This window comes from Natrinema marinum, assembly GCF_024296685.1.
Lineage (GTDB): Archaea > Halobacteriota > Halobacteria > Halobacteriales > Natrialbaceae > Natrinema > Natrinema marinum.
This window is the reverse complement of sequence record NZ_CP100763.1, coordinates 2,401,174-2,458,476: the sequence shown is the minus strand read 5'-3', so window position 1 is coordinate 2,458,476 and position 57,303 is coordinate 2,401,174. Positions and strand designations below refer to the sequence as shown.

General features: G+C 66.6%; 49 protein-coding genes (2 of these 49 cut by a window edge). 26 read left to right on the top strand and 23 right to left on the bottom strand.

Going from position 1 to position 57,303, the window contains the following annotated elements; translation table 11 throughout:
- Positions 1-37: the final stretch of a DUF7344 domain-containing protein gene (locus NKH51_RS12185; RefSeq protein WP_254761953.1), read on the top strand. 332 nt of this gene lie to the left of the window's left edge; the window shows 37 of its 369 coding nt (coding positions 333-369); its start codon lies off the left edge, out of view; the stop codon is at positions 35-37.
- Between the two features lie 16 nt (positions 38-53).
- Here the strand turns inward: NKH51_RS12185 and NKH51_RS12180 are convergent, their stop codons facing one another.
- A complete protein-coding gene (locus NKH51_RS12180) occupies positions 54-659 on the bottom strand; it encodes an undecaprenyl diphosphate synthase family protein (protein ID WP_254761952.1) in 606 nt (201 codons plus the stop codon).
- A 159-nt stretch (positions 660-818) separates the two neighbouring features.
- On the opposite strand from NKH51_RS12180, the gene NKH51_RS12175 reads away from it, so the two are divergent.
- Entirely contained in the window at positions 819-2,144 is a 1,326-nt protein-coding gene (locus NKH51_RS12175) for a DUF92 domain-containing protein (RefSeq protein WP_254761951.1), read from the top strand.
- 90 nt (positions 2,145-2,234) lie between these two features.
- Here NKH51_RS12175 and NKH51_RS12170 read toward each other — a convergent pair whose 3' ends face one another.
- From NKH51_RS12170 to NKH51_RS12160, 3 genes are all read right to left on the bottom strand, one after another.
- Complete coding sequence (locus tag NKH51_RS12170) at positions 2,235-2,426, bottom strand: hypothetical protein (protein ID WP_254761950.1); 192 nt, start codon at positions 2,424-2,426, stop codon at positions 2,235-2,237.
- 70 nt (positions 2,427-2,496) lie between these two features.
- Positions 2,497-3,954, bottom strand: coding sequence for a DNA primase DnaG (gene dnaG, locus NKH51_RS12165; protein ID WP_254761949.1), 1,458 nt, complete (start codon positions 3,952-3,954; stop codon positions 2,497-2,499).
- Between the two features lie 166 nt (positions 3,955-4,120).
- A complete protein-coding gene (locus NKH51_RS12160) occupies positions 4,121-4,897 on the bottom strand; it encodes an ArsR/SmtB family transcription factor (protein WP_254761948.1) in 777 nt (258 codons plus the stop codon).
- Between the two features lie 176 nt (positions 4,898-5,073).
- On the opposite strand from NKH51_RS12160, the gene NKH51_RS12155 reads away from it, so the two are divergent.
- Both NKH51_RS12155 and NKH51_RS12150 read left to right on the top strand, forming a co-directional pair.
- Entirely contained in the window at positions 5,074-5,355 is a 282-nt protein-coding gene (locus NKH51_RS12155; RefSeq protein ID WP_254761947.1) for a DUF3311 domain-containing protein, read from the top strand.
- Complete coding sequence (locus tag NKH51_RS12150) at positions 5,352-6,914, top strand: sodium:solute symporter family protein (RefSeq protein ID WP_254761946.1); 1,563 nt, start codon at positions 5,352-5,354, stop codon at positions 6,912-6,914. Before NKH51_RS12155 ends, NKH51_RS12150 begins: the two co-directional genes overlap by 4 nt.
- Positions 6,915-6,988: 74 nt before the next feature.
- Here NKH51_RS12150 and NKH51_RS12145 read toward each other — a convergent pair whose 3' ends face one another.
- Positions 6,989-7,447 carry a MaoC/PaaZ C-terminal domain-containing protein gene (locus NKH51_RS12145; RefSeq protein WP_254761945.1) on the bottom strand — a complete coding sequence of 153 codons (459 nt, stop codon included), beginning with the start codon at positions 7,445-7,447 and terminating at the stop codon, positions 6,989-6,991.
- 128 nt (positions 7,448-7,575) lie between these two features.
- On the opposite strand from NKH51_RS12145, the gene NKH51_RS12140 reads away from it, so the two are divergent.
- The 6 genes from NKH51_RS12140 (at position 7,576) to NKH51_RS18930 (ending at position 14,849) form a co-directional block, all read left to right on the top strand.
- A complete protein-coding gene (locus tag NKH51_RS12140; RefSeq protein ID WP_254761944.1) occupies positions 7,576-8,229 on the top strand; it encodes a DUF6517 family protein in 654 nt (217 codons plus the stop codon).
- A gap of 90 nt (positions 8,230-8,319) precedes the next feature.
- Complete coding sequence (locus NKH51_RS12135; RefSeq protein ID WP_254761943.1) at positions 8,320-9,660, top strand: FAD-dependent oxidoreductase; 1,341 nt, start codon at positions 8,320-8,322, stop codon at positions 9,658-9,660.
- Positions 9,661-9,736: 76 nt separating this feature from the next.
- Positions 9,737-9,964: a DUF7860 family protein gene (locus tag NKH51_RS12130; RefSeq protein WP_254761942.1), complete on the top strand. Its 228-nt coding sequence runs from the start codon at positions 9,737-9,739 to the stop codon at positions 9,962-9,964.
- A gap of 50 nt (positions 9,965-10,014) precedes the next feature.
- Complete coding sequence (locus tag NKH51_RS12125; RefSeq protein WP_254761941.1) at positions 10,015-10,917, top strand: HFX_2341 family transcriptional regulator; 903 nt, start codon at positions 10,015-10,017, stop codon at positions 10,915-10,917.
- A 580-nt stretch (positions 10,918-11,497) separates the two neighbouring features.
- Complete coding sequence (locus tag NKH51_RS12120) at positions 11,498-14,203, top strand: valine--tRNA ligase (RefSeq protein ID WP_254761940.1); 2,706 nt, start codon at positions 11,498-11,500, stop codon at positions 14,201-14,203.
- 280 nt (positions 14,204-14,483) lie between these two features.
- Positions 14,484-14,849, top strand: coding sequence for a DUF7344 domain-containing protein (locus NKH51_RS18930; protein ID WP_254761939.1), 366 nt, complete (start codon positions 14,484-14,486; stop codon positions 14,847-14,849).
- Positions 14,850-14,865: 16 nt separating this feature from the next.
- On the opposite strand, the gene NKH51_RS12110 is transcribed toward NKH51_RS18930, so the two are convergent.
- Positions 14,866-15,570: a DUF1405 domain-containing protein gene (locus NKH51_RS12110; RefSeq protein WP_254761938.1), complete on the bottom strand. Its 705-nt coding sequence runs from the start codon at positions 15,568-15,570 to the stop codon at positions 14,866-14,868.
- A gap of 98 nt (positions 15,571-15,668) precedes the next feature.
- Here NKH51_RS12110 and NKH51_RS12105 point away from each other — a divergent pair, with 98 nt between their 5' ends.
- Both NKH51_RS12105 and pdxS read left to right on the top strand, forming a co-directional pair.
- Complete coding sequence (locus NKH51_RS12105; protein ID WP_254761937.1) at positions 15,669-16,451, top strand: acetoacetate decarboxylase family protein; 783 nt, start codon at positions 15,669-15,671, stop codon at positions 16,449-16,451.
- A gap of 126 nt (positions 16,452-16,577) precedes the next feature.
- Complete coding sequence (gene pdxS, locus NKH51_RS12100) at positions 16,578-17,486, top strand: pyridoxal 5'-phosphate synthase lyase subunit PdxS (RefSeq protein ID WP_254761936.1); 909 nt, start codon at positions 16,578-16,580, stop codon at positions 17,484-17,486.
- A gap of 585 nt (positions 17,487-18,071) precedes the next feature.
- Here the strand turns inward: pdxS and NKH51_RS12095 are convergent.
- The 3 genes from NKH51_RS12095 to NKH51_RS12085 form a co-directional block, all read right to left on the bottom strand.
- Positions 18,072-18,398, bottom strand: a complete 327-nt coding sequence (locus NKH51_RS12095; RefSeq protein WP_254761935.1) for a hypothetical protein — start codon at positions 18,396-18,398, stop codon at positions 18,072-18,074.
- A 3-nt stretch (positions 18,399-18,401) separates the two neighbouring features.
- Positions 18,402-19,289: a homoserine kinase gene (locus tag NKH51_RS12090; protein WP_254761934.1), complete on the bottom strand. Its 888-nt coding sequence runs from the start codon at positions 19,287-19,289 to the stop codon at positions 18,402-18,404.
- Positions 19,290-19,402: 113 nt separating this feature from the next.
- Positions 19,403-22,543, bottom strand: coding sequence for a methyl-accepting chemotaxis protein (locus tag NKH51_RS12085; protein ID WP_254761933.1), 3,141 nt, complete (start codon positions 22,541-22,543; stop codon positions 19,403-19,405).
- Between the two features lie 277 nt (positions 22,544-22,820).
- Between NKH51_RS12085 and NKH51_RS12080 the strand changes: the two genes are divergently transcribed.
- Entirely contained in the window at positions 22,821-24,146 is a 1,326-nt protein-coding gene (locus NKH51_RS12080; RefSeq protein WP_254761932.1) for an ABC transporter substrate-binding protein, read from the top strand.
- A 227-nt stretch (positions 24,147-24,373) separates the two neighbouring features.
- Positions 24,374-25,726 (top strand): ABC transporter substrate-binding protein, encoded by a 1,353-nt coding sequence (locus tag NKH51_RS12075; RefSeq protein WP_254761931.1) that lies wholly within the window; start codon positions 24,374-24,376, stop codon positions 25,724-25,726.
- Positions 25,727-25,780: 54 nt separating this feature from the next.
- Here NKH51_RS12075 and NKH51_RS12070 read toward each other — a convergent pair whose 3' ends face one another.
- From NKH51_RS12070 to NKH51_RS12060, 3 genes are all read right to left on the bottom strand, one after another.
- On the bottom strand, positions 25,781-27,058 hold the full coding sequence (locus tag NKH51_RS12070; protein WP_254761930.1) for an MFS transporter: 1,278 nt from the start codon (positions 27,056-27,058) through the stop codon (positions 25,781-25,783).
- Positions 27,059-27,138: 80 nt separating this feature from the next.
- Positions 27,139-28,386 (bottom strand): polysaccharide deacetylase family protein, encoded by a 1,248-nt coding sequence (locus tag NKH51_RS12065; RefSeq protein WP_254761929.1) that lies wholly within the window; start codon positions 28,384-28,386, stop codon positions 27,139-27,141.
- 141 nt (positions 28,387-28,527) lie between these two features.
- The gene (locus NKH51_RS12060; protein WP_254761928.1) at positions 28,528-29,109 is read right to left on the bottom strand and encodes a DUF6149 family protein; all 582 of its coding nucleotides are present in this window, start codon (positions 29,107-29,109) and stop codon (positions 28,528-28,530) included.
- A 291-nt stretch (positions 29,110-29,400) separates the two neighbouring features.
- Between NKH51_RS12060 and NKH51_RS12055 the strand changes: the two genes are divergently transcribed.
- The 7 genes from NKH51_RS12055 to NKH51_RS12025 all read left to right on the top strand — a co-directional run bounded on the left by NKH51_RS12055 (position 29,401) and on the right by NKH51_RS12025 (position 34,879).
- Positions 29,401-30,639, top strand: a complete 1,239-nt coding sequence (locus NKH51_RS12055; RefSeq protein WP_254761927.1) for an NAD(P)/FAD-dependent oxidoreductase — start codon at positions 29,401-29,403, stop codon at positions 30,637-30,639.
- A 162-nt stretch (positions 30,640-30,801) separates the two neighbouring features.
- Positions 30,802-31,029, top strand: a complete 228-nt coding sequence (locus NKH51_RS12050; protein ID WP_254761926.1) for a DUF7979 domain-containing protein — start codon at positions 30,802-30,804, stop codon at positions 31,027-31,029.
- 73 nt (positions 31,030-31,102) lie between these two features.
- Positions 31,103-31,513 (top strand): DUF7124 domain-containing protein, encoded by a 411-nt coding sequence (locus NKH51_RS12045; protein ID WP_254761925.1) that lies wholly within the window; start codon positions 31,103-31,105, stop codon positions 31,511-31,513.
- A 122-nt stretch (positions 31,514-31,635) separates the two neighbouring features.
- The gene (locus NKH51_RS12040) at positions 31,636-31,839 is read left to right on the top strand and encodes a hypothetical protein (RefSeq protein WP_254761924.1); all 204 of its coding nucleotides are present in this window, start codon (positions 31,636-31,638) and stop codon (positions 31,837-31,839) included.
- Positions 31,840-32,002: 163 nt separating this feature from the next.
- Positions 32,003-32,917 (top strand): ArsR/SmtB family transcription factor, encoded by a 915-nt coding sequence (locus NKH51_RS12035; protein ID WP_254761923.1) that lies wholly within the window; start codon positions 32,003-32,005, stop codon positions 32,915-32,917.
- Between the two features lie 175 nt (positions 32,918-33,092).
- A complete protein-coding gene (locus NKH51_RS12030) occupies positions 33,093-34,010 on the top strand; it encodes an ABC transporter ATP-binding protein (RefSeq protein WP_254761922.1) in 918 nt (305 codons plus the stop codon).
- Positions 34,007-34,879 carry an ABC transporter permease gene (locus NKH51_RS12025; protein WP_254761921.1) on the top strand — a complete coding sequence of 291 codons (873 nt, stop codon included), beginning with the start codon at positions 34,007-34,009 and terminating at the stop codon, positions 34,877-34,879. Before NKH51_RS12030 ends, NKH51_RS12025 begins: the two co-directional genes overlap by 4 nt.
- A gap of 49 nt (positions 34,880-34,928) precedes the next feature.
- Here the strand turns inward: NKH51_RS12025 and NKH51_RS12020 are convergent, their stop codons facing one another.
- Entirely contained in the window at positions 34,929-35,198 is a 270-nt protein-coding gene (locus NKH51_RS12020; protein WP_254761920.1) for a DUF7967 family protein, read from the bottom strand.
- 123 nt (positions 35,199-35,321) lie between these two features.
- On the opposite strand from NKH51_RS12020, the gene NKH51_RS12015 reads away from it, so the two are divergent.
- A complete protein-coding gene (locus NKH51_RS12015) occupies positions 35,322-35,858 on the top strand; it encodes a DUF5815 family protein (RefSeq protein ID WP_254761919.1) in 537 nt (178 codons plus the stop codon).
- A 354-nt stretch (positions 35,859-36,212) separates the two neighbouring features.
- Here NKH51_RS12015 and NKH51_RS12010 read toward each other — a convergent pair whose 3' ends face one another.
- On the bottom strand, positions 36,213-38,492 hold the full coding sequence (locus NKH51_RS12010; protein ID WP_254761918.1) for a hybrid sensor histidine kinase/response regulator: 2,280 nt from the start codon (positions 38,490-38,492) through the stop codon (positions 36,213-36,215).
- A gap of 271 nt (positions 38,493-38,763) precedes the next feature.
- On the opposite strand from NKH51_RS12010, the gene carB reads away from it, so the two are divergent.
- Positions 38,764-41,940, top strand: a complete 3,177-nt coding sequence (gene carB / locus NKH51_RS12005; protein ID WP_254761917.1) for a carbamoyl-phosphate synthase large subunit — start codon at positions 38,764-38,766, stop codon at positions 41,938-41,940.
- Between the two features lie 71 nt (positions 41,941-42,011).
- On the opposite strand, the gene NKH51_RS12000 is transcribed toward carB, so the two are convergent.
- The 5 genes from NKH51_RS12000 to NKH51_RS11980 form a co-directional block, all read right to left on the bottom strand.
- Positions 42,012-42,296, bottom strand: a complete 285-nt coding sequence (locus NKH51_RS12000; protein WP_254761916.1) for a DUF8011 family protein — start codon at positions 42,294-42,296, stop codon at positions 42,012-42,014.
- A gap of 112 nt (positions 42,297-42,408) precedes the next feature.
- Positions 42,409-43,083, bottom strand: a complete 675-nt coding sequence (locus tag NKH51_RS11995) for a metal-dependent hydrolase (protein WP_254761915.1) — start codon at positions 43,081-43,083, stop codon at positions 42,409-42,411.
- Between the two features lie 121 nt (positions 43,084-43,204).
- On the bottom strand, positions 43,205-43,909 hold the full coding sequence (locus NKH51_RS11990; protein WP_254761914.1) for a CehA/McbA family metallohydrolase: 705 nt from the start codon (positions 43,907-43,909) through the stop codon (positions 43,205-43,207).
- Positions 43,906-44,604 carry a CDP-alcohol phosphatidyltransferase family protein gene (locus tag NKH51_RS11985; protein ID WP_254761913.1) on the bottom strand — a complete coding sequence of 233 codons (699 nt, stop codon included), beginning with the start codon at positions 44,602-44,604 and terminating at the stop codon, positions 43,906-43,908. Before NKH51_RS11985 ends, NKH51_RS11990 begins: the two co-directional genes overlap by 4 nt.
- 170 nt (positions 44,605-44,774) lie before the next feature.
- Positions 44,775-45,341 (bottom strand): GNAT family N-acetyltransferase, encoded by a 567-nt coding sequence (locus NKH51_RS11980; protein WP_254761912.1) that lies wholly within the window; start codon positions 45,339-45,341, stop codon positions 44,775-44,777.
- A 152-nt stretch (positions 45,342-45,493) separates the two neighbouring features.
- On the opposite strand from NKH51_RS11980, the gene NKH51_RS11975 reads away from it, so the two are divergent.
- Entirely contained in the window at positions 45,494-46,660 is a 1,167-nt protein-coding gene (locus tag NKH51_RS11975; protein WP_254761911.1) for a beta propeller repeat protein, read from the top strand.
- Positions 46,661-46,693: 33 nt separating this feature from the next.
- Here the strand turns inward: NKH51_RS11975 and NKH51_RS11970 are convergent, their stop codons facing one another.
- Positions 46,694-48,352, bottom strand: a complete 1,659-nt coding sequence (locus NKH51_RS11970; RefSeq protein ID WP_254761910.1) for a hypothetical protein — start codon at positions 48,350-48,352, stop codon at positions 46,694-46,696.
- 165 nt (positions 48,353-48,517) lie between these two features.
- Between NKH51_RS11970 and NKH51_RS11965 the strand changes: the two genes are divergently transcribed.
- Together NKH51_RS11965 and folP are read left to right on the top strand one after the other, a co-directional pair.
- Positions 48,518-49,297: an ABC transporter ATP-binding protein gene (locus NKH51_RS11965; protein WP_254761909.1), complete on the top strand. Its 780-nt coding sequence runs from the start codon at positions 48,518-48,520 to the stop codon at positions 49,295-49,297.
- A gap of 63 nt (positions 49,298-49,360) precedes the next feature.
- The gene (folP, locus tag NKH51_RS11960) at positions 49,361-51,934 is read left to right on the top strand and encodes a dihydropteroate synthase (protein WP_254761908.1); all 2,574 of its coding nucleotides are present in this window, start codon (positions 49,361-49,363) and stop codon (positions 51,932-51,934) included.
- A 61-nt stretch (positions 51,935-51,995) separates the two neighbouring features.
- Here folP and NKH51_RS11955 read toward each other — a convergent pair whose 3' ends face one another.
- The 3 genes in view from NKH51_RS11955 to NKH51_RS11945 are tightly spaced (each overlapping or abutting the next) and all read right to left on the bottom strand, a layout consistent with a single transcriptional unit that may run on beyond the window.
- Entirely contained in the window at positions 51,996-55,736 is a 3,741-nt protein-coding gene (locus NKH51_RS11955) for a UvrD-helicase domain-containing protein (protein WP_254761907.1), read from the bottom strand.
- Positions 55,729-56,811, bottom strand: coding sequence for a PD-(D/E)XK nuclease family protein (locus NKH51_RS11950; RefSeq protein ID WP_254761906.1), 1,083 nt, complete (start codon positions 56,809-56,811; stop codon positions 55,729-55,731). Before NKH51_RS11950 ends, NKH51_RS11955 begins: the two co-directional genes overlap by 8 nt.
- Positions 56,804-57,303, bottom strand: partial view of a PD-(D/E)XK nuclease family protein gene (locus NKH51_RS11945; RefSeq protein WP_254761905.1) — the 3' portion only. Its footprint extends 1,744 nt past the window's final position; 500 of the gene's 2,244 nt are visible here — the last part of the coding sequence; its start codon lies off the right edge, out of view — the gene reads right to left on this strand; it ends in the stop codon at positions 56,804-56,806. Before NKH51_RS11945 ends, NKH51_RS11950 begins: the two co-directional genes overlap by 8 nt.

The window sequence follows — 57,303 nt, the reverse complement described above, 5'->3', positions numbered from 1 at the left end:
GCTCGACCCCGTCGCACGAGCGGACGCGAACGAGTAGCCGACGCGCTGGGAACCTATCGGCCGAACCGTCGCGACCGGTTGCAGTACTCCCGAACCGCCCGCAGGAAGTCCCGCTTGCGGAAATCTCGCCAGTTGATATCGGTGAAGTACAGTTCCGAATAGACCGACTGCCAGATCATGAAATCCGAGAGGCGCTCCGCACCGGTCTTGATGACCAGGTCCGGCTCTGACGGGAAGACCAGATGGCCCTCGACGTGTTCGTCGTCGATCTCCTCGGGCGCGAGCTCGCCCGCGTCGACGCGTTCGGCGAGCGTCTGGACCGCGCTGGTGAACTCGTGTTTCCCGCCGAGACCGATGCCGATCTGGATCGGCGCGTCGGCGCGCGTCTTGTCCTCCGGCCCGCGAACGGCGACCTCGCGTGGTGCCTCGATCGTCTCGAGTTCGCGCCGGAGCGCCGGCACCGCCGCCGCATCGAGGACGCTCACGTAGACGGTCACCTGTGAGGCGTACTCGACGGCCCACTCGAAAAAATCGGTGAGCGTCTCGTAGGCGCCTCGCTCTAACAGGTCGCGTTCGGTGATCACGAGCGCGACGTGGTCGGGCGGGTCGGCCTCGTGGCGCCGGATCCGCAGGGCGAGATACCGTTCGTACAGTCCCACGTGGCTGACTTTCACCGCTGGTATGATACCGGTTACGGGTCGCGACGGCCCGATGGGGACGCCGAGGCCTTCCCTGACCGGGCCGCTGAGGCCGGTGAACGCCGACTCGAGCCGCGTTCACGAACCTTGAAGTAACCGCCACAGAAAGGGACCGATATCGTGACGACACCCGTTCGGCGAGCCGGCGTGTTTGCGGCTCTCTGTACGCTCTCGCTCGCCGTTCCGCTCTTCGGTCCGCGGGTGGGTGCGGCCGTCGCGGGCGTCGTCTTGCTCGGCGCGTACGTCATCACCGACGGGCCGCTGTTCGACCTGCTCGCCTATCCGGGCGATTACGAGGATTCGAGGCTCTACGGCCTCATCACCTTCGTGCTCTCCGGCGTCGCGCTCGGTCTCATGGCGACCGCGGCGTCGATGCCCGTCGCCGTTTTCGTCGGCACGATCCTGCTCGTCGGCTTCGGTAATCTCGGCGAGCAGCTCGTCAAACTGCGGACCGATCGGACCGTCGTCTGCGTGGTCGGATTCGCTCTCAGCGCGACCGCGGCCGCCATCGTCGGCCAACTCGTTACGCACTCGCTGGTCGGCGACGCCGTCGGGTCGGCGCTCCCGATCGTCGTCTTCCTGGCCGCCAGCGGCGCGTTCCTCGCCGCATTGCTGCGCGATGTCCTCTTGCGCTCCGACGACCCGATCGTCGTCCTTTCGGTCGGGCTCTTGCTCTGGTTGCTCGCGGAACTCGAGCCGACCATCGGGACGACCGAGGTCGCCATCGCGCTCGCGATTACCGTCGCGCTCGGCTTCGCCTCCTACGCCCTCGAGACGGCCTCGGTCGCCGGGATGCTGACCGGCGTCTTGCTCGCGCTGTTGACGATCGTGCTCGGCGGCTACGGCTGGTTCGCCGTCCTCATCTCCTTTTTCGCCATCGGCGGACTCTCGACGAAGTTCCGCTACGATCGCAAGGCGGAACTCGGCGTCGCCGAGGACAACAACGGCGCTCGTGGCAGCGGCAACGTCCTCGGCAACGCCGCCGTCGCGCTCGTCGCGGTGCTGGGCTATGCGGCCAGCGACGCCGGCTTCCTCCCGCGGGACCCCGAGCTGTTCCTCTTTGCCTTCGCGGGCTCGATCGCTACCGCGATGAGCGACACCCTCTCGAGCGAGATCGGCAGCGTTTTCGAGACGCCACGACTGATCACCACCCTCGAGCCGGTCGATCCCGGCACCGACGGCGGCGTCACCTGGCAGGGCGAACTCGCCGGCATCGCCGGCGCGACGATCGTCGCCGCCATCGCTTACGGGCTCTTTCCCGAGGTCAGGACCGGCGGCGCGGCGATCATCGTCGCCGCCGGAGTCGTCGGGATGACCGTCGACAGCCTCCTCGGGGCGACCCTCGAGGGCACCGTGCTCGGCAATCAGGGCGTGAACTTCCTCGCGACGCTGTCCGGGGCGATCGCTAGCGCGTTGCTCGTTCTCTCGTTTGCCATGTTCGGCTAACGGCAGCGCGACGCGGTCCCGATCGTACCGGCGGTCGGCGACGCCGTGTCGTCCGACGCGGCTGGCGTCTGCGCCCGTCGCGCGTCGGCCTCAATCGTCGGCGGAGGAGAAGGCGTTCGTCGAGGCTGTACTCGAGGATCGATCGGATCGGTCGTCGACGTCGATCGGCTCGAACCGTCGGTCGGCGTCCGTCACGTTCGTCGCGGTCGTGGCCGTCGCCCAGAACGTCAGCAGTACCCAGACGCCGAGCAGCCCGAGCGCGGCCGATGGCGGGGGAGTCATTACCGGTCGCTCAGGCCTGTCGGTATATCAACCGCCCGTTCCGGTCCCGCCCACTGGGAATCGGTCCTTCTCAGGGTTCTTTCGGTGGCTGCTCGGCGATGTCGTCGACTGCATGGATCCGGACGCCGGTCGGTCGCTTGGTGAACTGGCCGAGCGAGCGCGCGACGATCCGCTCGACGCCACGGTCGGCCGCCAGATCGAGCAGTTGCTGGCCCAGAATGTCGTCGAGCACGACCGTCGTCGGCACCGGATCGACCGACTCGAGGGCATCGTACGCGTCGGACGCGTCGGTGTCGGTGATTCGCTCGCCGTCGGCGTCGAGGAACCGAACGCGGTCGGTATCCGCGCGGATGACCGCCGTCGCGTGGCCGTAGACTGTTTCGGGTTCGTGGTCCGCGTCGTCGGCTGCCTGCGATCGCCGCTCGCTGCGATCGGTCGCTTCATCCTCGCGTTCGCCCACAGGCTGTGCTGATTGTGCCGAATTCGGCGACGAACCGGCGTTCGCTCGATCGGTCTTTGCTCTCGACGGCGGTCCGTCGCCGGCCGCCGTCGATGCGGTCGCGTCGCTCGAGTCGGTCGCTGCGGACGACGCTTTGGAATCGCACTCGGCATCGGCCCCTGCCTCGTCGACGACCGTCGGCGACGCGGTCCCGGCGTCGGACGGCGGCGGCGCCGGCGTCGTGCTCCCGTCGGTCGCGGCGACCGCTTCTCGAGGTTCGTTCAGTTCCGAGACGGTCTCGTAGGGGACCTTGTTCCGGAGGGCGGCGAACAGTTCGTGGTGGTCCAGTTCCTCGACGGAACTGTCGGCGGGCGCGAAGGCGACGTAGTCGATGTCGCCGACCTGGGCGAGCTCCTCGAGAATGAGATCGCCGCCGCGGTCGCCGTCGAGGAAGGCGGTGACGGTGCGGTGGCGCGTGAGTTCGGCGACCGCGTCGGGGACGCTCGTTCCTTCGACCGCGATGGCGTTTTTGATGCCGTACTTGAGCATGGCGAGCACGTCGGCCCGACCTTCGACGACGATGATGGCGTCGCTGTCGGTCACGCGGGGGCCGGCGGGCAGCCCTTCGTACTCGGTAATGTCCTCGACGCGGACGTGCTCGCGTACCTCCGCCAAGATCTCGTCGGAGGACATGATCGTGTCGTCGAAGCCCGTCCGGAGCAGTTCCTTCGCGCGGTCGACGACCTCCTTTCGCTTCGCCGCCCGCACGTCCTCGATTTCGCGGATCTCGAGGTCGGCCCGGCAGGGACCGACACGGGAGATCGTCTCGAGGGCGGCCGCGAGGGTGGCGGTCTCGACCTTGTCGAGGCTGGTGGCGATCGTTACCTGACCGTGGGAGTTGCCCCCGGTGCTCGCGATTTCGACGTCGATGCGGCCGACTTTACCGGACTGACGGAGGTCGCGCAGGTCTAACTCGTCGCCGAGTAGACCTTCGGTTTGCCCGAAGATCGCGCCGACGACGTCGCTGCGCTCGACGACCCCGTCAGCCGTAACGTCCGCGTGAATGAGGTATTTCGAGGTGTCTTCCATTGGAGATCTGTCCCCGCGAGGGGCGCGGTGACGCGGGCATCGCGTCCAGAGACCTGTTTATATACGATTTCGTCCGTGGGGGGGAAATAGCTGTTGACCTCGATGGAGGCTCGAGAACGCGTTCGAGCCCGGCTCGCGCTCGCCACACCGGTCGCGGGACGCTGGCTCAGTGGGCCGGTCGAGTCCGGTACCAGTAGACCGTCACCGCGAGCAGGACGACGAGTCCGCCGAGGAAAAAGAGCAGTCCGGGCGGGACGGTCGCGAACACCGCTTCCGCGGCCTCGAGTCCGCCGTCAGTGGCGTTCTGGGCCGTTTCGTTGCCGGCGTCGAGGGCCGAATCCGTCTGTTCCGCGCCGCCGCTTCCGGTCGTCGTCTCGTTCGAGCCGTTTGTGCTCTCGATTCCGAAGCCGCCGCCGTCGCTCGAGCCGTCGCCCGCGTTCCCGTTGCCCGCTCCGTCCGACTCCGACCGCGAGCCGCTGTTGGCGGTTCCCGCCGGGGTCGGCGCGAGCCACCGCGTGAGACCATACTGCACCAGCAGACTACCGCCAGCGAGCGCGCCGACGCCGCCGATGAACCGCGAGAGAGCCTCTTTCAGTTGCGTCGCACGCGACTCGTTGCTGGTTACGATCAGCGGGCCGTCGGTCGTCGCGTAGACGCTCATCTCGTTGCCCCGCGAGGAGTACCAGGTGTCGACGACCTCGACGAGGCCGGCGTCCTCGAGTTTCTCTAAGTGGTAGCGGACGTTCTGGATCGAGGAGTCGATCGCGTCGGCGATGTCGCTCGGCGTCGCGGGTTCGTCGTCGAGATGGGCGTAGATCCGGCGGGCCGTCGTCGAGGAGAGGGCGGCGAAGACCGCGTCGGCGTCCTCGCCCTCGAGGTCGACGACGCGGGGTTGGCCCTCTTCGGCGGCCGTCTCGGAGCGAAAGGGAAACAGACGGGCCATGTGGGGTTCGATTCCTATTCTCTGTCAGACACCTATACCCTTTTTCCTCGGTGAAAGAGCGATTTCAGCTACCGGAAATCGCGTGACGTGGCCCCGTCGCAGAACTGATGAATTATTCTCTTCGATATCGTCCTTCGAACAGTAAGAATTACCCACGTCGGGCCCAACGCTCGGGTATGCCTCGCAACGAAACCGGGATCTGGCTCGCGATAGCGATCGTTCTCGCCGCGCTCGCGGTGCCGTGGTTCCTCTGGGGGTCGTCGGCCGTCGTCGCCGGCCTGCCGGTGTGGCTCTGGTGGCACGTCGGCTGGATGGGGCTCGCGTCGGTCGTCTTCTGGGTGTTCGCCCAGCGCGCCTGGGGAGTCGGTATCGAACCGGCCGTGGGGGACTCGAGCGCAGCACCCGAGCCGTCGGCCGACCGCGCTCGCGGGCCGCGCTCCGGAGGTGACTCGCCGTGAACGCGGTCGCGATTCAGCTGTCGATCATCGTCGGCTATCTCCTGATCGCGCTCGCGGTCGGGCTGGTCGCCTACCGGCTGACCGACCGCACCGCCGAGGATTTCTACCTCGCGAGTCGCACTCTCGGGACGGTCGTCTTGCTGTTCACGACCTTCGCGACGCTCCTGTCGGCGTTTACCTTCTTCGCGGGACCGAACATCGCCTACGCGCAGGGCCCCGAGTGGATTCTCGTCATGGGGCTGATGGACGGGGTCATCTTCGCCATCCTCTGGTACGTCATCGGCTACAAGCAGTGGCTGCTGGGCCAGCGATACGGCTACGTCACGCTCGGCGAAATGCTCGGCGACCGCTTCGGCTCGCGGTACCTGCGTGGGCTCGTCGCCGGCGTCAGTCTGGTGTGGCTCTTCCCCTACGTCATGCTCCAGCAGGTCGGGGCCGGCACCGCCCTCGAGGCGCTGACCAACGGCGCGATCTCCTACGCCGCGGGAGCCGGGCTGATCACCGTGTTCATGATCCTCTACGTCGTTGCCGCCGGAATGCGCGGGGTCGCCTGGACCGACACGCTGCAGGGCGCGTTCATGCTGGTCACGACCTGGGTCGCGCTGCTGTGGGTCCTCGCGGCCGTGGGCGGCCCCGGCGCGGCGACCGAGGCGCTCGCCGCCAACCCCGACACCGCCGGCTACCTCTCGCTCGGCGGCGGCGTCTACACGGTCCCGTGGATCCTGTCGACGGCGATCACGATCGGCTTCGGCGTCGCGATGTTCCCGCAGGTTAACCAACGATTCTTCGCGGCGGGCTCTCGGACCGTCATCAAACGCTCGCTCGCCCTCTGGCCGATCCTCTGTGTCCTCCTGTTCGTCCCGGCGTTCATGCTCGGCGCGTGGGCCGCCGGCCTCGGCGTCGCGATGCCCGAGAGCGGAAACATCCTCCCGGCCGTCCTCGCCGAGTACACGCCGGTCTGGTTCGCCGCGCTCGTCATCGCGGGCGCGATGGCCGCGATGATGTCCTCCTCGGACTCGATGCTGCTCTCCGGGTCGTCGTATATGACGCGCGATCTCTACCGCCCGTTCGTCGAACGGGACCTCTCCGATCGCCGTGAAGATCTGCTGGCCCGCGGCGGTGTTGCGGCCTTCGCCACCGCGGCGTTCGTCGCCAGCCTGTTTCAGCCCGCGACGCTGTTCGAGATCGGTGACGCTGCCTTTAGCGGATTCGCCCAGCTCGCCCTCCCAGTCCTGCTCGCGCTCTACTGGCGGGGGACCACTCGAGCCGGGATCACCGCGGGCGTCCTCGTGAGTCAGGGCTTCTATCTCGTGACCCTGTTCGTAACGTGGCTCGTAACCCTCATCGAACTGTTCAGCGTCGTTCCCGTTGTCGGTGGATTCACGACGCCGCTCACGGCCCTCGTGACGACGGTGTTTCAGGGATCGTATTTCGGCTGGACGGCCGGCCTCGTCGGCATGGGACTTGGTCTGCTCGTCACCGTCGTCGTCTCGCAGGTCACGTCGCCGGCGGCCGCCGAGCGCCGCGCGATCTACTTCGAGGAGTCGGGCGCGGACTGAGCACCAGCAGCTACCAACGATCGGTGCTACGATCTCTGCGCTCGGGGCGGACCGCAAACCGAAGCGCCGGAAGGTCACGCTGCGTTGCGCTTTTCGACCAGTCCGAGGCCGTACATCGTAAGCACGATGCTGTCGTCCTGGTTCGTCGTAGTGATCTTTACCCTCGTGTGTCCGAACGTCGGATTGTCCCCCGCCTCCTTTTCGACCAGCTCGACGTGAACCGACAGAGTATCCCCCGCGTATACGGGCTGGTGCCAGCGAACTTCGTCCATCCCATTCCCGCCGAGCGTGGCGTTCCTGTTCATGTAGCCCGTGACCAGCAACCGGGCCGTGAGCGCGCACGTCAGCCAACCGCTCGCGATGAGGTCGCCGTACATCGATTCCGCCGCGGCCCCCTCGTCGACGTGGAACGGTTGCGGGTCGTATCGCTCGGCGAACTCGAGCATCTCCGCTTTCTCGACGTCGATACTCCCGCAGTCGAACTCCTCACCGACATCCAGCTCCTCGAAATATCGGCTGTCTTGGTCTGACATACCATCCTCTTCTGGCACAGCTAGTGGCAAAAAGTTCCTGTGGATACGTAGTCCGCAAACCGTCTTCGACCGCCGTCTCTTTCAGTGAATCGCCACCCTCAACGACCCCGGTCGCGTACCCGGCGACGATGGCCATCGACCTCCCGCCGGCGATCACCGACGACTGGCGTCGCGTCACGCGCCGGACCGACGACCGTTCCCTCTCGCTGGCGACGATCACCGCCGAGACGAGCGTCTTCGAACACCGGCCGACCGCCGACGCCGCGGAGCGACTCCGCGCAGACGGCGACGTGCCGGTCCGATCGCTGTTCACCGTCGACGTGCGCATTGCCCCCTCGCTCGAGGCGATCGGCCTCGATCCGACCGAGGCGCTCGAGGTCGCCGCCCCGAAGGCCCGCGAGGGTGTCGTCGAGACCCTTGCGGACGACGGGATCGGGGTCCGCGGAGAGCGCGCTAGCGAGTACATCGACCGACCGGACGGGGCCGTCGGCCACCTCTCCGTGCTCGAGGTCGGGTATCCGATCGATTCGGCGAACGCGCCCGACGACACCGATGTCGCCAGCGGTGAGACCGCGTCGGCGACGATCGACGCCGAAGCCCACGTGGCCGTCTGGCCCGCCGGTGAGGCGTACGTCGTGGCCGGGGGTCTCCTCCCGCTCGAGGCCCCCGACGGAGCGGACCTGCTCGCGGCCGCCCTCGATGTCGATCCGGCCCGGGATCGCGAACGGATCGTCGACCTGTTTCGGGGGCTCTCGCTCGAGTCGGGCGGCGATCGTCGATAGCCGGTTCGTTGATCGCCTGGATCGGCAGCAAAGAAGATGAGTTATCTGTCTGGAGTCGAGCGGTTCAGATGACACCCTTTCAGAACCACCATGTCTGGCAAGTATGACCTCGTTATCGTCGGTGGCGGAATCAGTGGTGCGTCTCTCCTGTACACCACTGCGAAGTTTACCGACATCGAATCCATCGCACTGATCGAGAAGGAAGCCGAGATCGCGGCGATCAACTCCCATCACACGAACAACTCTCAGACCCTCCACTTCGGGGACATCGAGACCAACTACACCCTCGAGAAAGCCGAGGAGGTCAAAGAGGGTGCGGAGCTCCTCGCCGGCTACCTCGAGAACCACGACCCCGATCGGGAGATGCACGCAAAGCGCAGCAAGATGGTCCTCGGTGTCGGCGACGAGGAAGTCGACAAGCTGGAGCAGCGCTACGACGACGAAGGCTTCGGCGACCTCTTCCCGAAGCTGGAGCCGATCGGCCGCGAGGAGATCGCCGAGATCGAGCCGAAGGTCGTCGAGGGCCGCGATCCCTCGAAGGATATGCTCGCCTTGCAGACCTCCGACGGCTACGTCGTCGACTACGGCGAGACGACGAAATCGTTTGTTGATGAGGCACGCGAGGAAGCCCACGTCGACGTTTTCACCGGGACGAAGGTAAAAGATATCACGCCGACGCTCGAGGGTTACACGATCGAAACGAGTGCCGGCCGGTTCGACTGCGACGCGACCGTCGTCGCCGCCGGCTCGCACAGCCTCCAGATCGCGAAGGAACTCGGCTACGGCCAGGACAAGGTCTTGCTCCCCGTCGCCGGGAGCTTCTTCCTCGCCGACGACCTCCTGAACGGGAAGGTCTACACGCTCCAGATGAAGAAGCTGCCCTTCGCGGCCGTCCACGGCGACGCGGACGTCCACGACGACAGCATCACGCGCTTTGGCCCGACCGCGAAGCTCGTCCCGGCCCTCGAGCGCGGCCGCATCTCGACCGTCACCGACTTCCTCGACGTCTTCGGGCTGAACGCGGCGGCGTTCCTGAGCTACGCCAACATCCTCTCGGACCGCATTCTGCTGCCCTACGTCCTCCGGAACCTCGTCTACGACCTCCCCGAGGTCGGCCCGAAGCAGTTCCTCCCGCACGTCCAGAAGGTCGTCCCGAGCGTCGAACTCGACGACATCGAGCGCGCGAAGGGCTACGGCGGCGTCCGACCCCAGATCGTCGACACGAAGAACAAGTCCCTTGACATGGGCGAGGCCAAGATCGTCGGTGACGACATCATCTTCAACATCACGCCGTCGCCGGGCGCCTCGACCTGTCTCAAGAACGCGATGCGTGACACCCACACGCTGCTCGAGTTCCTCGGCGACGAGTACGAGTTCGACGAGTCGGCGTTCCGCGAGGAGACGATCGGGAACTTCCCGCGCGCGAACTGACGGAGAGCTGTTCTCCGTTGCACGCGCTTTTCGACGAGATCGAAACTATTACCGAGTCGACGATTGACGAGCCGATATGGCACACTACAGCGGCCGCGATTACCCCGAATTGGCGAAGGCGGGATTCTTCCTCGGGCTCGCGCTGTTCGTCGTCGGCACCGGCGGCGAACTCGTCGGCCACGCGATGTTCGGCTCGCTCCCGCAGTGGGAGAACACGCTGCTTTTCGCGCTGACGATCGTCGGATTTGCCGTCGGCTTTACCTCCCCGTTCCTGTTCGGCATCGTCATGCCGCTCGTCGAGTGAGCGGGCCGTCGACTCGGTGGTTTTGTAACGGCTCCGACTAACTGTCGACCATGCAAACTCACATCGTCCCGGTCGGCTTCGACTACGACCGGCTGATCGCGCCGCTGGTGCGCGATCAAATCGACGTCGACAGCGTCATCTTACTCGAGGGGGCCGTCGGCAGCGAGGCCAACGTCGAGTACTCTCGGCACATCTCGCGGAAGCTCGAGACGGACTTCAAGAATCTGCTCGGAGCCGAAACCGAGCGGTTCGTCCTTGAGGATGTCTACGACTACGACGAGGCCTTCGAGCAGGCCTACGATCTCATCACCGTCGAACTCGACCGGGGCAACGAGGTCTGGGTCAACGTCGCCGCGATGCCCCGGACCGTGAGCTTCGCCTTTGCGACCGCCGCCCACTCGCTGATGGTCGAACGCCAGGAGGACCGCGAGGGGATCCACACCTACTACACCGCCCCCGAGAAGTACTTAGAGACCGAACTCGCCGAAGAACTGCGCGAGCAGATCGCGCTGCTCGAGGACCTCCAGAGCGCGGACGACGGACTCGAGAACGACCGGGTGACGGACCGCCTCGAGAGCGCGCGCAACCTGTTAGACGAGTTCGACGAGCGCGGGACGACGATCGGCGCGAAGGAGATCGACGGGAAACACATCGTCGAGTTGCCGGTCGCCTCCTTCTCGAACGTCAAACCGTTCGAGGAACTCATTCTGTACAAACTCGGCGAGGACGGTGAGTTCGACTCCGTCTCGGAACTGGCCGAATCGCTGGCCCGCGAACTCAACGAGGAGTACACCGACAGCTTCCGGTCGAAGGTCATCTACAACGTCGATCGGCTTGGACCGGGTGGGAAGGGCTACATCGAACGCGAAGAACACGGGAAATCCTATCGGACGCGGCTGTCGCGGATCGGCGAACTATGGGTACGAGCCCACTCCGACGATACCGAGAACTGAGTCGGGTGCACGAACGGCAATTCGAGCGACAGCGCTTGCCCACGTGTGTGCTGTCCGGGACGGACTCGTCTGAGCGACGATAGCAGCGGCTCGCGAGTAGTAGAACGACGGTGTAGGTCAGTCAGCGGTGACCACACGTGGAAACCACGTGAGTTGAAAGGTGCTGCCTGACCGTGCCGTCTACGTTCCGCTCTCTCCGCCCGACATAAAACCCCACCGGTCGCAGTGCTCCACGCGCCGCGTCGCTTCGATGGCCATCGCGCTGCGGGCGACGGGCCTCGGCAGTCCGTCACGCGCAGCGTGTCGTCGACCCACCGGTGCGACGACGAAACTGCTATCAGGGTTGCCGGGCCAAGTGACGAGTATGCCGGTCTCCGGGACGGTCGCGTTCGTCCGCCGTGGGGAGCCCCGTGGCACCGTTTTCGTAGGGGCCCTGTAGCCCTGTTTCCCAACCCCGATTCGACGGATGTATTGTCGCCGACCAGCATTCACAGCACAACGACCGCTCTATGGACGATAGTCAACGATACGGACGGACGATGTACCGACGACGCCCGCGACGGGCGGTGAGAGCATGAGTATGGACTCGCCAGAGCGAGACGACGAACCCAGCCTCGAGGGTGGCTACGACCCCGAGGCCGTCGAATCGCGCTGGCAACAGCGCTGGATCGACGAGGACATCTACGCCTACGAGGGTGATGAAAAGCGAGATCCCAACACCGTCTACGCGATCGATACGCCGCCGCCGACGGTCTCGGGGAGCCTGCACATGGGTCACCTCTACGGCTCGACGCTGCAGGACTTCGCTGCACGATTCCAGCGGATGGCCGACGGCGCCGTGCTCTTTCCGTTCGGCTACGACGACAACGGAATCGCAAGCGAGCGACTGACGGAGAAGGAACTGGATATCCGCCATCAGGACTACGAGCGCCGAGAATTTCAGGAACGCTGTCGAGAGGTCTGTGCGGACTACGAGGCCGACTTCACCCGCAAGATGCAGGCGCTTGGCACTTCGATCGACTGGAACAACACCTACAAGACGATCGAACCTCGGGTTCAGCGGATCTCGCAACTGTCCTTCCTCGATCTCCACGAGAAGGGCCGGGAGTACCGAAAGAAGGCGCCCGCGATCTGGTGCCCGGAGTGTGAAACGGCGATCTCGCAGGTCGAAACCGAGGACGACGAACGCGGCTCGCACTTCAACGACATCGCGTTCGAGCTCGTGGGCTCGGACGCACCGCGCGAGGAGTTCGTCATCTCGACGACCCGTCCCGAACTGATTCCGGCCTGCGTCTCCGTCTTCGTCCACCCCGACGACGAGGACAATCGGGATCTCGTCGGTGAGACCGCCCGAATTCCGCTGTTCGGCCACGAGGTGCCGATCATCGAGGACGAGCGCGTCGACATGGAGAAAGGCAGCGGGATCGTCATGTGCTGTACTTTCGGCGACCAGAAGGACATCGAGTGGTACCAGGCCCACGACCTGCCGCTGCGGGTTGCCATCGACGAGTCCGCGACGATGACCGACCTCGCCGGCGACTACGAGGGTATGTCCACCGAGGAGGCCCGCGAGGCCATCGTCGAGGACTTAGACGACGGAGGCTACCTGCGCGACCGCTGGGAAATTTCGCATACGGTGCAGGTCCACGAGCGCTGTGACACCCCCGTCGAGTTCCGCGTCTCCAAGCAGTGGTACGTCGAGATCTTAGACCACAAAGAGGAGTACCTCGAGGCCGGCCGGGAGATGGACTGGTACCCCGAGAAGATGTTTACCAGGTACCGCCACTGGATCGAAGGGCTAGAGTGGGACTGGCTGATCTCCCGCCAGCGCGACTCGGGCATTCCGTTCCCGGTCTGGTACTGTGCGGACTGCGATCAGGAAGTCATGGCCGAGCGCGAGGACCTGCCGGTCGATCCCCTGAGCGACGAGCCGCCGGTCGAGAGCTGTCCCGAGTGCGGCGGCGACGAGTTCGAGGCCGAGGAGGACGTCTTCGACACCTGGGCCACGTCCTCGCTGACCCCGCTGATCAACGCCGGCTGGGACTGGGACGCAGAGAGCGAGGAGTTCACGATGGACAACCCCGAGCTCTACCCGTTCGATCTGCGCCCGCAGGGTCACGACATCATCTCCTTCTGGCTGTTCCACACCGTCGTCAAGTGCTACGAGCACACCGGCGAGGTGCCCTTCGACGCGACGATGATCAACGGCCACGTCTTGGACGAGAATCGCGAGAAGATGTCCAAGTCGCGGGGCAACGTCGTCGAACCCGACGAGGTGCTCGCGGAGTACCCCGTCGACGCGGTCCGCTTCTGGGCGGCCAGCGCCGCCGTCGGCGACGACTTCCCCTATCAGGAGAAGGACCTGACGGCAGGCGAAAAGCTCCTGCGCAAGCTCTGGAACGCCTCGAAGCTGGTCGACACGCTCGCGCCCGCTGACCCCGACGAGCCCGACGAACTCGAGGCGATCGACCGCTGGCTGCTCGCGGAACTCGACGACGCCGTCGCCGATCTGACCGACCACTTCGAGGCCTACGAGTTCGCGAAGGCCCGCGACCGCCTGCGGACGTTCTTCTGGAACACCTTCTGTGACGACTACCTCGAGATCGCCAAGACCCGCGAGGACGAGCCCTCGACCCAGTACGCCTTGCGGACCGCGCATCGAACCTTCCTCGAGCTGTGGGCGCCGTTCCTGCCCCACGTCACCGAGGAGATCTGGCAAGCGGTGTACGCGGATAGCGAGGCGCTACGCGCCTCGGAAGGGTCGAGCGGTGAGCAGGGCGAGCCGCGAGCCGCCGGTGGACTCGACAGCATTCACACGCGCGACTGGCCCGCCCCGCAGGGGTACGAGGCCGACCTCGAGGCCGGCGAGGCCGCCATGGAGGTCATCTCCGCGCTGCGACGCTACAAGAGCGAGCATCAGCTCCCGCTGAACGCCGATCTCGAGTCGGTGGCCGTCTACGGACCGGTCGACGGCTTCGAGGACGCGATCCAGCACGTGATGCACGTCCAGGAGCTGACAGTGCTCGAGGAACAGCCGGAGATCTCGACCGAGGTGGCGTCGATCGACCTCGACTACTCGACGCTCGGCCCAAAATTCGGCTCGAAAGTCGGCGAGATCGACAGCGGGATCGAAAGCGGCGAGTACGAGATCGATGACGACGCGGGCGTGCTCCGTGTCGCCGGCGAGGAACTCGAGGACGACCTCTTCGAGGTCGAGTTCGAGCGGACCTACTCGGGCGAGGGCGAGATGATCGAGACCGAGTCGGCGGTCGTCATCCTCGAGTAGCGACCCGAGCGGTTCACCGCGTGGCCGGCCGATCGGAGTCCCGCGCCGAATCGGGTGGCCTCGAGCCGGGATTCGCTGATTGATCATCTACGCGGATAGTCTTGGTGCAATATTTGTCCTATTTTTGGACGTTCGGTCGCGGTAGCACGGTATTACGTCCGGTGTCTTTCAGGTAACAGAATGTTTATGCTGGCTTCCTCCAATCAGTAACCGTGCTCTGCTGAAGTAGGTTCGAGCCGATGCGTTGCTCGCCGTCGTGTAAGCCGAGTACAGAGCACCAATGAAGACAGACACCTCAGACGTCCACACCCCTGAAACCGATGCCACGCTCTCGACAGACACGGTATTCGAGCTTTTGCTCGATGAACAGCGCCGGTACGCACTGTATTACCTGTCACGGAGAGTGGGAGCCGTGAGCATCGAGGAACTCGTCGAGCAGATCGCCGACCACGAGGGCGTTCCGACTCGCGATCGCGTCGAGCAGATCTCCGTCGAGTTCTACCACAACCACCTTCGAAAGCTCGTCGACTCGAAGGTGCTGCGGTACGACGCGGAGACGGGAACGGTCGAGCGTTTGGCCGCGGCTCGCTCGCTCGATCCCTACCTCGAGCTGGCGTACGTCGCCGACCTGTCGCCGACCGCGTAGCCGCTCGGGTCGGCCGTTACGGCTGACTCTCAACCGTCTCAGACTTTTTGACGCGAATCGACAGTGCGAGAAACAGTGCCAGCAGGACGAACGTCACTTCCCCAGCGGCGATCACGCCCAGCGCGTCGCCGCCGAGGAACATCGAGGCGTCCCGCTCGACGGGGATGATCGTGTGGTGTGGCTCGCCGGCGATCGGCACGAAGTAGTCGACGATCAGGTTGCTCCAGTACCAGACGGCGGCGACCGCTACCGCCCAGACGGGAAAGTCCGAGATCCGATGCAGGACGAACGCCTGAACGACCATCGCGAGGTGACTCCAGAAGAGGAAGTGGTACATCCAGACGGGGAGGTACGCGTAGGAATCCGCGAAGGCGAGCAGCGTGTACGGCGTCCACAGCCCCAACACGATGTTACCGAAAAACGCCAACGCGGTCAGCCACGGCTGCTCGCGGCCCAGCTTCCAGGCGGCGATCGCCAGCGCGACGAACAGCGTCGCGAGCGGGCTGTCGGGCACCCAGGGCCACATCGCGACCGGTGTCAGGGCGAACTGACTCGAGTAATACCAGAAGCCAAAGGCCGTTCCGGCGAGATTGATCGCCACGACGAGCCACGCGAAGCGGAGCCCGAGATCCTCGAGCGTGCGCGGCACGGGCGCGAGATACGCCGGCAGCGACTCGCCGTCTGCGCGTTCGCGGTCCGCCAGCCGAGTCGACGCGGTCATCGTCCGGCGCGACGGCCGGAACCCGCAAAACAGTAGCGGTCTCGAGGGCGTGCCCTCGAACCCGTACTACTACCACGGCACCCGTCGTACCGTCGGCTATGACTACTGTCGAACGGGCGCGACGGCGGCTCTCGACCGGTCACGAGGTAGACCTGCCGCTCGAGCTCTCTTTTGCGATGGGCGGCGTCACGGTTCCCGCTCGTCGCGGCCGGCTCGAGGGGGTCCTGCCGGACGGCCTCTCCGCGCTCGCCATCGCGCCCGGCGTCGGCTGCGTCGCGCTCGTCGGGATCCAGTATCACCGCGTCGGCGGTTCGGATCGGGCCGGGATCGCCGATGAACGGCGCGGGAACGAGACCGGGCTCGAGCCCTACGACGAGTTCGCCGTCATCGTGCCGGCGGTCCAGGGGAGCCGTACCGACCTGCCTATCGCACAGCTCGCGGCCGGCGAGGTCGGCGGCTACGTCCACTGGCTGCCGGTCACGACCGACCCGTCGGTCGCGCTCGGGCGCGAGCTCTGGGGGTATCCCAAGGAACGAGCCGATATCACGGTGACCGATGGGCCGAACGGACTCCGCGCCGTCGTCGCCGGCGGTCGCTACGGCGACGGCGAGGCGGTCCGTCTCGAGGTCGCCCGCCCCCGCTTTGCTCCCCGTCGGCGCGACTGGACGATGGCGAGCTACACGACGATCGACGGCGACCTCCTGCGGACGCCGGCGCGGATCGAGGGCGAGGTGGCGCTCGGACTCGGCGTCGGTGGCACGCGCCTCGAGATCGCGCCGCCCCTGCGACGGGAACTCGGACTCTGGCAGCGGCCGTTGACCCGGTTGTACGGCTCCCGCGTCCGGGCGCGTCTCTTCGAAGGCGAGCTACTACACGGGTGATCGCGGGCCGGGGGCGACTGCACCGGTCCCGTCGACTCGAGCGGCCAGCGCCGACCGATGTGGGCCGTCGCGGCCGACCCGTCCCCAAAGAACACGCGTAAGTGCGGGCGCTCCTAACCGCCGAGTATGACGGAAGACACCGATCTCGAGGAACTGCGACGCGGGACCGACCTCGTCAAGCGCGGGTTCGCCCGGATGCAGAAAGGCGGCGTCATCATGGATGTCGTCGACCCCGAACAGGCCCGCATCGCCGAGGACGCCGGCGCGGTCGCGGTGATGGCGCTGGAAGCCGTCCCCGCGGACATTCGCAAGCGCGGCGGCGTCGCCCGGATGGCCGACCCCGCCGACGTCGCGGAGATCGTCGACTCGGTCTCGATCCCCGTCATGGGCAAATCCCGGATCGGTCACACGAAGGAAGCCCAGATCCTCGAGGCCGTCGGGGTCGACATGATCGACGAGTCCGAGGTGCTGACGCCCGCCGACGACGCCTACCACATCGACAAGCGCGACTTCACCGCGCCGTTCGTCTGCGGCGCGCGCGACCTCGGCGAGGCCCTGCGCCGGATCGACGAAGGCGCGGCGATGATCCGGACCAAAGGCGAGGCCGGCACGGGCGACGTGAATCAGGCCGTCCACCACCAGCGCACCATCAAAGGCGAGATCCGAAAACTCGAGGGGATGAGCCACGAGGAACGCGAGGCCTACGCCCGCGAGATCGAAGCGCCCGCGGACCTCGTCCACGAGACCGCCGAGATGGGCCGCCTTCCGGTGGTGAACTTTGCGGCGGGCGGGATCGCGACTCCCGCCGACGCCGCGCTCATGATGCACCACGAGTGCGACGGCATCTTCGTCGGCAGCGGCATCTTCGGCGCGGAGAATCCGCCCGAGATGGCCGAGGCGATCGTCGAGGCGACCAACAACTGGGACGACCCCGAGACGCTCGCGGAGATCTCGAAGAACCTCGGCAAGAGCATGAAAGGCGACGCCAACGTCGACCTCCCCGAGGAGGAGAAGCTGCAGGGCCGAGGCGTTTAGATCGCTCCCGTCGCGACTGGAACCCCACTTCTTCGACGTTGAGTACGTGCGTTTCCGACTATTCCGTGCGTTTCCGACTCGAGTGAAGGGATCGAACCCACAGCCGACGTGACGTGGTGCTCGGCGCTCGATCGGAGCGGGTCTCGTTGTACTCGAGTGGGTCCCAAGAGCCGGGTTTCGTCGGCAACCGTGGTCGTGTCTTGAACGGTGTGGGCTGATGGGGAGTGTGAGAAACTGTGTCCTGCTCCCGTGGCAACGGGGGGATTTCCACGTCCTCCCCAGCCGATTTCTACTCACGGGGCTTCGCCCCGTTCGTATGGTTCGCGGGACCGACGGTCCCGCGCTAACGTTCGCTCGCTTTGCTCGCTCGCTCATCCCTCGCACAGTATCGTCGGCCGGCCTCACTTGGCTCACGGTTTCCCGCGGTCACCGCTCGCGTTCCGAGGCACACTGTGTTCGGCCTCGCGATGCTCGGTCGACCGACAGCGCGCGCCACCGCTGGGGCTGATCGGGTTGGAATGGAACGTAGCTCCCTGTTACTGAACGGTCGGGGTGGATTCCCGAGGGCCGTGTTCGAGCGGTCGACTACCGTGAAACCGCAACGCCGAGCAGAAAGACGAGATACGCCACCAGCGACCCGAGCGCGAACGAGAGCACGCGGGCGGGAGCGACGCGAGCCCCGATGGCGATGCCTGCGAGCGCGACGGCGAGCGTCACGGCTTGCACCGACGGTCGTTCCCAGCGGCGGCGGACAGCCTCGCGATGGCGAGCCGTGACGAGTTCGAACGCGAGCGTCCCGACCGCGCCGCCGGCGAGAAAAGGCACCGACAGGGACGCGTCGACGACCGCGTACGCAACGGTGACGACGACGAGTACGACGACCGTCAACAGCGCGTCGGTCCGCGTGGCCATCCGCTACGAGTCGTCGCGGTAGAGCCGAGCGCCCTCACCGACCGCGGTCTGGTAGGCCCGGCTCTCGATGCCGGCGGCGTCGAAGGCGTCGACCATCGCCGCGGCGATCGCCCGGCGATCTCGGCGGTGGCAGACCGCCAGCATTCCGGGGCCGGCGCCGCTTACCGTTACACCTGTCGCGCCCGCCTCGAGGGCGGCCTCGCGAACGCGGTCGTAGCCGTCGATGAGCTTGGTCCGTTCGGGCGTGACGATGCCGTCGTTCATCCCCCTACCGACGAGAACGGGGTCGTTTCGGGTCATCCCGACGGTGAGCGTGGCGGCGTTCCCGACGGTGTCGACGACGTCGTCCATCGCGGCCGAATCGGGGACGACGCCGCGCGCGTCGCGCGTGGAGACGGACATTTCGGGAAGGCAGGCAACGACGGGGATCGAGGCGTCGACCTGCGTGACGCCGTCGTCGGTGACGACGGTGAACCCGCCCAGAAGCGAGGGGGCGACGTTGTCAGCGTGGGCCTCGCCGGAGACGAGCGCCTCGCCTTCGGCGGCGATCGGGACGAGCTCTCTCCGGCTGTGGCCGCGGTCGTAGAGGGCGTTCAGCGCGACGGCCGCCGCGGCCGCGCTGGCAGCCGACGAGCCGAGCCCCGAGGAGGGGCGAACCCCCTTGTCGATCCGGATGTGGGCTGGCGCGTCCAGCGCGTCGGCGACCGCCCCAACGGTGTTCTTCGCTGGGTCTTCCGGGATGTACTCGCTGCCGGCACCGGTGACCGTGATCGTCGTCTCCGGGGCACGTTCGACGCGAACGACGTCGGCGGGCGTCCCGAGAGCGACGCCGAAGACGTCGAAGCCACTCCCGAGGTTCGCACTCGTCGCGGGTGCCCGCACGGTGAGCATGCCGATTCCTTCCGAGACTGCAGGCAAAAAGGTAGCGAACGACGATGGCGACCCGTCGCGCCGTCAGCGACTCGAGCCCCCGTGGCGGCGACGCGCCGCCGTGAGCGAGGGCGTTATTCGTCTTCGGTCGTCCCGAAGGTGAACACGTCCTCGCTTTCGGCCGCAGCGGTGCTGTCGTCTTCGTCGCCGTCGTCTTCGTCGCCCTCGTCGGTCGGGGCTTCGTCCGCCGTCTGCTCGTCGGAGTCGCTCTCGTCGGCCGCGTCCGTCCCGTCCTGTGCGTCGATGTCGGCCGCGTTACCGAAGCCGCCGTCGTCCGACTCGAGCGGCTGTGCGGCCGCGTCGTCGGTGGTGGCTGCGCCGTCGTCGCCCGCTGGCGCGTCCGCGGGTTCGTCGTCGACCTCGTCAGCTTCGGTCGCCTCGGCGTCCTCTACGAGCGAGCCGACCGCGTCGTCGGTGGACGCCGTCTCGGCGTCGGTCGCCGGCGCGTCCGGCTCCTCGGCGAGCGAGTCGGTCGCTGTGGTGTCCGCCGGGTCGTCCTCGAGTCCGAGGATCTCGTCGGCACCGAGCTCGGTAGCTCCATCGTCGCCGGCCGGTGCGTCCGTCGCCTCACGGGCCGCCGCGTCGTCGTCGGGACCGGCTCCGAGCGACTCGTCGCTCGAGTCGGCCTCGACGGCGTCGGTCGTCGGCTGGTCAGTGCCGAGTGGGTCGCCGGTCGGCGTGTCCTGCTCGATGTCGAGTCCGGCGTCGTCACCGTCGTCGAACGCGGTCGGTGCGCTCGTCTCGGTATCGTCGGCGTCGAACGTGATTCCGCGGCTCTGGTCGGGTGCGTCGTCGCCGGCGTCCGGATCGACCTCGAACTGCGCCTCGGCGGCCAGCTCCTCGTCGGCGTCGAACGTCGACGTGAGGTCTACGTCCTCGCGGTCGACCTCGGTGTCGAACCGGTCGAGCGCCTCGGATAGCTGGGCGGCCTGCTGGGAGAGGCTCGAGGCGGACTTGGTCACTTCGGTCAGTGCGGTGGTCTGCTCTTCGGCCGCGGCGGCGACGTTTTCGGCCTCGGAGGTCGTCTCCTCGGAGATCGTCGCCGCGTCGTCGACCATCGCCACGACCTCCTGGGTCGAGGCGGCCTGCTCTTCGGTCGCCGCGGAGATCTCCTGGACGCCCACGTTGGTCTCTTGGGCGAGTTCGGCGATCTCTTCGAGCGCCTCGACCGCCTCTTCGACCTGCTCGCTGGCGTTTTCGATGTCCGCGCTGGTGCCTTCGACCTCGGCGGCGGACTCCTCGGTCCGATCCCGGATCGCCTCGAGCCGGTCTTCGGCCTCGTCGGCCGCCTGCGCGACGTCCTCGGAGAGGGCCTTGACCTCCTTTGCGACGACGGAGAACCCTTCGTCGTCTTTCCCACCTGCGGAGCGAGAGGCCTCGATGTTGGCGTTCAGCGCCAGCATGTTGGTCTGGCGGGCGATCTCGGAAATCGTGTTGATCAGTTCGTCGATCTGTTGGACCTCCTCTTCGAGTCGGCGGATCTCGCTGACGGCGCTGCCCGCCTCGGTCTCGATCTGGTCCATCGCGGCGATCGCTTCCTGTGCGGCTTCCTGTCCGTCCTGGCCGGTGTTGACGGTCCGCTCGGCGATGTCGGCCACTTCGTTCGAGGAGGCGGCGATCTCTTCGGTCGTCGTCGACAGCGCGCTCATCTCCTGGTTGACCGACTGGAGCGATTCGTTCTGCCGGTCGGCACCGTCGGAAATCTCCTGGATCGAGCCGGTGACCTGCTGGGAGGCGGATCGGACCTCCTCGCTCGAGGCGGTCACCTGTTCGGAGGCGGTCGCGACGTCGGTCGCGAACCGGTTGAGCTCGGCGATGGTTTGCTCGATCTCGTCGAGCATCTCGTTGAAGTCCTCGGCGATCTCGGCCATCGCCTCGTTGTCGCCGTCGGCGGCCATCCGGGCGGTCAGATCGCCGTCGGCGGCCGCTTCCATCACGTCGCTGTAGTCGGCGGCCTTCTGCTCGAGGTGGTCGTTGATCTCTTGGACGCGCTCGCGTTCGCGTTCGGCCTCCTCGCGGGCGGCTTCGGCTTCTTCGATCTGTTCGCGCAGCGCGTCACGCATCGAGTCGAAGCCGTTGTAGAGCCGGCCGATGTTGTCGATCCGCTTGGTCTCGAGGTCGACGTCGAGGTTGCCCTCCTCCATCTCGGCGGCCTTGCCGGTGAGGCGGTCGATCGAGACGGCGGTGTTCCGGCCGAGGACGGCTCCGACCGCGCCGATCATGAGAACGCCGAGGATCGTCGCGTAGATCCCCCACTGGTTGATCGTGTTGACGAACCCGAGCGCCTGGCCCTTGGGCTCGTGGCTCACGACGACCCAGTCGGTCCCGAACACGCGCGCGGAACTCGTGACGTATTCGTTGCTATCGAAGCCGTACGCCCCGCCGAAGCTCAGTTCCGAGCCGGAGATGCGCGTCGTGGTCGCCCCGTCGGTTCGGGCAGCCTCGAGGAGGCTGGTATCACCGCTGTACGTGGTGCCGAGCGTCGCGTGGTCGTGGCCGCTGCCCTCTCCGCGGCTGTGGCCGTCGCCGTGGTGGCCTTCGGAGCCGTAGCCGGCGTTGTCGAGCATGATCTCGTTGTCGCCGTCGACGATCATCGTCGTGACGCCGTCCTTGTCCTGGAGCTGGTTAGCGTACGCCTCGAGATCGGCGGTGTAGACGACCGCCCGGTCCTCGTTTGCGGCGGAGAGTTGGACGTAGGTGATGACGGTGGTGTTCTGTCCGAACTCACCTTGGGCGACGTAGGCGTCGGAAACCCACGGAACGGTGGTGGTCGCCTGCGAGTAGGCTTCGCTCGGGACGTTGTTCAGTTCGCTGGCCGGCACACCGCGGTAGGCACCGTTGGTGCTGGCTGTCACCGTCTCGTTGCCGATATCGACGTAGGAGATATCGAACGTGTCCGTATCGAGGTGTTCCTGCCAATCGAGGAACCGCTGTTGGATTGCCGCCGGATCGTCGCTGGCGACGACGTCCGATCTGACGATCGTCCCGATCGTGTGTTCGTTCTGCTCGTTCCACATCTGCAGACTCTGTGCTTCCTGACTGGCCGAAGATGCGTGATCGGTCTGAACGCGATCTTCGACTTGGTTCGTGATTCCTGCAGTTGCCCCGTATCCGATCAGGCCAACCGACAGCCCGAGAATTAGCAACGCGATCCCGAACTTGACCGCGTACCTGCGTCGGATAGCTGTCGGTACCAATCGTCTAGCGATATCCATCGATAGCACACGCGTGATGTTGTCACTACATAAATGATGTTCCGAAGTTATCGGTGCTGATAATCGGGGAAGGGAAGAGCGTGGTGTCCAAACAACCACGCTCTTCCCCCGTCCGTCCACGTTACGATAGGATTACATATAATTTAACGTAGGAGTGTAATTTCTCCGCCAAAAGGTGAAGAATCAGATATTAGTAGCCCTGCACTCACACATTCGTAACTATCTGTTGATATTCTTCGCAAACGTTAAGAAAGATAGGTCGAAACGACTGGCCAATATGACCGACTCTCAGGACCATCGCGAGACCACAGGCAACACCGTCGGCTTGAGCCGACGACGCGGCTTCGATCGCCGGCACGTTCTCAAAACGACCGCGGGTAGCGCTGCCGGACTCTCGCTTGCAGGGTGTCTCGAGACGGCGGGATCGATCGTCGGAAGCGACGACGTCGAACCGGTGACGGTCGGCGTTCTCGCACCGAACCCGGACAGCGACTCCATCGGGCGCTCGATCGTCCAGGGTTCACGGATCGCCGTCGACGAACTGGGTAAAATCAACGGCCGCGACGTCGAGATGGTCGTCGGCGACACGAACTCGAGCCCGCAAGAGGCTCGCCGTCAGTACCAGCGGCTCGTCCTCGAGGAGGGCGCCGACGTCACGGTCGGTATCTCTACGAGCGAGGCGCTCGTCCCGCTGATGGACGATATCGCCGAGCAGGAGACGCTCCACCTCACGGCCGGGTCAGCGACGACGACGGCCAGTCAGATGGTAAACGAGGAGTACGAGAAGTACAAGTACCACTTCCGCGTCGGCCCGGTCAACGGTTCGAACCTCGCGCAGGCCCAGATCGAGTTCCTGACCGAGAAGGGGGGCGATATCGGCTGGGACTCCATCGCCGTGCTCGCCGAAGACTACGACTGGACCGAGGGGCTGTGGGCGTTCTATCAGAGCCGCTTCAGCGATCTCGATATCGACGTGACGATGTGGGAACGGTATCCGCCGGCGACCGACGATTTCTCCTCGATCTACGACGACGTCGAGGCGTCGGGTGCTGATGCGGCATTCATCTCGACGGCTCACACCGGTACCAAAGCCATACTCGACTGGGGACCGACGGAGCGGGAGTTCGCCTTCGGCGGCATTCACGTCCCGATGCAGCTCCCATCGTACTACCGACTGACCGACGGCGCGTGCCGATTCGCCGTGGGCTACGCCAGTGCCACGTCGACGAGCGAACTCACTCCCAAGACGCAACCGTTCGTCGATACGTATCAACAGACCTACGGCGGGCAGAGCCCCGTTTACACCGGCTTTATCGCGTACGACGCGATCAAACTGTTCGCGGACGCCGCCGGGCGGGCCGGGACGGTCGACTCCGAGACGCTGGTCGGCACACTCGAGGATATCAGTTTCACCGGAACGACGGGTACGATAGCGTTCCACGAGCCGGACCATCAGTTCGCTCACGACGTCATCTACGGGGAGGAGAACGTCCACCCGGTGTACTTCCAGTGGCGAGAAACCGACGACGGCGAGGGCGTTCAGGAGGTCATTTGGCCCGATCAGCACGCGTCCGCCGAGTATGTCGATCCGGACTGGTTCTAGGAATCGGTCGTCCCCGGAGCACTTACGGGGGATCGTCGGTTCCGCGATGGCGCCCGCCGAGAACTGTATTGCTTTTCGTCACGTGCGGTCACTCGAGCCGCGATGTGTTCGTTTCCGATCGTTTTCAAACCGGTCTGCGGACGTTTCTAGCGTGTCAATCGCAACCAGCACTCCTTTGATAAGCTGCCACAATTGTTAAGAGACCGAAGACAAAATGACTGGTCGACATGGATGAATGTGGTGGGGCTGAGCACGACCCAAGCCTCGCGACCGACCAACGGACTCGACGAAGCGGTCTCCAGCGGCGACGCGTCCTCGCGACGGCCGGCAGCGCGGTCAGCCTCTCGACCGCTGGGTGTCTAGGAACCCTCGGGTCGATCACCGGGGGATCCGGAAGCGAGAACCCGATCACCATGGGCATTCTCGCGCCGAATCCGGACAGTAATTATATCGGTCGGGGGATGGTGCGCGGTGCGCAGGTTGCAGTCGACGAGATCAACGAGAAGGGAGGGATTCTCGGCAGACACGTCGAACTCGCCGTCGGCGACACGAACTCGAGTCCGCTCGAGGCGCGTCGCCAGTACCAGCGACTCGTCCTCGAGGAGGATGCGGATGTCACCGTTGGCGTCTTCGACAGCCCCTCGCTCGAGACGATCATCGAGGATATCGCCGAACAGCAGACGGTCCACCTGACGAGTGGGGCCTCGACCCCGGCGGTCAGCCAGAAGGTCAGTGAAAACTACGATCGATACAAGTACCACTTCCGCGTCGGCCCGACCAACTCGTACGACCTTGGTACAGACTTGGTCAACTTTCTGGACGACAACGGTTCCAACATCGGCTGGAACTCCGTCGCCGTGCTGGTCGAAGATTACCCGTGGTCGCAGGAACCCTGGCAAATCCTGCAGGACGAACTCGACGGCGTCGGCGTCGAGGTGACGATGGAGCGGCGGTACCCGCCGGCATCCGACGACTTCTCGTCGCTCTACGACGAGGCCGAAGCGTCGAACGCGGACGCGGCGTTCATTCTGACTGCACACACAGGGACGAGCGCCCTGCTCGACTGGGCGTATCCGAACCGTCCCGAAGTGCCACCCCAGCCGCGACCGTTCGCGTTCGGTGGCATCCACGTGCCGATGCAGTTGCCGGCCTACTACGAGATGACCGGCGGCCTGTGTCGCTACGGCGTCGCACAGATCAGTGCGACCGCAAACAGCGATGCCGGCCCCCTGACACAGCAGTTCGTGGGCCGGTATCGGGACACGTACGGCGGGACCCCCGTCTACACCGGGTACACGACGTACGAAGCGGTCATGCTCTACAGACACGTCATCGAACAGACCAAGACGCAAGATACCGAGACGGTGATCGGGGCGCTCGAAAACGTCAACTTCGACGGCGCCACTGGGCAGATCAGCTTCTACGACAAGGACCACCAGTACGCCCACGACCTCGAGCCAAGCGACGACGGTGCCATCTATATGCAGTGGCAGGAAAACGACGAGGGCGAAGGGGTTCAGGAGGTTATCTGGCCCAAGAATCACCAGACGGCCGAGTACCAGACGCCGTACTGGCTCTGAGGAGCCGCTGGCTGATCGTTTCTTCTGCAGTAGGTGGCCGACGGCCGTCTGCCGTCAGTCGTCCGCGTTCGCCTCGAGCGTGCCGTCGGCCGTCGCGAACCGACCGTCGCCGACCAGCAGCGCGCCCGCCAGAAGCCCGCCGCCGACCGCGAAGCCGGCGATCACCGCGAAAAACACCGTTTGCGAGAGTTCGCCGAGGACGAAGCCGCCGACGGCGATGCTCGCCGAGCCAAAGCCGAACTCGGCGAGATACGTGTAGCCGTAGGAGAGCCCGCGGGCGTCCGGCGGCGTGTAGATCGCGACGGCGTTCTGGTAGAACGGCTGGATGGCAAAGAGGAAGAAACCGAGCAGGCCACAGAGCGCGACGATCGTACCGAGTCCCGCTTCGGCCGTCGTGACCGGAACGAACGCGAGCGCGAGCACCACGAGAACGGCGAAGATCGCCGCGAGTCCGCGGGCCGGCGAGACGCGGTTGGTCAACTTCCCGCCGGCGTACTGGCCCGCCATGCCGACGACCAGCAGGCCGACGTAGACGTAGTCGGCCGGCTGAATGCCCTCGAGGCCGGCCGGCAGGGCCAGCGCCTCGATCGCCGGCAGCCCGTGGAGGATCTCGGGGAGGTACGTGAGGGTACCGCGGTAGTAGAGCCCTTCGAACGCAACGAGGACGAAGACCACGGCGAACGCGCTGGCGAACAGCGTTCGCGAGTTCCCGAGGAGGTCCGCCGGCGACAGCGCCTCGTCCGGGCCAGCGTCGGCGTCGTCGGCGACCGCGGCGGTCGGGTCGAACTCCGCCCCGAGGCCGTAGAGGACCGCGATGACGCCTGGAACGGCGAGGATTGCCGCGACGACGGACCACTCGAGGAAGATCAGCAGCGTGGCGGTGACGAACGGGCCGAGCGCGATACCGGCGTTGCCGGCGATACCGTGCCAGGCGAAGACGGTGCCTCGGTCCTCGACGCCGGTGCTGATCAGCGAGAGGCCGGCGGGGTGATAGACGCTGGCGGCGACGCCCCAGAGGACCAGGCCGACCGCGATGGCGTAGATCGAGGTCGCGATGGCAAGGACGAGAAAGGCGAGGCTCATGCCGCCGAGACAGACCAACACGAGTGGCCGGGCCCCGTAGCGGTCGGCGAGGATTCCCCCAGGGAGCGCCCCGAGGCCGAACGGCGCGTAGCCAAGCGCGACGACGATGCCGAAGAGCGCGACACCGACGGAAAACTCGTCGAGCCAGACCACCAGGAAGATCGGGATCGAGGTTTCGAACCAGTGGACGAGCGCGTGGCCCGCCATGGTGAAGTTGGCGATCGACCGATCGTTCGCGTTCAGCGCCATGTAATTCGTTGCACCAATTCGGGCGCTCCGGGGACTTAGCAGTGTGGGAACCGGTGGCGTTCGTTCGTCTACGGTCCCTCTCAGACGACGAACTCCCGCGCTACGTCCCCCGGCAGGATCACGTCGATCTCGCCGGCGGCCTCGTACTCGCGGATCGCTTCGACGGTCGCCTCGAAGTCCTCGAGAGACTCGCCCTCGAGTCGGTGGAAGAACAGCGAGGTGATCCCGGGGATCGACGCCGCGCGTTCGATCGCTGCCCGCGCTCGCTTGGCGCTCGGATTACCGATCCGCGGAGCGAGTCGCGAGTTCGCCACGTAGCCCTGTGCCGGCGGGCCGCCGCCCCAGGCGAGGTCGTGGTGGGCCGCCACGACCTCGAGCGTCGTCGGTTCGTAGGCCCCGAACGGGTAGGCGAAGTAGTCCGCACCGTCGTCGAAGCCGCGCTCGCGCAGCCACTCCTTTCCGCCGCGGATCTCGGCGGCCTGCTCCGCCCGACTGAGCGACGGGAGGTCCGGATGACTGACGGTGTGATTGGCGATACACCACCCCGCGTCGTGGAGTTCGCGGACCTGCTCGGTCGAGAGTCGGGGATCGCCGCCGACGACCCCGTCGTCGACGTAACCGGTCGTGACGAACGAGACGGCGGGGTAGCCGTACTCCTCGAGGATCGGCAGCGCCTCGGTGTAGTCGGTGACGTGGGAGTCGTCGAACTGGATCATCACCTTCCCGCGGTCCGGTCGCGGGACGACGTGGAGGTCGTCGAACCAGACCGTCCCCGCCGTTCCCTCGCCCGTCCAGACGAGCAGGTGGACCGCTTCGACCGCGCTCGGGTCGAACCCGTCCGAGCGCTCCTCGACGCCGAAGTTGTACCGCATCAGGGGGAGGCCGCCCTTGACTCCCCGCCGAAAGTCGGCCCAGTTGCCCTCGACGTCGACCAGCCGGAGCCAGGGGACGACGAGATCGGCCGACGCGACGGCGACGCCGGGCGCGGCGGTCGACCAGTCGAACGGTGACGCGAACTCCCGCGTGAGCCTGCTGCTCGATTCGCTCGCCGGAATCTCGAGCCGCCCGCTCTGCGAGCCGACGACGGCTCGGTCGGGAGCCGGCGAGAGGGTCCCACCGACGGCCTCCCAAGCGGCCAGTTCCTCGAAGTCATCGACGGTTTCGGCCGACTTCGGTCGGTCGGTCACACCGTCGTCCACACTATCGGTCCGCGGGTCGCTGTTCGTCGATTCCGTCGCCGGTTCGTCGTTCGGAGCGCTCGTCTCGGTCCCGGCACAGCCCGCCAGCGCCAACGTCGCGGCCGCTGCGAGATACGTCCGTCGTTGCATTGCCGACGAGACACGTCACGTTTCCGTATTGTTACGACCGAGTTACTATCTTCGAGACGTGACTTTGGGCGACTGCACACGACGGTAGCCGGTCCATACCTCGAGAATTCCGCTCTGACGCCGGTGCTGGCCGTCCTCGAGTCAGCGGTCCTCGCTTCCGACGGCCTGTGATGCGTCGACGTCAGCGGGTGCTTCCTGTCCGCCCACGACAAGGTCGCCCTCGTCAGTCTCGACGTAAACGTCGTCGGCGAAGCCGCCCTCGGCGTGGGGGTGTTCGGGGTCCTCGAGCTTTTCGGGCGTCGAGGGAGCCTCGGTCAGTCCCTCCGGTGGCGCGAACTGTCCCAGCGGCTCGTCGATCGTCACGTCCCAGCGCTCGAAGAACTCGCGATAGCGGTCGTAGTGGTCCTCGAGTTCGTCGGTGGGGAACTCCATCATCTCGGTCCAGCCGTGGTTGTAGAAGTCGAAGTTGGCCTGGATGTGCGTGATCTCGCGGGCCTCGGCCTCGGAGTAGCCCTCCTGGAGCGCCCGCAGGTAGCTGTCCATCGTCGCGTCGAAGAGCCCGTCGAGGTGGGGTTTCCGTTCTTCGGCGTGGGCCGGATCGGCCTTGCCGGCGAAGACTTTGGTGTGGAGCCTGACCAGCCCCGCGGTGGCCGCCGAGCGGATCCCCGGCGTCTCGAGAGCCTTGCGATAGGCGAAGTGTTTCGCGTTCTGGCGGAGTTTCATGCCACCGTCTTGGGAACAGTCCCTAAAGAACGGTTCGGACAACAATGTTAAATCGTTCGCCCGTCGACTTTCGGCTGGTTCGGCGCGAGCGAGCGACCGCCACGCGGCGAATCGCGTCGGAGATGGCAGCAAACCTTGCTCTCTCGAGCCCGGTACCGAACTGGATAGCACCGAAGACAGTTCAGTAAACATATTCGGCTCACAGTTTACGATCGTTGTGTCGTGGCTCCCCGTCCGGCAAAATAGACGAGATAGCAACCCACTTTAACCCGCATTACGAACGTTCGAGATATGACTCAGTACGTCATCATCGGTGACGGGATCTCGGGCAGTTCGGCCGCCGAGACCCTCCGGGAGGAAGACCCGGACGCGAAGATTACCGTCATCACCGATGAGGGGGAGCCTCTGTATAACCGGATTCTGATCAAGGAGCACGCGAAAGGCAAGCTCCCCGAGGCTCCGATCTCGATTCACGACGAGGAGTGGTACGACGACCGCGATATCGACCTCTCATTGGACACGCACGTGACGAGCGTCGACACCGACGAGAAGGTCATCCACACGCACGCCAGCGGCGACGTCTCCTACGACAAGCTGCTGGTCGCCACCGGCGGAACGCCGACGCAGCTGCCCGTCGACAACAGCGACGCCGACGGCATCCACCACTTCTGGACGTTTCAGGACGCCCGCGGCATCCGCGAGCACGCCGAACGAGCCGATCGAGGCGTCATCGTCGGTGCCGGCCTCCTCGGCATCGACTTCGCGGCCGTCTGTGGCGCACAGGGCATCGAGGCCGACTACCTGATGCGCGGCGACCGCTGGTGGCGCTACGCGCTCTCGAGCGACGGCGCGGAGATCATGCACGAGGGCATGCGCGGGGTCGGCGTCGAGCCCGTCTTCGACAGCGGCGTCGATCACTTCGAGACCGACGACGACGGCTACGTCACCGCCGCCGTCGACCCCAACGGCGAGCGCTACGACTGCGATTTCGCCGGCGTCGCGATCGGCCTGACGTTCAACACCGAGTACCTCCGCGGGGCCGGCCTCGAGGAGGACAACGGTATCGTCGTCGACGAGTACATGCAGACGAACGTCGACGACATCTATGCCGCGGGCGACATCACGCGATTCTACGACGTACTGCTCGGCGAAGAGGCCCAGAACGGTTCGTGGGGCTCGGCGAAAGAACAGGGTCGGGTCGCCGCGATCAACATGGCCGCCGACGACGAGGCCGAAGAGTTCGAGTGGGTCTCCTCGTACTCCATCACGCACTTCGACTTCCCGTTCCTCTCTTTCGGCCACCCGACGCTGGGCGACGAGCACGCCGAACGCAAGTACAGCGACACCGAGTGGCGACGCATCGCGTTCAAGGACGGCAAGATCGTCGGCGGCGTCCTCATCGGCGACCTCTCTCCCCAGAGCAAGTACAAGCAGTTGATGCGCGAACAGCGCCCGGTCGCCGATCAGGCCGAGGTCCTCCTCGAGAAACAGGTCGACCTCGACAACCTCGCGCCACAACAGGAGCAGTAACCGCCGAAACCGCGTTTCGACGGCAGCGGACTCGTTTTCCTCGCGACGGTCGTACTTGATTCGCTTTCGCTACGCTCGACAGCCCCCGCGTCCGGCCTACTATCGGAGACAGTTCAGCGGGCGCGACAGAACGGTTAAGTCGATGAACGACATTCGGTACCAATGAGCATGCCTGCCAGTGAACTCCGTCGTCGATCGCTGACCCTCGAACGCGTTGACTCCCTCGGTGCGGCCGCGACCGTTCGTCACGTCGATCAGCTCGATTCGGAGACGCTGACGGCGTTTTACGAGGCCGTCGGCGACGACCGGGCGATTCCGGCGGCCGAGACCGGCCTCGAGGCCGGCGAGGTCATCGTCTTTACCGACTACTACCGTGTCGAGCGCGCCTGAGCCGGCGATTCATCTGGGCCGACGCGCCGTCCGTATCGAAGTCGTTTTCCCACGTGCGCGCTTTTCCTGACGCATGAACGGCGACAGCGACATGACCCTGGCATTCGAACTCGAGGCGCTGAAGGAACTCGCCTCGCCCGAGCGCGTCTTCGAGGACGCCAGGGGGTGGACCGAGTACATCGGCGTCGTCTCCGAGAAACCGACTTACGTCGTGACGAACTTCACGCGGAAGAACCGCATCCGGCAGGACTTCTTCTCCGGGCCCCGCGGGAAAGCGGAGAGCTTAGAGGGCGTCAAGGATCAGTTCGATACCGACCGCTACGTCTACATCGGTGCCAGCGAGGAGGACGAGCAGTTGGCCGACGAGGTCGACTGGGAGTATCTCGCCGTCGAGGACGCCGCCGACGCGGCCGACTGGATCCTGGCGACTCACGCCGAAGACGAGGAAGAGGACACAGAGCAGGTCCGAGACGATTGGCCCTGAACGCGGTGTCTCGAGACGATCCTGATTCACTCACCCGACGACGAATGGCCGCGCTCTCGGCAGTAAAATCATCTATTCATCGAATCGGAACATTCGTAACAGAAACTATTGCACAGTGATGTATGGACAGAACGGAGTGGTTTCTCGCGCTCATCACGTATCTGTTGGCCGCAATCGCCCTCGAGACCGTCTCAGACGCGACGAACGAACTCTCTCGAGAAGTGGGCGGAACCGTCTCTCTACTGATACTCACCCTCTTGCCGCTCTATCTTCTCGCCCACGTCGTGATAAAACATCACGAAGAGCCGGACTGGTCGAACTGGTAAGCAGTTCTTTCGTGTTCTGCAGTCGGATTTCGACAGCAGCTAAATCGGGGGTATCTCGGTCCGAAAGCTGCAGTACTGTCCACTGTGGCTCTTCAGACCGCTCTTCGAACAGAGGCTGTCATCCCAACTACTGCTATACCGATCGCGATCGGAACACCGAACGATGAGTCAGTCACACGACGACCCGATCGACGGGGAGATCGTCGACACGATCGGCGCCCTCGGCAACCGAACGCGCCTCGAAATACTCCTGGCGCTCGCCGAGGCCGAGCGAAAGCGGCGCGAACAGCCGCTTTCGCTGCCGTTCACGGCGCTGTACGACGCGGTCGATGTCGACAGCACGTCACAGTTCTCCTACCACCTCGACCGACTCGTCGGGCGGTTCGTCGCCGAGACGCCCGACGGCTACCGGCTGACCTACGGCGGCACCAAGATCGTTCGGACGATCCGCTCCGGACTGTACGAAAGCACCCACGGCTTCGACGACGTGGCGGTCGGCGGTGCCTGCGTCTTCTGCGAGGGGCGGTCGCTCGTCGCGACGGTCGAGGACGAGCGGTTCGTGGTTCGGTGTGATTCCTGCGAGTCGACGCTGGTGACCGATCTCCTGCCCCGAAGCCAGACGCGAAACCGGTCGCCGGCGGCGGTCGTCGACAGCGTCGGCTATCGGATCTGGAGCACGTACGCGCTGGTTCGGGGCGCCGTCTGCCCGGAGTGTTACGGCCCGATCGACACCGACGCCACCGAGCACGATCGCGACGGCCGGACGTTCTACACTCTCGAGCACACGTGTCGCGAGTGTCGGTTCACGGTCAGCATGCCGATCGAAGTCTCGGCGGCGTTTCACCCCGTCGCGCTCGCCTTCTGCTGGGAGCACGGGATCTCGCTGCCCGACACGCCGATCTGGGAGTTCTTCGAGTACCTCGTGACGGACGCGGTCACGACCGATGTCGCCAGCGTCGAACCGCTCGAGGCGACGGTCGCGATCACTCTCGACGGCGAGACGCTTCGACTCGAGATCGACGACTCGTTTGCAGTCGTCCCGGCGACTGTCGAAACCGGAGCGAGCGACGACGGCTGACGGTTCGCTCCTCGGCTCGCCTTACCGTTGACCGACCGTCTCAAACATATTTGAGTAGCATCGCTGTCGTTATGTTGGGATAACGACAATACTTATCGTGGTCGCCGCGCATGACCCTCCATGCGACACGTCTCACCGACACTACGGGTCACGACGGCGCACCGGGGGGTTGACTATGGCGGCGATTGAACTCGAGGGGCTGACCAAGCGCTTCGGCGACGTGGTCGCCGTCGACGGGCTCGACCTCACGATCGAGGAAGGCGAGATATTCGGCTTTCTGGGCCCCAACGGCGCGGGCAAGTCGACGACGATCGACATCCTGCTGGACTTCATTCGACCGACCGGCGGGACCGCGACCGTGTTGGGTCACGACGCCCAGTCGGAAGGGCTGGCCGTCCGCGACCGGACCGGCGTGTTGCCCGACGCCTACCACGTCTACGACCGGCTCACCGGCCGCCAGCACGTCGAGTTTGCCATCGAGATGAAAGGTGCCGACGACGACCCCGAGGCATTGCTCGAGCGCGTTCGGATCGCCGACGCCGCCGATCGGAAGGCCGGCGGCTACTCGAAGGGGATGCGCCAGCGGCTGGCGCTGGCGATGGCGCTGGTGGGCAATCCCGATCTATTGATCTTGGACGAGCCCTCGACCGGCCTCGATCCGAACGGCGCTCGAGAGATGCGCGAGATCATCCGCGAGGAGAACGACCGCGGGACGACCGTCTTCTTCTCGAGTCACGTCATGGAACAGGTCGAAGCGGTCTGTGACCGCGTGGCGATCATCGATCGCGGCCGACTCGTCGCCGTCGACACGATCGACGGGCTCCGGGACGCGACCGAGACCGGCGAAACGCTGTACGTCTACGTCTCGGAACTCGACGAGAGTGTCCTCGAGCGAGTCCGACGGCTCGAGGGCGTCGGTAGCGCGTCGATCGAGGACGACCGGCTGCGGGTGAGCGTCGACGGCGTCTCGAAGTTCGCCGCGCTGGACGCCATCGACGGAGTGGCTCCGGTACAGGACTTCTCGGTCGTCGAGTCCTCGCTCGAGGACCTGTTCGTCCGCTACACGAACGAGGGTCGGGAGGTCGAAGCATGACCTGGGCCACCGTCGCGAAGAAGGACTTCCGAGACGCCGTCCAGTCGCGGGCGCTGTGGTCGCTCGTCGTCGTCTTCGTGCTCCTCTCGATCGTTTCCACGTACGCCTACGTCGAGGTGCCCGAGATGTTCGGATCGCCCGCCGGCGCGACCTTCGGCGGGCTGATCTTCTTCACGATCGGGCTCGTCGGGCTGTTCGTACCGCTCGCGGCGATCGTCGTCTGCTACAAGTCCCTCGCCGGCGAGCGCGAACTCGGGAGCATCAAGCTGTTGCTCTCCCTGCCGACCACGCGCGGGCAGGTTTTCGCCGGGAAAGTCGTCGGCCGGGCCGGCGTTCTCGTTCTCGGCCTCGGCGTCGGGCTCCTCGTCGGTCTCGGGGTGGGTGCCGCGTTGCTCGGCGAGGTCGACGCCCTCGCGGCTCTGACGTTCGTTCTGGTCACGCTGGCCTTCGCGGCCGTTTACGCGACGATCGTCGTCAGCCTCTCGGCGACGACGGGGTCGACATCGCGCGCGACGACGCTGGCGCTCGGCTTCTTCGTCGTCTTCGAACTGCTCTGGGACGCGATTCCGATGGGGATCGTCTACGTCGTCAACGGGTTCGCGCTGCCGTCGACGATGCCCGACTGGCTGTTCCCACTGCTACAGCTCGCGCCCTCCGCGGCGTACTTCTCGGCGGTCGTCGCGCTGTTGCCCGATATCGCCGCGACGGCCGGTGCCGACCCCGCCCAGTCGGGAGCCGGCGTGCAGGTGTCCGCCGAGGCGGCCGAACCGTTCTACACGAGCCCCGAGATCGGCCTCGTGGTGCTCGGCCTCTGGCTCGTCGTTCCGCTGGCTATCGGCTACACCCGATTCGACGACTCTGATCTCTGATCGCGCTCGCGTTTCGGTCGACTCGCGGCGAGCGTCTCGTCCGTGGCGGTCAGATCTCGTCGTCGGGCTCGTGTTCCTCGGCCATCCGCGCCGCTTCGTCGGCGTACCGCTGGACGTCGGCCTCGTCGGCCGCCTCGAGATCGCTGGGGGAGACGTCCTTGGCGGCGGTCACCGTCGCCCCCTCGAGGGCCTGCGGCGCGAGTTCTCGCCGGTAGACGCCCTCCCCGTCGGGCGTCGCGTACTGGAGGATCACGAGGTCGCGGTTGGTGTAGCCGCGCTCGACGAGCCAGACGCGAACGGAATCCGTCGTCGATGTCATGGTCGAACGCATCACCAGCGCGCGGTTAGTCTTTGGTCTCAAGCGCGGCGTGTGAGACCGCTCGCCGCTGTGTGGACGGCTGGAGTCGTCGGCCTTATGGCCGTCCCAACCCAATCTCGAGCAATGACAGACTCCCGCGTTCCGGGTGCAGATAGCGGCGATCGGCTCGAGCTTCCCTGCGGAGAGGCCGTCGATCCCCACGAGATCGATCTGGGAATGCGCGAGTACCGCTGTCCCTGCGGCGAGCCCCACGCCGTCGTGACCGACGTGCACCCACCTTCGCGCTTCTTTCCGGAGTCGCTCGTGGCGGTACTCGAGGAGACGATCGACACGGACGACGAGTTCGACTCGTTCGGCACGCCCCATCTGCTGGGGATCGTCATGGAGGAGTTCCCCGAGCGAGTGGTCGTCCACGACGCGAGCGACGACGGCGCCGTCGGGTACACGCTACTGTGGATGACGGACTTCGACGCCCGGCGGCTCCACGAGATCGTCGTCGAACTCGTCGTCGAACTCATGGAACACGCGGTCAGCCACGCCGAGGACGACGCCGCGGTCACCGAGTTCGAGTCCCAGATGCTCGAGTTCGACGTCGGGGAGTTCGTCGACCAGTACCGGCGACAACGCGAGTTCGAGAGCGAGTACGATCAACCCCTCTAGCCGTACCGAGGGTTGACCTGTGCGGCGGATGCGGTCGAACGGTTCTCGAGCTAGCGCCGGCCGAGGGATGGTATCCTTCTACTCCACGAACAGGGGGATTTCCACGTCCTCCCCAGCCGATTCGCTCGCTCGCGAGGCCACACTCCGTTCGGCCTCGCTCCGCTCACTCATCCCTCGCACGGAGTTATCGGCCGTCCTCTCTCTCTCTCTCGCTCACGGTTCCCTTCGGTCACCGTTCGCGTTCCGAGGTGCTCACTGGGTTCGCATCTCGCGTCGCTCGGCCGGCCGACGGCGCGCGCCATCGCATCCGGCTCCATCACGCTGCTGTATAGCGGATTCCTCGAGTCGGATTCGTCACCCCGCCGTCGAAACCGCTAGTCGAAGCCCGCCGTGCTCGCTCTCCTCGACCGCAATCGACCAGCCGTGGGCCTCGACGACCTCGGTGACGATCGCGAGGCCGAAGCCGGTGCCGTCCGCCGCGGTGGTGTACCCCGACTCGAGGATGTCGTCGCGCTCGGCCGGTGGGGCGCCGGGGCCGTCGTCGGCGACTGCGAATCCGTCGTCGGTGGCCTCGATCGTGACCGTCACGTCGGGGCCGGCGTGCTCGCGGGCGTTGCGGAAGACGTTCTCGAAGAGGACGAGGAGGCGATCGTCGTCGGCCTCGAGCGTCGGTAACGATTCGTCGCGGACGAGGTCGAGGTCCGGGTCGACGGTTCGGTGGGCCCGATCGACGACCGCGTCGAGGGCGACCGGTTCCGTCTCGGTCAGTCGCTGGCCGCTGCGGGCGAGCGCGAGGACGCTCTCGATGAGGTCGTTCATGCGCTCGAGCGCCCAGGCTATCTCCTCGCGGTAGCGTTCGCCCTCCTCGGCGACGTGGGGTGCTATGTTCTCGAGGTGGCCCGCGGCGAGGGTCAGCGGGTTCCGAAGGTCGTGGGAGACGGTGCTGGCGAAGGCGTCGAGGCGGTCGTTCTGGCGCTCGAGTTCGGCCGTCCGCGCGGCGAGTTCGTCCTCGCGGCGGGCGCGCTCGAGGGCGGCCTCGACGTTGGCGACGAGGATCTTCGCGAGCGCGAGGGCCTCCTCGTCGAAGTCGTTGGGCTCGGTCGAACTGACGATGAACAGCCCCTCGTCGCCGATCGGGATGTGCGCCTCGCTTCGGATCGGCGTCTCGGGGTTTTTCACGTTCGGATCGTGGCGCACGTCACCGTGGGCGATGGCCTCGCCGGCCTCGTAGGCGTCCCAGGCGAGCCCGCCATCGCGCTCGATCGCGGGCACGTCACCGAGTAGCTCCCTCGTTCGCTCGGTGACGGCGACGGGAACGAGCGCGTCGTCGGCCTCGTCGTAGAGGTGGACGGCGTTGGTTTGCAACTCGAGGGCGTCGCAAGCGACGTCGCCTGCGACGTGGGCGACCTCCTCTGCACTCGCCGCCGTCATCAGTCGGCGAGTCCCGTCGTGGAGCCGCCGAATTCGCCGTTCGCGCTCCTTCCGGTCGGCGATGTCCCTGATGACGCCGACGCTGCCGGTCAGTTCTCCGTCGTCGTCGACCAGTGGTGCGACGTTGTCCTCTGCCATGTACGGCTCGCCGTCGACGGGTTCGAAGCGCATCTCGAAGGTCCCCCAGCGCCGGTCGTCGTCCTCGAGGATCTCGAGCAGCGTCTCCGTCCCCCGTTCGATATCCTCGTTTGACATGTAGTCCGACGGATACGTCCCGACGAGGTTCGCACGCGATTCGCTGAGCCTGTCGGCCATCGCGTCGTTGACCATCTCGATCCGGCCGTCCACATCGAGGACGTACATCGAATCGCCGACCGTCTCGACGAGGGTGCGATAGCGCTCGAGTTCGCGCTCTCGGCGCTTCTGCTCGCTGACATCGGTGTAGATCGCGTACTCGTACTGGTCGCCGTCGATCTCGGTCGCAAACCCCACGAGACGGAATTCGCCCCGACCGTCGGTCGTCACTCGCTCCACGTCGGCCGTGATGACCTCCTCGAGCCCGGCGTCGTCAGCGATGGCCACGGGTTCGCCGTCCGCCGGAACGAGCACGTCGTCGATCGCGCTGCCGGTGATGTCCGTCTTCGCGTAGCCGAAGGTCGCCTCGAACGCCGGGTTGACGTCGACGATCTGTTTTGCGTCGGCGTACCGCGTCACGATGATCGGGTCGGGACTGTGCTCGAACACCGCGGCGAACCGGTCGCGGTCGAGATCGACCGCGCGTCCCTCGTCGTCGTCCGTCGCGTCGGTGACCGTCTCGAGTTGGGCGAGCAACCGTTCGACCGAGTCTTCGCTGTCGTTCGGGACGTACCCCGACAGCCCGGCCGTGATCGCATCGCTGGCGAGCGTCTCGTCGCCGTCGCCGGTGAAGAGGACGAACGGGGCGTCCGCGAGCCCGTCATTGCGGAGGCGTTCGTACAGCGACAGCGCGTCAGTTTCCTCGAGTCGGTACTCGGTGACGACGCACGGACACCCGTCGGCGTCGGCGAGCGCGTCTCGGAGCTCGACTGCCGTCGCGACGGGTTCGACCGCGAGATCGGCGGCCGCCTCGAGTTCGTCGGCGATCCGCCGGCGGGCCGTGGGGTCCGGGTCGGCGTAGACGACGGTCTGTGAGGGGTGAAAATCGAGGGTGCCGAACGCAGCCATCTGATCGACTCGAAGGGAGGGTCCGGTGTGCTATAAGAGATATGGCCGCCCGAAGCGGCTGTGACTGTTCGAAACCGCACACGCGGGTCGTAGCTGACGACCGATCGGGCGGGTGAGGTTCACACTCACCCCGGAGAGACCGGCCGCGCTGGCGGGAAACCAGCATCCCCCGAATCTCGGCCCCTGGGTTCGAATTTCGAAAACGCGTTTCGAGATTCGTACTGTATCGTGGGGCTTATTACGATGTGCGAACTCCGATTCGACAAGACAGATGAGTACGGACACCGCCGCAGACGGCGAGACAGGGGACGGACGCACGATCCTCTTGATCGGGAGCGGCCCGATCCAGATCGGACAGGCCGCCGAATTCGACTATTCGGGCGCGCAGGCCTGTCGGGCGCTTCAGGAGGAAGGTGCCCGCGTCGTCCTCGTGAACTCGAACCCCGCGACGATCATGACCGATCCGGAGATGGCAGACCGGGTCTACATCGAGCCGATCACGACCGACGCCATCGCCGAGATCATCCGCAAGGAGAACCCCGACGGCGTCATCGCCGGCCTTGGCGGCCAGACCGGGCTGAACGTCACCGCCGAACTGGCCGAGGAAGGCGTCTTGGAGGAGTACGACGTCGAGATTATGGGGACGCCGCTGGACACGATCTACGCGACGGAGGACCGCGATCTCTTCCGCCAGCGCATGGAGAAGATCGGGCAACCGGTTCCCGCCTCGACCACGATCTCGCTCGAGGAGGACGAAGCGGTCTCGGAGCTGACCGAGGAGGACCTGAAAGAGCGCGTGCAGGCCGCCGTCGACGAGGTCGGCGGGCTCCCGGTCATCGCCCGGACGACCTACACGCTGGGTGGCTCCGGCTCGGGGGTCGTCCACGAGTTCGACGAACTCCTCCGTCGCGTCCGCAAGGGGCTGCGCCTCTCCCGGAACAGCGAAGTCCTCATCACCGAATCGATCGCTGGCTGGGTCGAGTACGAGTACGAGGTGATGCGCGACGCCGACGACTCGTGTATCATCATCTGTAACATGGAAAACATCGACCCGATGGGGATCCACACGGGCGAGTCGACCGTCGTCACGCCCTCCCAGATCGTCCCCGACGAGGGCCACCAGGAGATGCGCACCGCGGCGCTCGACGTCATCCGCGAACTCGGCATTCAGGGCGGCTGTAACATCCAGTTCGCGTGGCACGACGACGGTACCCCCGGCGGCGAGTACCGCGTCGTCGAGGTCAACCCCCGTGTCTCGCGCTCTTCTGCACTCGCGTCGAAGGCGACCGGCTACCCGATCGCCCGCGTCACCGCGAAGGTCGCGCTCGGCAAGCGCCTCCACGAGATCGAAAACGAGATCACCGGCCAGACCACCGCCGCCTTCGAGCCCGCGATCGACTACGTGGTCACGAAGGTTCCGCGCTGGCCCAAAGACAAGTTCGACGACGTCGACTTCGAGCTGACGACGGCGATGAAGTCGACCGGCGAGGCGATGGCCATCGGCCGCACCTTCGAGGAGAGCCTGCTGAAGGCGCTTCGCTCTTCCGAGTACGAGCCCGATGTCGACTGGGCCGAGGTAAGCGACGCCGAACTCGAGGAAGCGTACCTAGAGCGTCCGTCGCCGGACCGCCCCTACGCGATGTTCGAGGCCTTCGACCGCGGCTACACCGTCGACGAGATCGTGGCGCTGACGGGCATCTTCGAGTGGTACACCGAGCGCTACGAGAACATCGCCGACTCGACGCTCGCGGCCCAGGAAGGCGACTTCACGGAGGCCGCGATCGCCGGCCACACGAACGCGACGATCGCCGCGGCCGCCGGCGCGGACGTCGACACGGTCGAGACCGAGGTGCCGGGTCGCACCTACAAGCAGGTCGACACCTGCGCGGGCGAGTTCAAAGCCGAGACGCCCTATTACTACTCCTCGCGTAAAAACGAGTTCGAGAAAGGACCGCTCATCGGCGACGCCGCCTCGGGCGAGCTCGAGGTCGACCGCGACATCGAGAGCGTGATCGTCGTCGGCGGCGGTCCGATCCGCATCGGCCAGGGCGTCGAGTTCGACTACTGTTCGGTTCACGCGGTCCGCGCCCTGCGCGACCTCGGGATCGACGCCTACGTCGTCAACAACAACCCCGAGACGGTCTCGACGGACTACGACACCTCCGACGGGCTGTTCTTCGAGCCGATCACCGCCGAGGAGGTCGCCGACGTGGCCGAGGCCACCGGCGCCGACGGCGTGATGGTCCAGTTCGGCGGGCAGACGTCGGTCAACATCGGCGAACCGCTCGAGGACGAACTACAGCGCCGCGGGCTGGACTGCGAGATCATGGGGACGAGCGTCGAGGCGATGGACTTAGCGGAGGACCGCGACCGCTTCAACGCCCTGATGGACGAACTGGACATCGCTCAGCCGCAGGGTGGCACCGCCTTCTCGAAGGAGGAGGCCCTCGAGCTGGCCCACGACATCGGCTATCCCGTCCTCGTCCGCCCGAGCTACGTGCTGGGCGGCCGCGCGATGGACGTCGTCTACGACGACGAGGAACTCGAGACCTACATCGAGGAAGCGGTCCGCGTCAGTCCCGAGAAGCCGATCCTCGTCGACGACTTCCTCGCGGACGCGATCGAACTCGACGTGGACGCGGTCTCCGACGGCCGCAACGCGATTATCGGCGGCATCATGGAACACGTCGAGACCGCCGGCGTCCACTCCGGCGACTCCGCCTGCATGATCCCGCCGCGCTCGTTAGACGCGGAGACGCTACAGCGCGTCCGTGAGGTCACCGAGGACATCGCCGAGGCGCTCAAAACGAAGGGGCTGTTGAACGTCCAGTTGGCCGTTCGTGACGGCGAAGTGTACGTCCTCGAGGCCAACCCCCGCTCCTCGCGCACCGTCCCGTTCGTCTCGAAGGCGACGGGCGTTCCGATCGCCAAACTCGCCGCGCAGGTCATGGCCGGCGAAACCCTGGAAAGTCTCGACGCTCAGGAGCAGATCCCGGACCACACCTCGATCAAAGAGGTCGTCCTGCCCTTCGACCGCCTGCCGGGCTCGGACCCGCGTCTCGGTCCGGAGATGAAGTCCACGGGCGAGGTCATGGGGACGGCAAGCGAGTTCGGCACGGCCTACTGGAAGGCCCAGCAGGCCGCCGGCAACGCCGTCAGCGAGGGCACCGCCGTCGTCGACTTAGACGTCGACGGCTTCGAGGAGCACTTCGACGTGGCCGAGTTCGACGACGTGCCACAGGCCGTCCGCGAGGGCAAGGTCGACTTCGTCGTCAGTCGCGACCGCGACTCGCTGGAGATGGCCGTCGAGGAGGAGATCCCCTACCTGTCGACGGTCGCCAGCGCCGAGGCCTACGTCGAAGCGCTCGACAGCTTCGACGGCGACCTCGAGGTCGCCGCCGTCACCGACCGCCCGCAGCAGGCGGCTAAGTGGGGCCGGTCGGAGTAACGCGGTCGCGCCGATCGCGTCGGTTCGTCTCTTTTTCCGCACCCGGTCGGGCGCAGCTCTCGGATATGGCTCTATGCGGCGATACGCCACATCGATCGAAGCATGAGGGCCACGAGTATTCCGATCGCCGTCACTCGCAACGCGCCCGCAACGCGTCGTCTGTCCTTTGGTACGAACTCCGCGATTCCGGAAAGCGCGGCTGCGGCTCCGATAACGAGCGTGCTGGCGAGACCGCTGTTGTACAGGACCTCGAAGTACGCGTAGATTCCGAAGAACGCGACCGCGGAGAGGAGGGAGACTCGGGCTGTCTCCCACCCGCTTGGCTCCGAAAAGAGTTCCATCGGACGAATTTCCATCGGTATCGCCAACGATAGGCTCGTACAAAAGACGTTGGCTTTGAGACAGGTGTTCTGCGCGCTTCAGTCAGACTACGACGCGGTACCCCACCCGCCCCTGCCATCCCGGTGCTCAGCGGCCGAGCCGAATGTCGACGGTCGTGCCGTCGGTCTCCGTTTCGACGACCTGCACCGTCGGCAGGAGCGCGCGGAGTCTCGTCGGGACGAGGCCACCGATCCCCGCCCCGATCGCGGCGAGGCGCTTTCGACACAGTGCGTAGCTGCCGGCGAACGCGAGCAAGCCGACTAGCACGCGGTCGGCGGCCGGCGACGTTAGCGCCGACGAAATCGTGACGACTCCCAGCGTCAGACAGACGAGGAAGTCTTCCGGCGCGCCCGAGTAGCGGACGTACCGTCGCGGTCGGTGCCAACGTCCGAGAACGTGGTTGTAGACGCCGTTGTCGGTCACGGGGTTCCAGGGCTCGCGTTCGGCGCTCCCGCCGAGCACGTCGGAGACGGCGTGCAAGGCCGCGGCTCCCGCGACGACGATCGGGAGCACGAGCGCCGTCCACTCCGTCAGCGCGAACGCACCGAGCAGACCGAGCGCGGCGACCGAGAAGCCGACCGGGTAGTGCAGCGTCTTCCGATGGCTCGCCAGCAGATCCGCGTCCGGCGCGAGGCCACCGACGAAGGCGGCCGCCAGCAGAAGCGGGCCGCCGACGTGGTCGCCGAGGACCGGCAGCGCTACGACGGCGAGGGCGAGCGCTGCGAATCCGTGGGTAAGCGCCATCATAGCGGTATTGTTCACTACGTAGTCCTCGATCCCGATAAAGAGTGAGGCTTCGACGACAGGTCTCCCGTCTTCGTAGCGACGGACGAACGCCGCGTCGAATAACAGCGCGCGCCGCCGACCGCGTCCGCGGCGACGCTCAGAGCAGCGAGGGCGTCTTCAGTCTCGCGTTGCCCGCCAGTTTCGTCAGATACTGCCAGGTCGTCGTCCGCCGGCCGACGGCGGCGGTCCGGCCCGTCCGCATCGACTCGAGGACGGCGTCGGCCGTCGGGGCCGCGTCCGCAGGGAGCCGAACCTCGGTGGCGGCGCGGCCGACGTTGCCGGGCCGGTGGGCGTCGCTACCGCCGAGTTTCGGATAGTCGCCGCGCGTCGCGAACCGCTCGGCCTGTCGGTTGCGGACGTTCGTGATCGTATGCGCGTTGTAGACTTCGATCCCGTCGACCGCCTCGATCGCGTCGGCTCGAGCGCCGTGTCGGGATCGCTGGAAGGGGTGGGGAACGACCGCGACGCCGCCGGCAGCTCGCACGTCTCGCGCGGTGTCAGCCAGCGGCCGACCGGGCTCGGGGGCGGACTCGACGCCCATCGCGAGAAGGTGGCCGTCGGCGGTCGAGACTTCACAGCCGACGATCACGACGAGGTCGCCGTCGGTCGCGCGCTTTGCGGCCTGCAGCGCGCCGTCGACGGTGTCGTGGTCGGTGACGACGATCCCGTCGAGGCCGACGTTTCGCGCCCGTCCAACCAGCTTCGCGGGAGGCGTCACGCCGTCGTAGGACGCGCTGGTGTGGACGTGGGGGTCGATACGGAGCGTCCGCGGCCGGCCGCCGCTCCCGGCGCGGCCGGTCATAGGTAGCCGAACTCGAGGGCGAGTGCGAGTCCGACGGCGGCCACCGCGGCGAGGCCGGCCAGCACGTGGCTGGTGTCGGTCTTGTAGGCTTTGTAGTCCGAGACCATCAGCGGGCAGGCGATACAGATGGCGAGTCCGGCCAGCCAGCCGTTCCAGAGCCCGACGAAGGCGGCGAGGAAGTAGTTCGTGACGACGACGAGGTTCGTGTGGACGACGGTCGTACCGTGGTAGAAGCTGGCCCCGTCGTCGGAGCCAAAGCCCTCGCTGTTGTGCCGGACCAGTCGGAGCCCGCCGAACGCGAGGACGAGGAACCCGACGACGAGGCTGGCGAACACGCCCGGCGCGAGGACGAAGTGATACAGGAGCACCGCCGGCACCAGATATGCGAAGATGTCGATGAACGAGTCGATCTGCCGTCCGAACGGCGAGGAGGTGCCCGTCCGGCGGGCGTACCAGCCGTCGGCCTTGTCGAGACCGAACGCGCCGAACATCGCCAACAGCGCCCAGTTCGGCTCTCCACCGACGAACAGGAGCGCGCTGGCCCAACCGACGAACAGCGCGCCGAGGCTAATGTAGTCCGCGCCGGTGAGTTGTTCGAACACGTTCGTCCGATCGGCCGTCTTCGCGACCCGCCGATCGATAGTATCGAACCGGTTCCTGGCCCCTCGGATCGCCTCTCGCAGTTCTCCCGTCATTCACTCGAGTGGAGCATCGACAGGGGTCGTCATAAGTCTGCTCCGAGAACTATTTACTTAGTAGCATTCTATATATCTATTGACGACTCCGATCTCCTCGATAGCGATAACCGGTCGTCGTGACTCACGACGACCGGCGCTCGAGTGCCGGGTGCCGTTCGATCGGTCCGTCACACCGCTCGCGTCGATCGATGTGAGAACGGGCCGGCTCTGACGTAGCGCCGCCGCCGCCAGGGGTCGAAGCCGTGGCGCTCGAACAGACGTCGAGAGGGACTGTTGTCGAGTGCGACAAGCGCTGTGGCCCGCCGCGCTCCCTGCTCACGGGCCCGTCGACAGGCCTCGGCGACGACTGCCGTCGCGAGCCCCTGGTTCCGGTGGTCGGGATCGACGAAGACGCGCCTGATGTAGGCCCCGTCGAACGAAATCGTCCGCTCCAGCGGATGGATCTCGTGGGCCGTATCGACCGAACAGAAGCAGTAGCCCCGAGGCTGGCCGTCCTCGAGCGCGGCGATCACTCGCTCGTCGGGGCGGAGTTCGTCGACGGGTGCGTCGAGCGGCGCGACTCGTGCCGGCTCGCAGACCTCGACCGAGTACGACCCGTCGTCGGTGTCGAAGGCGGCACCCTCGAGCGTCGCGACGTACTCGATCATCACCGTCGCGGTGAGTCCCACTCGCGCGAGCGCGTCGTAGGCGGTGCGACCGTACCGGTTTCGGGTCAGCCGCCAGAGCTGTGGCATCGATCGTCTTTCACCGCCCCTGGAATAAATAGTTGGTGTAGAATCCGAGCCTACGGCCGAGTTTGGTACTCGATCTGCGCGCTTCTCGTTATAGCTATATAGAATACTGCGGCATCTTATAGGGGCTCGAGCGCTACCCCGGACTGCGACCCATGTCCGAACAGACCAGACGCGACGTCCTTCGGCTCGCGACCGCATCGACCGCTGCCGGCGTGCTCGCGATCGGCTCGGCGGTCTCCGCACAGACGAACGATGGGGGATGGAAACAGGCCGAATCCCCGACCGGGAAGGCGCTCAACGACGCCGTCGACACCGCCGCGGGGCCGTTCGCGGCCGGTGCGGACGGGAACGTCGTCGCGCGGCGAGACGACGGCTGGCAGAAAGTCGTCTCCTACGGTCCGCAGGCGCGGAGCCGCCGGTTGACCGGAATCGACGCCACCGACGACGGGAGGGCGGTCTGGTTCGTCGGCGGCAGCGGTGTCATCGGCGAGTACAACGTCGAGACGCAGACGCTGACGAACTACTCCGCGCCGCGCGGGAAAACGAGCACCTGGGAGGACTGCGCCGTCAGGGGAACCGCTGGTGAGAACGAGCGCCTCTACTTCGTCAACGGTTCCGGCGAGTTGCTCGTCGGCGTTCGACAGGACAGCGGCGCGATGAAGTACAAGGAAGTGATCAAGCCGGGCGGCGGCTCGACGATTCCCGGCATCGACTTTCACTCCCGCAAAGCCGGCCACGCCTGTTCGACGAGCCAGTTCGTCGCTGAGACGATCGACAGCGGGAGCACGTGGGAGCAGATCGGTATCGACTTCGCGGGCGGTGCCTTCTTCGACATCGCCAGCCGCGGACCGAAGGACGTCAACGTCGCCGCCGGCTCCGGGGTCATCTACCGGTACGACGGCTTCCGGTGGACGCCCCACGTCGTCGACGATAGGCGACGGGCCGTCCGCGCCGTCGACCGCGACGGAGCCGACGGACTCGCGGCCGGCGACGGCGGCACGCTGTTCGAACGCCAGTCCGCGGGCCAGTGGCGACAGTACCAGCCCGTCGTCAAATCGAAGCTTCGCGGCGTGTCGACGGGCACGGCGTACGATGTCGCGGTCGGCGACGGCGGGACGATCGTCGAACGGCCGGCCGACGGGGCCGACACCGGGACCGGCGACAGGAACACGACCGAGACCGTCGACGGAACTAGTACGAATTCGACGGCGAACACGACCAACACGACTGCGTCCCTTTCGATGGATGCGCCCACCGCCGACCCGCTCTCGGTCGACAACTACGTTCAGGGGACGTGGATCGACGGCCGAGAGCGCTAACGTCTCAGTCCTCGAGGGGCGACCGGCCCGCCCTCACTCGAGGGCGTACCAGTCGAACCGCTCGACCGCGTAGCGGTAGGAAACCGCCGGCGCGAGCAATCCGCCGATCAGGACGACCCAGGAACCGATCGTGATCGCGCGAGCGGAGACCGTCACCGCGGGCAGCGGCGTCCAACTCGAGAGCGACGAGATGACACTCGCGATCAGTTCGGGGGCCTCGAGGTAGAGGACGACCGCGGCGACGGCGGGGAGCACGATCGCGAGCGTGTAGACGGCGAACGACGTCTTGCTCGGCATCACCGCCTCGCGGTTGTTCGTGACGTTGACGCTGCCAAAGCGGGGAAACGCCGTGCCGATGCCGGTCGCCAGCGCTGGCGTGATAACGGCGCCGACGGTGGTAGCCGCGACCAGCGCAGCGGTTCGCTCGAGCGAGAGCGGGCTCACGAGACCGAACGCCAGCGAGACGACGAGCGCGAGCGGGACGCCGACCAGCGCGCCGGCGAGGATGCGACCGCGGATCGCCTGCCGGCCGGTGAGCGTCGAGGTCAGCACGGCCGGGAGGGCCGGCCCGAGATCGCCCAGCGGGTTGAGCGTGAACAACACGCCGGCCGCCCAGACGATGTACAGGGAGAACAGCACGGCCATGAACGTCGGCACCGTCCAGCTCTCGATGATCTGCTGGACGAACCCGATCACGCCGAACAGCGGATAGGCGGCGTAGGCGAGCCGGATCGGCGCGCGCTTCGTTCGGCGGATCGCGGTCATCGTCACCGTTCGAACGGGCAGCGAGACCCTCCCGGAAAGCAGTCCGGCGAGCCGATCCGACGATGTTTCCGCTTCGATGACCTCGTCGTCGGTGCGTGCCGGGTCCGAAAACCAGTGGCGGCGCGCGGAGGGGACCGCGGCCGCGACGGCGAGACTCGCCACGAGCGCCGAGCCGAGGACCGCGCCGACGAGGCCGGTCACCGACGGCTCGAGGCCGGGGAGTCCGAAGAGCAGCACGTGGCCGGGCCAGCCCAGCGGGCTCGACTGCAACGCGGAGAACAACGGCCCCACGATCGTCTCGAACCCGCCGGTCGCGAACACGCCGATGTAGGCGATCCAGAACAGAACGAACACCAGCGTTCGGTACTGGGCGATCGGCTCGTAGACGGTGAGCAGATGGCGGATCCAGACGCCGAGGACGAAGCCGACGGGAACGGCCGACACGAGCATGACCGCGATCAACGCCGGCGCGGCGATCGCCGGGAGGACCGTTCCCGCACCGTACGCGAACCCGGACGCGATGATGATCGACACCGGGAGCAGCCAGATCACGAAGAGTGCGATCTCCATCGTGATAACACCGACGACAGTGTTCCGGACCGTCGTCGATAGCAGGAGGAACGCGGGTTCGTCGATGTTGGCGGCCGACGTGACCGTCCGCATCACTACCATGAGGAGCAGAAAGAGCCAGACGACGGCAACGCCACCGGTCACGTAGTCGGTCACCAGCTCGGCGTTGGCCGCGAGGAGTCCCCCGGCGGCCTCTGCCCCTAGCTCCGGGAGGATGAGAAACGAGATGCCCGTGATCGGCCCGAACACGAGCAGGCCGACCGCGACCATCGTGAGCAGTTTCTTCGGGTCGCCGGCGACCGACCGGACCGTTCGGCGGAGCTCCGTCCTGGCGACCGAGGCGAACGCGTATCTCATCAACGATCTCCTCGAGCAGATCGTCGGCTTCCTCGCTGTGCGGGGTCCATAATCGGACTCGCGTCGTGTGGCCAGTAAACTGTTTGGTTTTCTGTCACCACTTCCGAGCGCGGACTCGTACCAGACATGACATACCTTTAACTTCACCGGGTCGAAGGGACTCCTATGAGCCCTGCCGACGGCCCCGCTATCGAGACCGACGGGCTGACGAAACGCTACGGCGAGACGACCGCCGTGTCGGACCTGACGATGGACGTCGAACGCGGGACGGTCTACGGCTTCCTCGGCCCCAACGGCGCGGGAAAGACGACCACGATGCAGATGCTGACCACGCTGACGCGGCCGACTTCGGGAAGGGCCCGCGTCGCGGGGCACTCGATCACCGACCGCGAGTCGGTAACGCCCCACATCGGTTACCTCCCCGAGGATCCGCCGGTCTACGACGAACTCACCGGCCGGGAACAACTCGAGTACGCCGCCGGCCTCCGAAACATCCCCGAGGACGAGGCGACCGAACGCATCGAGTCGCTGCTCGAGCGATTCGACCTGCGCTCCGACGCCAACAAGCGCATCGAGGACTACTCGAAGGGGATGCGCCAGAAGATCGGCGTCATTCAGGCGGTCCTGCACGAACCTGACGTGGCCTTCCTCGACGAACCCACGAGCGGGCTCGATCCCCGCGCCGCCCGGACGATGCGGAACACCATCGCCGAGTTGGCCGACCGGGAGATGACGATCTTCCTCTCGACGCACATCCTCCCGGTGGTGGACGAACTGGCCGACGAAATCGGCGTTCTCCACGACGGGAAACTCGTCGCCGAGGACGATCCCGCACGCCTCAAGTCTCGCGCCGAGACCGGCGAAGCCCGCAGCCTAGAGGAAGCCTTCCTCGACATCACCCGCGACCCCGACGAGGAAGGGCTCCGAGAACGGCCCGCGGAGTGAGCGTCGTTTTGGCGACGACTGCGAACGGAATACTCTAAAACGATCGAGCACGGTTGGGTTCGTATGGAGTATCACGAGGCGGCGGACTTTTTATTCGATCTCCGGCGGTTCCGCCCGAAGCCGGGCACCGAGTCGACGGCCCGGCTGCTGGCCCACCTCGAGAACCCACACGCCGGCGTCGATTTCGTTCAGATCGCCGGCTCCAACGGGAAGGGGAGCACGGCGCGCATGCTCGAGCGGACCCTGCGGGAAGCCGGCTACTCCGTCGGCCTCTACACCTCGCCCCACCTCGAAGATCTCCGCGAGCGGGTTCGGGTCGACGGGCGGAAGATCCCCCGCGGGGCCGTCCGCGAGTACGTCGATGCCGTTCGCGAGTATATCACGGAACGGGCAGCCGACGGCGAATCCCCGACCTTCTTCGAGACGATGACCGCGATGGCGCTGTGGCAGTTCGGCCGCGAGGATGTCGATATCGCCGTTCTCGAGGTCGGTATCGGCGGGAAGTACGACGCCACGAGCGTCGTCGACCCCGTAGCGAGCGCGGTGACGAGCGTCACCCTGGAGCACACGGGCATCCTCGGCGACACCGTCGAAGAGATCGCCCGCGATAAGGCCCATGTCGCTCCCGATGGCGCACCGCTGGTGACCGGCGCGACCGGCGACGCGCTCGCGTCGGTCCGCGAGGTGGCCGGCGACGCGATAACGGTCGGGACGGCGACGGACACGGCCGAGGCGAGCGAGGCCGACGGAACCGACGACACACGGTCACGGCCGGACGTCCGCGTCGCCTACCGCGGGCGGACGAACCACACCGAGGCCGCGGTCGAGATCGCGGCCGACGACTGGTCCCTCGAGACGCGGATTCCGTTGCTCGGCGAGCATCAGGCCACGAACGCCGGTATCGCCGCAGCGCTCGCCCGGCAGGTCGGCGGCGTCTCCGATGCCGACCTCGAGCGCGGGCTGCGAAGCGCCCACTGGCCGGGCCGGTTCGAGGTGATGGACACCGAGCCGCTGGTCGTCTTGGACGGCGCGCACAACCCGGGGGCCTGCGAGGGACTCGCCGAGACGCTCGAGACGTACGAGTACGACGACCTCCACCTCGTCTTCGGCGCGATGCACGACAAGGCTCACCGCGCGATGGCCGCCGCGCTGCCGACGGCGGACACGGTCGTGACCACCGAACCGACGCTCGACCGCGCCGAGGACCGAGCCGTCCTCGCCGAGGCGTTCGCCGACGCCGGGGCCGGGACGGTCCAAACCGAGGCCGCAGTGCAGGACGCCCTCGCAACGGCCCTCGAGGCCGCCGGAGACGACGACTGCGTCCTCGTCACCGGCTCGCTGTTCGCGGTCGCGGAAGCCCGCTCACGGTGGACCCGCACCGACGTACCCAAGCGCGTCCGCGATCTGGCCGACGCCCGCGACGCGCTCGCGGAGGCGAACGTCACCCCCGGCGACGTCGAACGACTCGACGGCGACGCCGTCCACCGCGTCGTCCGGACGGCGCTCCGGGATCGACAGGCGACCGTCCTGAAGGAGGAACTGCTACGACTTGGCGGGGAGTGCGCCCTCTCCGGCCTCGAGCGCGACGACGAGGCCGTCGACGCCGTCCTGATGGGGACGCTCGCGCAGTTCGAGGCCCTCGTCGAGGCCCTCGAGACCCGTTCCCGACCACACGGGCTGACGGACGTGGCTCGCGAGTTGCGCGACACGCTCGAACTCGAGGCCGGCATCGGCGACGAGCCGGCGACCGACAGCGGAGCCTCAGCGGCGGGCGGCAGTGCCGCGGCTCGCTCGTCCAGCCCGTCGGCCGCGAACGGCTACCCGTGGACCGACGGGACGGCCGTGATGGGTATCCTGAACGTCACGCCCGACAGCTTCCACGACGGCGGTCAGTACGACGCCCTCGAGGACGCCGTCGCCCGCGCCGAGGAGATGGTCGCGGCCGGCGCGGACGTGATCGACGTCGGCGGGGAATCCACGCGGCCGGGTGCGGACCCCGTCTCGGTCGAGGAGGAACTCGAGCGGGTCGTCCCCGTGATCGAACGGCTCGCCGACCTGGACGCGCTGCTCTCGGTCGACACCCGCCGGGCCGCCGTCGCCGACGCGGCGCTCGCGGCCGGCGCGGACATCGTCAACGATGTCTCGGGGCTCGAGGACCCCGAAATGCGCTTCGTCGCCGCCGACCACGACGCGGGGCTGGTCGTGATGCACAGCATCGACGCGCCGGTCGTCCCCGACCGCGAGATCGAGTACGACGACGTCGTCGCGGACGTGATCGATCAACTCTCCGAACGAGTGTTGCTGGCCGAGAAGGCCGGCCTCGACCGCGAGCAGATCGTCGTCGACCCAGGCATCGGCTTCGGCAAATCGGCGAGCGAGAACTTCGAGATCCTCGATCGGATCGACGAGTTCCACGCGCTGGGCTGTCCCGTCCTCTTCGGGCACTCCCACAAGTCCATGTTCGCGAAGATCGGTCGCGAGGCCGGCGACCGACTCGAGGCGACCGTCGCGGCCACCGCGCTGGCGGCCGACCGCGGGGCCGACATCGTTCGTGTCCACGATGCGGCCGAGAACGTCGCCGCGGTCCGGACGGCGCTCGCGGCGCGCGACCCGGAGCGGTTCGACTGGAGCCGGTGATCGCCCGTCCTGGCGACCGCCACCGGTCGCGCAACTCCCACCGAGGGTCGCCCTCTTCTACTCAGCTGTCAGTTGACAAGCCGTCCTTGGGCGCGTGCGCGTCCGGCCCACAGCCCAGCGACCGGTGGGGACAGTGCCGACAGTGCTCGCCCGTCGTCGTCTCCGAAAACGACGGCTCGTCGACCGCCTCGAGCGTCTCGAGGACCGATTCCCACGACGGCAGGGCCGCGGGATCGAACAGGTCGACTCGATGGCCGTCGCCCCCATTGACAGCGCCAACGTAGACGTAGCCGGCGGCCGCGACCGGCTCGTCGAAGCGGTCCTCGCAGGCCCGCAGATACAGCGACAGTTGAACGGCGTCGTCGGGCTCGATCCGCTCGGCGGTGGCCTTGTAGTCGAGGACGGCGAGCCCACCGTCTGGAAGCCGCCGGATCGAATCGACGTAGCCGACCACGTCACCCGTCACGCCAGCGACATCATCGAGCGAGAACGGTAACTCTGCAGCCAGCGGCTCCCAGTCGGCGACCGGCGGGTCGAAGGCGGCTGCGGTCGCCTCGAAGTAGCGGTCGACGCAGGCGAGGACGGGATCACGGTGCTCGAGCAGATCGCGCGCGGTGAGCTGTCGGACGGCGGCCTCGCGCCACGCGTCTCGAGTGCGGTACTCGCGGTGGAAGGCCTCCTCAGCGACGTCGTGGAAGACGGTGCCGACGAGTCGGGACGACGAGTCGACGGGCTCGCCGTCGGCCGCCGTCGGATTGCTGCCTCTCTCGGCCGTCCCGCCGTTCGCCTCGGTCGGCGGCGTCGCGCCCCCGTTCGTCGCTGTCGCCTCGAGCGGATCGTCGAGCGCCCGGACGACGTGATCGAGGTAGTGTTTCCGCGGACAGGTCTCGTGAGTGTCCATCGCGGAGTAGCTGTGGCGCATCGCGACCGGAAGCTCGGCCGCGTCTGCGAGCGCATCGACCGGGAAACGAACGGTGTCGGTCGTCAGCGCGGACGGGTGGCGGCCGCCGGGAATTCGAAGCGTCGACTCGGTATCGGCCCCGCCGAGTTCGCCGCCGTAACTCGCCGCGTCGGCTGCCGGCAGCAGCGTCCCGTCGCGGAGCAACCGGCCCAGTCGATGCACGGTCTCGATCGCTTCGCGGGTCTCGAGCGGTTCGACCGTTCGGTCTTCGTAGCCGGCGTAATAGGTGATGGTCCCCGGGCGTTCGCCGGCCGAGGCGGCGAGTTCGTCGGTTCGGTCGACGACCGTCTCGGGGTAGGTTTCCCGCACTCGCTGGAAGCTCTCGGTCAGCGACGACCAGAGGTCCATCCGCCGGCCGGCGACCGACCACTCGATCTCGCTTGCCAGGCAGGCGTCGGCGGTCGACGCCGCGAGTTTGTCGTCGGCGTCGTACGCGTACTCCGAGCCGAAGAGGAACAGGTGGTTCTCGGCGCGCGTGAGCGCGACGTGGAGCACCCGCCACTCCTCGGCGACCGTCTCAGTCGCCAGATCGGCCAGCAGCGGCGACTCCACGTCCCCGTCGAGCGCCGCGGCGAGCAGCCGGTAGCGCGCCCGTTCGGCGTAGTCGCCGTCGACGCACCACTCCTCGTCCGAGAGGTACGGGACGAGGACGGTGTCGAACTCGAGGCCCTTCGCCTGGTGGACCGTCATCACGTCGACGCTGTCGTCGGAACGCGTGCCGCGGGTCCGGCCGCTGCCGCCGCTTTGCAGCGTCTGGGCGAGCGCGTCGACGAACTCGGACGAGAGCCCCTGCACGACGCCGTCGGTGTCGTAGGTTTCGACGAAGCGCTCGAGTCGGTCGAACGCGGCGCGCTCTTCGTCAGTACAGAACCACTCGATCCGCGTCAGCTCGCGGAACCGGCGGACGAACCCCGTGAGCGGGTAGATGTCGCGAAAGCGCTCGAGCGTCTCGAGGTGGCCCCGGACCTGCTCGAGCCGGTCGGGTCGCTCGAGCGTCGTCGGATCGACGGTCGCGACCGCGTCGCGCAGCGATCCGTCGCGTCGCTGGAGCGTCGCCAGATCTCCCTCGGTGAACCGGTAGCGGTAGAGCAGGACGCGACGGAGGTGGGCGTCCGCGTCCGGGTCGACGAGGACGCGCAGATACGACAGCACGGTCTCCATTCCGGGCGAGACCTCGCCGCGCGGCGAGCCCGAAATCTCGTGGGGAATCTGTCGCTCCCGGAGTTCGTCCGCGACCGCCTGCGCGTGGCGGTTGGTCCGGACGATGACCGCGATGTCGCCGAGCGACCGCTGTGGGACGTTCGCAGCCGCGCCGTTCAACAGCCGCGAGACCGTCGTCGCGACCTGCTCGGGCGTCGTCCGGGCCACCGCGTCGCTCTCGATCTTGACCACGCGGTCCGGCGGGTCGTCTCCGTCGTAGGTCCCGGCCGTCCGGCCGTCCTCCCGCAGCGTCTTCGAGGACTGGGGGCCGTAGTCACAGGCGTTGGTCAGGTCCAGAATCTCCTGTCGCGACCGGAAGTTCAACTCGAGTTCGATCGCCTCGTGATCGTCGTAGGCGTCGGCCAGCCGATCGAGTCCTTCGCGGTCGGTGCCGCGCCAGCCGTAGATCGCCTGGTCTTTGTCGCCGATCGCGAGCAGGTCGGGCCGATCGGGGCCGTCCGTGAGTTCGGTCAGGAGTTCGAACTGGGTCCCGTCGGTGTCCTGGAACTCGTCACAGTAGACCTGCGTCCACTGACCCGTGATCTCGTCCGCGATCGTCTCATCGGTCAACAGGCCGGTCGCCGTCCGCACCAGCTCGTCGAAGTCAAGCGCCCGCTCGCTCTCGAGGTGTGCGTGGTAGTCCGCGTAGACGTCGGCGTAGTGGCGAGCCAGCCGGAGGAACTCGATGTAACGCTTCAGCCGGCCGAACGGGGTCTGTTCGATACGGTCCGTCGCCCGGCCCCAGATCTCGTTGCCGAACAGCGCCCGTGGCAGGTGTTTCGTGGTCGGCTCGTCCAGCGAGAGCGTCTCGATCGCGTTCGTCACGCAGCCCTGAAGCGCCCGCAGATAACGGTCGACGTCCCGGACTACGTCGTCCTCGCGGAAGGCCGCCGGCGCCTCCGCGATCTTCTCCCGGCAGTACTCGAGGAGTTTGCCGTAGTCGATCAGCGATTCGCGGGCGGTCTCGAGGTGTTCGTCCCGGTTGAAGAACCGGAGCGCCTCGTTGTCGAACGAGAGCTCGTCGCCGGCGGTCCGCTCGAGCCAGAGGACGAACTCGCTACAGAGCTCGAGCGTGCGGACCGGCGGCAGCCCCGACTGGAGTTCGTCGGGCGTGATGTTCTCCTGGCTCATCGACTGGATGAACCGGTCGACCGAAGCGGTCAGATCGGTTGACGAGCCGTCGGTGCGGGCCGACGCGTCGGCGAAGTCGTAGTCCCGCTCGGCGAGCAAGCGGCCGACGATCCGCCGCCGGGTTCGCTCGGTGACGACATCGAACTCCGGGGAGTAGCCGAGGTAGTAGGCGTACTCGCGGACGAGCCGGTAGCAAAAGGAGTGGTAGGTATAGACATCGATCGCGGCCGCGTTGTCGGACTCGAGGCGCTCGGCGACCGCCGTGCGAATGCTCGCGGCGGCCTCGTTCGCGAAGGTCAACACGAGCACGTCGTCGGGGTCGACCGCGCCCCGCTCGATGGCACGCTCGAGGCGGACGAGCATGGTCGTCGTCTTCCCGGTGCCGGCACCCGCGTCGACCGAGGTACAGGCCGCCGCGCTGTCGATGACGGCGTGTTGGTTTCCTTTGGGGTCGACATCGGCCGCCGCTGCGAGACCGTCCCCGTTGCCTCGCTGGGGCTCCTCAGCCATCGAATCGCACCTCCCGGCCGATGTACTCCTGACAGCAAACCGTGTAGCCACAGTCCGGACAGGAGTTCGCCTCGATCTGCGCCCATCGAGCGGCGGGATCGAACGACCCCGCGACGAGGTCGGCGGCGACCGTCTCGAGTTGCCCGTCGACGGTCTCGTTCCGGTGATCGTGGGTCATCCCGAAGGTGTGGTGGTCGACGTAGACGTCGGTCAGGTCGACGACCTCGAGGCTCGTCTCGACCGCGTCCCGAACCCAGTTGACCGACAGCGTCGACCGATCGGCCAGCGGAATTTGGACGTACCGACAGGTCCGGTCGCCGAGCGCGAGTCGATCGCGCAGCCCGCGGAGCCCGTCGAGGGCGACCGCGGTCTCGAAGAGCGCGCCGATCGGAGCCGGCTCGAACGCGGCGGCATCCTCGGCGAAGTGATCGGTGAAGAGATCGGCCACGTCGCCCTCCCAGTCGGAGCGATACCGCAGCCGACCCAGCGGCGCGAGCGTCGGCACGAACCGGACGCCAACGATCGACGAGCCGTCGCCGTAAACGTAGTCGACCGTCGCGTCGATCGTCGCCGTGTCCGCCTCGAGCGCGGACGACGCGCTCGAGCGCTCGCCGTCTCCCGGTACCGTTTCGGGGAGTTCGATCGTACTCGAGAGCGGCAGCGCCGGCCCGATCAGTTCGCCACGGCCCGCCTCGGCGTCCAATCGTGCGATCCCCGCGGCGTGGTCGGTCCCGACGCGTTCGACGTAGGCGGCCAGCGTCGCCTCGAGCACCCGCCGTTCGTGGCGGCGCTGGGCGGCGGAGTGAAACCCCTCGTCGTGGTCGCGCCACAGCCTCGAGAGCCGGTCCTCGGCGACGGCCTCGAGTTTCTCGCGGTCGGTCTCGCCGCTCCGGAGCGCGTCGCAGATCGCGGTCCGCAGCAGGTCGACGCGGGCCTCGAGCGCGCCGTCGTCCTCGTCTCCCTCGAGGCCGTCGACGTGGGCGAACTCGTATCGGCGAGGGCAGTGCAGCGCGGTCTTGATGCCGTCGACGGAGAGTGACGGGGCGCTCGAGTCGGCGTCGCATCCGTCACTCATCGCGGACCACCTCCCCCGCGGCGAACTCGAACTGCGAGCGAACCGCTTCGACGAGGTCGTCGTCGATATCCCCGTCCTCGAGGACGACGGCGATCTCTTCGAACAGCGCCTCCGTCTCGCCCAGATCGGCGTCCCCGCCGGTGCTGGCCTCGCGGAGCACGCGCTCGAGTTCGCCGCGGGGCTGGTCGAGCAGCGCCTCGACGGCGTTGGTCTCGCCGTGGATCGCCGCCTCGGCGTGGGCGTCGACGGACTCGAGCGCGAGACCGGGGGTCGAGTCGATCAGGGTCAGGTAGCGCGACTCGTCGTGGGTTCGCCGCAGGCCGCTCGCACCGCGTTCGTACGAGCAACAGTAGAGGACGCGCTCGGCCGTGCGGGCACCGAGTGCGAGCCGTCGGCGGGACCGCTGGGCGTGGTAGGTTTCGAACGGGTCGCCGACGCCGCCTGCGTCGGCCGTCGCGAACGTGTCGGCGATCGCTTCGTGCGAGGGGTCGG

Coding starts and splice junctions, on each gene's coding strand:
- NKH51_RS12120 (WP_254761940.1), top strand. CDS start 11,498: ATGGACTCGCCAGAGCGAGACGACGAACCCAGCCTCGAGGGTGGCTAC.
- NKH51_RS12085 (WP_254761933.1), bottom strand. CDS start 22,543: ATGGATATCGCTAGACGATTGGTACCGACAGCTATCCGACGCAGGTAC.
- NKH51_RS12055 (WP_254761927.1), top strand. CDS start 29,401: ATGACTCAGTACGTCATCATCGGTGACGGGATCTCGGGCAGTTCGGCC.
- NKH51_RS12035 (WP_254761923.1), top strand. CDS start 32,003: ATGAGTCAGTCACACGACGACCCGATCGACGGGGAGATCGTCGACACG.
- NKH51_RS12010 (WP_254761918.1), bottom strand. CDS start 38,492: ATGGCTGCGTTCGGCACCCTCGATTTTCACCCCTCACAGACCGTCGTC.
- NKH51_RS12160 (WP_254761948.1), bottom strand. CDS start 4,897: ATGGCCCGTCTGTTTCCCTTTCGCTCCGAGACGGCCGCCGAAGAGGGC.
- NKH51_RS12140 (WP_254761944.1), top strand. CDS start 7,576: ATGGCCATCGACCTCCCGCCGGCGATCACCGACGACTGGCGTCGCGTC.
- NKH51_RS11955 (WP_254761907.1), bottom strand. CDS start 55,736: ATGGCTGAGGAGCCCCAGCGAGGCAACGGGGACGGTCTCGCAGCGGCG.
- NKH51_RS12110 (WP_254761938.1), bottom strand. CDS start 15,570: ATGACCGCGTCGACTCGGCTGGCGGACCGCGAACGCGCAGACGGCGAG.
- dnaG (WP_254761949.1), bottom strand. CDS start 3,954: ATGGAAGACACCTCGAAATACCTCATTCACGCGGACGTTACGGCTGAC.
- NKH51_RS12145 (WP_254761945.1), bottom strand. CDS start 7,447: ATGTCAGACCAAGACAGCCGATATTTCGAGGAGCTGGATGTCGGTGAG.
- NKH51_RS12060 (WP_254761928.1), bottom strand. CDS start 29,109: ATGAAACTCCGCCAGAACGCGAAACACTTCGCCTATCGCAAGGCTCTC.
- NKH51_RS11990 (WP_254761914.1), bottom strand. CDS start 43,909: ATGACCGGCCGCGCCGGGAGCGGCGGCCGGCCGCGGACGCTCCGTATC.
- NKH51_RS12040 (WP_254761924.1), top strand. CDS start 31,636: ATGGACAGAACGGAGTGGTTTCTCGCGCTCATCACGTATCTGTTGGCC.
- NKH51_RS12135 (WP_254761943.1), top strand. CDS start 8,320: ATGTCTGGCAAGTATGACCTCGTTATCGTCGGTGGCGGAATCAGTGGT.
- NKH51_RS12155 (WP_254761947.1), top strand. CDS start 5,074: ATGCCTCGCAACGAAACCGGGATCTGGCTCGCGATAGCGATCGTTCTC.
- NKH51_RS12090 (WP_254761934.1), bottom strand. CDS start 19,289: ATGCTCACCGTGCGGGCACCCGCGACGAGTGCGAACCTCGGGAGTGGC.
- NKH51_RS12030 (WP_254761922.1), top strand. CDS start 33,093: ATGGCGGCGATTGAACTCGAGGGGCTGACCAAGCGCTTCGGCGACGTG.
- NKH51_RS12020 (WP_254761920.1), bottom strand. CDS start 35,198: ATGACATCGACGACGGATTCCGTTCGCGTCTGGCTCGTCGAGCGCGGC.
- NKH51_RS11985 (WP_254761913.1), bottom strand. CDS start 44,604: ATGACGGGAGAACTGCGAGAGGCGATCCGAGGGGCCAGGAACCGGTTC.
- NKH51_RS12075 (WP_254761931.1), top strand. CDS start 24,374: ATGGATGAATGTGGTGGGGCTGAGCACGACCCAAGCCTCGCGACCGAC.
- NKH51_RS11980 (WP_254761912.1), bottom strand. CDS start 45,341: ATGCCACAGCTCTGGCGGCTGACCCGAAACCGGTACGGTCGCACCGCC.
- carB (WP_254761917.1), top strand. CDS start 38,764: ATGAGTACGGACACCGCCGCAGACGGCGAGACAGGGGACGGACGCACG.
- NKH51_RS12050 (WP_254761926.1), top strand. CDS start 30,802: ATGAGCATGCCTGCCAGTGAACTCCGTCGTCGATCGCTGACCCTCGAA.
- NKH51_RS12130 (WP_254761942.1), top strand. CDS start 9,737: ATGGCACACTACAGCGGCCGCGATTACCCCGAATTGGCGAAGGCGGGA.
- NKH51_RS11975 (WP_254761911.1), top strand. CDS start 45,494: ATGTCCGAACAGACCAGACGCGACGTCCTTCGGCTCGCGACCGCATCG.
- NKH51_RS11950 (WP_254761906.1), bottom strand. CDS start 56,811: ATGAGTGACGGATGCGACGCCGACTCGAGCGCCCCGTCACTCTCCGTC.
- NKH51_RS12095 (WP_254761935.1), bottom strand. CDS start 18,398: ATGGCCACGCGGACCGACGCGCTGTTGACGGTCGTCGTACTCGTCGTC.
- NKH51_RS12070 (WP_254761930.1), bottom strand. CDS start 27,058: ATGGCGCTGAACGCGAACGATCGGTCGATCGCCAACTTCACCATGGCG.
- NKH51_RS12045 (WP_254761925.1), top strand. CDS start 31,103: ATGAACGGCGACAGCGACATGACCCTGGCATTCGAACTCGAGGCGCTG.
- NKH51_RS12125 (WP_254761941.1), top strand. CDS start 10,015: ATGCAAACTCACATCGTCCCGGTCGGCTTCGACTACGACCGGCTGATC.
- NKH51_RS11970 (WP_254761910.1), bottom strand. CDS start 48,352: ATGAGATACGCGTTCGCCTCGGTCGCCAGGACGGAGCTCCGCCGAACG.
- folP (WP_254761908.1), top strand. CDS start 49,361: ATGGAGTATCACGAGGCGGCGGACTTTTTATTCGATCTCCGGCGGTTC.
- NKH51_RS12015 (WP_254761919.1), top strand. CDS start 35,322: ATGACAGACTCCCGCGTTCCGGGTGCAGATAGCGGCGATCGGCTCGAG.
- NKH51_RS12025 (WP_254761921.1), top strand. CDS start 34,007: ATGACCTGGGCCACCGTCGCGAAGAAGGACTTCCGAGACGCCGTCCAG.
- NKH51_RS12105 (WP_254761937.1), top strand. CDS start 15,669: ATGACTACTGTCGAACGGGCGCGACGGCGGCTCTCGACCGGTCACGAG.
- NKH51_RS12000 (WP_254761916.1), bottom strand. CDS start 42,296: ATGGAAATTCGTCCGATGGAACTCTTTTCGGAGCCAAGCGGGTGGGAG.
- NKH51_RS12065 (WP_254761929.1), bottom strand. CDS start 28,386: ATGCAACGACGGACGTATCTCGCAGCGGCCGCGACGTTGGCGCTGGCG.
- NKH51_RS18930 (WP_254761939.1), top strand. CDS start 14,484: ATGAAGACAGACACCTCAGACGTCCACACCCCTGAAACCGATGCCACG.
- NKH51_RS11965 (WP_254761909.1), top strand. CDS start 48,518: ATGAGCCCTGCCGACGGCCCCGCTATCGAGACCGACGGGCTGACGAAA.
- pdxS (WP_254761936.1), top strand. CDS start 16,578: ATGACGGAAGACACCGATCTCGAGGAACTGCGACGCGGGACCGACCTC.
- NKH51_RS12080 (WP_254761932.1), top strand. CDS start 22,821: ATGACCGACTCTCAGGACCATCGCGAGACCACAGGCAACACCGTCGGC.
- NKH51_RS12170 (WP_254761950.1), bottom strand. CDS start 2,426: ATGACTCCCCCGCCATCGGCCGCGCTCGGGCTGCTCGGCGTCTGGGTA.